A 57,671-nucleotide genomic window follows, 5' to 3' on the forward strand; every position below is an offset into this window, starting at 1 on the left:
TCTTATTCTATAACATTGTGTAATAGATTTCAAGTAAAAATAAAGTTAATAACCTTAAATCTTTATAAATATGAAAGTTTGTATTGTTAATATTTTTTATAGTTCTAAAAAACTGAAAAATGTTTATTTTTCTGGTATAATAAATAGTAAAGGGGGTAAAAAGTATGAATAATATTTGTTTATATGATGATGGCAAGCATAAATATTACCTTCTTGGTTGGGAAGAGACAGAGGATCCAAATATGGTTCCAACTAATCAATATTTAATTATCCATGAAAATAAAGGTTTTTTATTAGATCCAGGTGGAGCTCATGTTTTTCCAAGGGTGCTCGCAAATGTATCTGAAATTATTGCTCCTGAAAATATAGAAGGAATATTTTATTCGCACCAAGACCCTGATGTTTCTTCTGGAATAACGATGTGGCTTACAATAGCAAGCAGAGCAAAAATTTATATTTCAGAACTTTGGATAAGATTTTTACCACATTTTGGCGTTTTTGATAAAAACAGAATAGTTGGACTAAAGGATAGAGGAGAAAAGGGTGTTAGATTTTCTGGATATACACTTGATTTTGTTCCGGCACATTTTTTGCATGCCCCAGGTCACTTTAATGTCTATGATCCAATCTCTAAAATATTATTTAGCGGTGATATAGGTGTTTCTTTACTACCATTTAGTCAAAGGGTGCAAATATATGAAGGCGACTTTAAAAATCTAGTAAGTGCAATGGAAGGTTTTCATAAAAGATATATGACTTCAAATGCTGCTTGTAAGATTTGGGTTGATAGAGTATCAGAATATGAAATTTATATGATTGCTCCACAGCATGGTGCCGTTTTAAAGGGAAATGTTGTCAAAGAATTTTTGAAATGGTTTAAGACATTGAAATGTGGTAGCGATATAATTGAACAATTTTACGGGAGATGATAGATATGAAAATAGATGAAAAAACTTTAAATACTTTATCATCGGCTTTTTATGTACAGAATTTGATGTTATCTTTTATGGCACAGTTGGATGAAGTATTAGTTTCAAGGATAAATGATATAAAAGATGATATAGAAAAGATTACCAGTAGATTTGAAGAATTAAATGATAATATTTTTAAGCTTCTTGAGAGTTTTTCAAAAGAAAGTAAAAGTATAGTTGAAAACGTAGAATATGCTACAGAAGTTAATCAGAAAATTAATGATGATTTAAAAAGTCTTGGAACAGATGTTGATAATGTTTCATTAAAATTTAAAGATACAATAGGTAAAACATCAGAAACTTTTGAAAAATTTTCAAAAGTAGAAGAGCTTGTAAAAGCTATACAGAGGATTGCAAAACAAACAAATTTATTGGCATTAAATGCATCTATTGAAGCTGCAAGAGCAGGAGAATATGGAAAAGGATTTTCTGTTGTAGCATCTGAAATTCAAAAGTTGGCTGAAGAATCACAAGAAACATCCGCTAATATTTCAAAGATAATTTCTGAGATTTCAAATTCTGTAAATGAATCTATTAATTCGTTAAAACAAATAGAGGGATTATTTAGTGCAGTGCAAAATTCATTAAGCGAAGCATTAAATTATATGAAAAAGAATATTCAGGTGTTAGTAAGCTCCAAAAAATTGTATGAAGATACGAGTGAAAGTTTGGAAAATGAATATAAATTGTTGTCAAATGCAGTGGAAATTTTAGGTGAAACTTCTAAGGAATTTAATACGATTAGTGAAGTCATACGTTCAATCGTTAAAGCACAAAATTCTTTGAAAGATTTAAAGTTATAGAAAGGAAGGAAATGTATGAAGGAAAAGGCTTTTTTAATTATACATGGTTTTGAACAGAGAGATGAATTATTTAAATTAATAAAGTTATTGAAAGATAATTTTCCAGAAAAGGAGCTGATTTTTGCAACGACGACTCCAACTAATTTAGAATGGAAACTATCAGATTTGATAGTTGAAATTGAAAAGGAGCATGAATTTATGAAAAAGACGAAGCAGAAGTAGAGAAAGGTTTTGGAGGTGATTCTATTGGCTCGATTAAGAGTATATGAGCTTGCTAGACAACTAGAAATGGATACAAGAGAATTGATGAAGGAGCTGCATGAGCTAGGAATAGAGATAAAAAGTCACATGAGTTATATCGATGAAGAAACAGTTAATCTTCTTCTTGAGATGTATGGAACCCAAGAGGAAGAAGAGGAACTTATTGAAGAGTATGAAGAATATGAGGAAATTGATGAAGAAGTTAATGGGAAACACTTTAAAAACAAAGAAGGTTCTTTAGAAAAGTTACAAACAAACAAAAAGAAAAATTCAGTAAAAATAACTGAAGAAGATCTAAAATTGGACAAATTTGCTGAAAAAATTGGAATTCCACAAAACAGGATTATACAGGACTTTTTTATGAAAGGTGAAATCCTGAAACCAGGTCAGTCGCTCAATCTGCAACTTGCGAAAAAAATTGCCAAAATGTACGATGTAAGGATTTCATTTGAAACTGAGGAAAAAGAAGAAGTTATAGAAAATCCTTTAATTGAGATAGAAAAATACTTTGAAGAAAAATACAAAAATCCCGAAAATTTGAAAGAAAGACCACCAGTAGTTACAGTAATGGGTCACGTTGACCATGGTAAAACAACATTACTTGATTATATAAGAAATACAAGAGTAGCCGAAAGAGAAGAAGGCGGAATTACACAGAGCATTGGTGCTTATCAAGTTGAAGTTAACGGCAAGAAAATTACGTTTATTGATACACCAGGACACGAAATTTTTACAGAAATGAGAGCACGTGGTGCTCAGGCTACTGATATAGTTGTTTTAGTTGTTGCTGCTGATGATGGTGTAATGCCTCAGACTATTGAAGCATATAACCATGCAAAATCTGCAAATGTTCCAATTATAGTTGCAATTAATAAAATTGATAAGCCAAATGCAAATGTTGAAAAAACTAAGCAAGAACTTGTTAACAAATTAAACCTCATTCCCGAGGAATGGGGTGGAGATACAATAGTTGTTCCAATATCTGCAAAGAAAGGTCAAAATGTTGATACATTACTTGAAATGATCCTTTTAGTTGCTGAAATGCAAGAAATTAAGGGAATTCCTGATGGACCTGTTAGAGCTGTAACTATTGAATCAAAACTTGACAAAGGTTTTGGACCAGTTGCAAACGTGATAGTTAAAGATGGTATTTTAAAGATTGGTGATTATATAATCTCAGGAAAAGTAATGGGAAAGGTAAAAGCTCTTGTTAACGATCAGGGAAAGAGAGTAAAAGAAGCAGGACCATCTACTCCAGTTATGATAGTTGGTTTTGAAGAACTACCAGATTCTCATGGAATAGTATATAGTGTTGATTCACTTGATAAAGCAAGGGAAATTTCTGAAAAGATAAGGGAAATTGAACAGAAAGAACTTAGAAGAAAAAGACATATGAAATTGGAAGAAATTTTGAAGATGATGGAACAATCTGAGAGAAAAGAATTGAGATTGGTTTTAAAGGCAGATACTCAAGGTTCACTAATGGCATTATCTGGTGCTATAAATAAATTGCGGAGTGAAGAAATTAGTATAAATATAATTCACTCTGGTGTTGGTTCAATTACTGTAAGTGATGTTATGTTAGCTACTGCATCAGATGCAATTATTTTTGGTTTTAGGGTTAAGGCAGACAGTCAAGCAAGAAAAATGGCTGAAGCTGAAGGTATTCAAATTAAAACATACACGATTGTATATAAACTAATAGAGGAATTACAAGCAGCACTAGAAGGTATGTTAGAGCCAGAAGAAATTGAAGAAATAACTGGTCGTGGAGAAATTAAAAAGGTATTTAAGATAAAAAAAGTTGGCTCCATAGCGGGTGTTCAAATGATTGAAGGTTATGTGGAGAAAGATGGGCTTGTTAAAGTTTACAGAAGTGGTAAACTAGTTTATGAAGGAAAGATAGAATCTTTAAAGCATTATCAACAGGATGTTAAAAGAGTTGATGCACCTCAAGAATGTGGAATAAAACTTGAAAATTTTGATGATATAAAAGAGGGAGATGAACTTGAATTTTCAGTATTAAAGAAAGTGGCAAGAAAACTAACTTTTGAGGAAGACAAAGGAGAGAAATAAAGATGTTTGTAGATACGACATTACGAGATGGTCACCAATCACTTATTGCGACAAGAATGAGTATTAATGATATGCTCCCAGCCTTGAATGACATGGATGATTTAGGATTTGAGGCGATGGAAGTCTGGGGCGGAGCTACTTTTGATGTGTGTGTAAGATTCTTAAATGAAGATCCATGGGAAAGAATAAAAACTATCAAATCACATTTGAAAAAAACTAAGACTCAAATGCTGTTAAGAGGTCAAAATCTTGTAGGTTACAGACATTATGCTGATGATGTAGTTGAATTGTTTGTCAAAAAAGCAATTGAGAACGGAGTAGACAAAATTAGGGTTTTCGATGCACTGAATGATATTAGAAATTTGGAAAAAAGTATTGAAATTGCTTTAGCCAATGGTGCTCATGTTCAAGGTGCGATTTCTTATACAATTAGTCCTGTTCACACACTTGAGTATTATCTTAATTATGCTCAACAGTTAGTTGAAAAAGGCGTTAATTCACTTTGTATTAAAGATATGGCGGGACTTTTAACTCCAAGATCTTCGTTCAAACTAGTTAGTGAGTTAAAAAAGAGATTTAATGTACCAGTTGAAGTACATACTCATTGTACAGCAGGGCTCGGTGATTTGAATTATCTAGCTGCAGTTGAAGCGGGGGCAGATTATTTAGATACGGCACTATCTCCATTTGCTCTTGGGACATCTCAACCACCGTTTGAAGCAATGTATTATGCTGTAAGGGAATATAGAAATTTACCTGATATAGATTGGAAGAAAATATCAGTTTTAGTTGAGCATTTTAAAGCAGTTAGAGAAAAGCATAAAGATTATGATGTTATGATGAAAAGCATAGATTATAGAATTTTAGTTTCGCAAGTTCCTGGTGGTATGTATTCAAATCTTGTCAAACAGCTATCAGAACAAAAAATGCTAAATAAACTTGAAGCAGTTTTAAATGAAATTCCAAGAGTAAGAAAAGATTTAGGTTATCCACCACTTGTAACTCCTACAAGTCAAATTGTAGGTGTTCAAGCAGTTTTAAATGTTCTAACAGGTGAAAGGTACAAGAAAGTGACTAATGAAGTAAAAAACTATGTTAAAGGAATGTATGGAAAACCACCTGCACCAATTGACGAAGAACTCAAGAAGAAAATTCTTGGTGATGAGAAACCAATAGATTGTAGACCAGCCGATTTAATTGAACCTGAGGTTGAAAGAGCAAGGAAAGAAATTGGGGTTTTAGCAGAAACTGATGAGGAGTTATTAATTTATATTTTACTTGGAGAAGTAGGAAGAAAATATTTATATAATAAGTATCAAGAAAAAATTAAAGTTGATCTTCAGCTTGTTGATGAACTTGGGGGAGGTTATCCTGTTTGATTGTAGGTTTGGGAAATGATATTGTAGAGATAAATAGGTTTGATCTAAAACTTGTTGATAGAATTTTAACAGATATAGAAAAAGAGAACAAAAAATTAAACGCCCAATATCTTGCTGGGCGTTTTTCTCTAAAGGAATCATTTTTTAAAGCAATTGGTACTGGAATATCTAACAATTCATTTAAAGATATTTCTTTTTTAAATAACAAAAACGGGAAGCCCTATTTTGTTATGCATAAAGATTTTAAAGGATTTAATTTTTGTCATATTGCACTTTCTCATGATAAGTTTGCAAATTCTATGGTAGTTCTTGAAAAAATTAAAGGAAAGATATTTTTAGGCCTTGGTAGTAATATAGGAAATAGAGAAGAAAATTTAAAGAAAGCCTTAGAATATATCGAAAACTTTGGAATAAACATTTTAAGAGTTTCAAGTATATATATAACAAAACCTTACGGCTATCTTGAGCAGGATGATTTTTTTAATATAGCAGTAGAGGTTGACACTGATTTATCTCCATTTGAATTATTAAATACAATTATGGAAATAGAAAGGATAATGAAGAGAAAACGAGAAATAAAGTGGGGACCGCGAAATATAGACATTGATATATTATTTTATGGAAACTTGGTTGTAGAAAATGAAAATCTTAAGATTCCTCATTATGATTTCAAAAATAGAGATTTTTTCATAGCTCCCATGTATGAAATTGCAAAAGATTTTGTGGATCCTATTTTTGATATGAGTATGAATGAATATTACTCTAAACTTGAAAAAAATTGGGAGGTAATAAATTGGCAGATGAAGAAATTATAAAGATTGAGGAAATGATTGATAAAGCTATAGAGGAAGAGAATTTTCAGTTACTAAATGAACTTCTCGAGAAGAGAGAAAATCTTTTAAAAAAAGGTATAAGTGAAGAACTTGCAAAATTGATATTAGAAAAAGATAAACAAAGAAAGAATAAGATTTTAGAAATGATGGAACAACTAGGAGTTCAAGCAAAGAATATAAAATTAGGTGAGAAGGCTTTAAAAGGCTATGGTGGTATTGAAGGCCTAAATAATACTGGTGGGAGGTTTAAAGGAAGAGGATGAAAAAGAAAATATTAGAAGCTTCAAAATTTATTGTTGAAAATGGTTTAGTAAAAGGAACATGGGGTAATATATCTATAAGATATGAAGATAAAATATATATAACCCCTTCTGGTATTCCTTATGATATCTTAACTGAAGATATGATAAGCGTTGTAGATTTAAGAGGGAATCATCTTGGAGGCTTAAAGCCTTCATCAGAGCTTCCAACTCATCTAGAAATTTATAGAACTCGCGAAGATGTTAATGCAATTGTTCATACTCACCCCATTTTTTCAACAACAGTTTCATTGGTTGCAGATTATATCCCTCCATTAATAGAGGACTCTGTTATGATATTAGGTTCAAAAATATTGGTAGCCGAATATGCACTTGCTGGTACCCAAGATTTAGCCATAAATGTTGTAAAAGCACTTGGAAATAATAATGCTGTTTTGCTTAAGAATCATGGACTTATTACCGTAGGTGTAGATATTAAAGAAGCTTTAACTGCAAGTTTAGTTTGTGAAAAAACAGCTGAAATATATTTATATGCTTTGAATATTGGCAAATTTTCAACGCTTAGTGAAGAGGACGCGATTATGCTTAGGAATAAGTATTTGAATAGTTATAGACAGATTGAGAAAGATGTAAGATAATAATGTTGGAAATAGTAAGCAATGAGGGGGTTAAATGATGTTTGAAAAAGAAAAATTGGAAAAGATAAAACAGGGAATGGAAAAGTATCAACAAAATGTTGAGAAAGCTGTACAAAGGTTTCCGGAAAGAAAGGAAAAATTTACTTCTACATCAGGATATGAAATTAAAAGGTTGTATACCCCATTAGATATTCCAGATCTTGATTATGAAAAAGATTTAGGTTTTCCAGGAATGTTTCCATATACGCGTGGTGTTCAGCCAACAATGTATCGTGCAAGATTTTGGACAATGAGGCAATATGCAGGTTTTGGAACCGCTGAAGAATCAAACAAGAGATATAAATATCTTTTAGAACAAGGGCAAATGGGACTTTCGGTTGCATTTGATCTTCCAACGCAAATTGGATACGATTCTGATGATCCAATGGCAGAAGGTGAAGTTGGAAAAGTTGGCGTTGCAATAGATTCTCTTGAAGACATGGAGGTTCTTTTTGATGGAATTCCATTGGATAAAGTTAGTACTTCAATGACAATTAATAGTACTGCAGCAATTTTACTTGCTATGTATATTGCAGTAGCTGAAAAACAAGGTGTGCCAATGGAAAAACTTTCAGGTACTATACAAAATGACATATTAAAAGAATATATTGCAAGAGGGACTTATATATTCCCACCACAACCTTCAATGAGAATTATTACTGATATTTTTGATTTCTGTTCTAAAAACATGCCTAAATGGAATCCAATAAGCATTAGTGGGTATCATATAAGAGAAGCAGGTGCAACTGCAGTTCAGGAAGTTGCATTTACTTTAGCTGATGCTATAGCTTATGTAGAAGCTGCAATAAAGGCAGGATTAGATCCAAATGTTTTTGGTCAAAGGTTATCTTTCTTCTTTGCTGCACACAATAACTTCTTAGAAGAAATTGCAAAGTTTAGAGCAGCAAGAAGACTTTGGGCAAAAATAATGAAGGAAAGATTTAACGTTACAAATCCTAAAGCAATGCTTTTGAGATTCCATACTCAAACAGGTGGTTCGACGTTAACAGCTCAACAACCAATGAATAATATTGTAAGGGTTACAATTCAGGCCTTAGCTGCAGTTTTAGGTGGTACTCAATCTCTACATACAAATAGTTATGATGAAGCTTTAGGACTTCCAACTGAGGAATCAGTTAGAATAGCACTTAGAACTCAACAAATAATTGCATACGAATCTGGTGTAGCAGACACAATTGATCCACTTGCAGGCTCTTATGCAATTGAAGCAATGACTAGTGAGATAGAGAAAAGGGCAATGGAATATATTGAGAAGATTGATCAGATGGGTGGAATGGTAAAAGCAATTGAAATGGGTTATATACAAAAAGAAATACATGAGAGTGCATATAAATCACAACTAGCAATTGAAAATGGAGAGGATATAATTGTAGGTGTAAATAAATTCCAAATTGAAGAAGATCTTTCTCAAAAAGAAGTGTTAAAGGTTGATCCAGAATTAGAAGAAAAGCAAAAACAAAAATTAAAGAAACTAAAAGAAAAAAGAGACAATGAAAAGGTTAAAAAGGTTTTAAATAATGTAAAAAAGGCCGCATCGAGTGATGAAAATTTAATGCCGTATATTTTAGAAGCAGTTAAAGCTTATGCTACTGTTGGTGAAATAAGTAATGCTTTAAGAGAAGTATTTGGTGAATATACTGAGACAATAATAATTTAATTATACGGAGGTGTTTTAAATGACACAAAAGGGAACATGGATGGTAAAAGAAGGTTTTGCTGAAATGTTTAAGGGTGGAGTAATAATGGATGTTACAACTGCAGAGCAAGCAAAAATAGCAGAAGAAGCTGGTGCAGTTGCAGTTATGGCACTTGAAAGGGTTCCGGCAGACATTAGAAAAGCTGGTGGCGTTGCAAGAATGGCTAGCATTAGTAAAATTAAAGAGATTATGGAAGCAGTTTCTATCCCTGTAATGGCTAAAGTTAGAATTGGTCATATTGCAGAAGCAAGAATATTAGAAGCTTTAGGAGTAGACTTTATTGATGAATCTGAAGTTTTAACTCCTGCAGATGATAAGTATCATATAAACAAATGGGATTTTAAAGTTCCATTTGTTTGTGGAGCAAGGAACTTGGGAGAAGCATTAAGAAGAATTGCTGAAGGTGCTGCAATGATAAGAACGAAGGGAGAAGCAGGTACAGGAAACGTTGTTGAAGCTGTGAAGCATATGAGAACTGTAATGGATGAGATAAGAATGGTTCAAAATATGCCTGATGAAGAATTGGTCACTTTTGCAAAAAATATTGGTGCTCCTGTAAATCTGGTAGCAAAAGTTAAAGAATTAGGAAGACTTCCTGTTGTTAATTTTGCCGCAGGTGGTGTTGCAACTCCAGCAGATGCAGCATTAATGATGATGCTTGGTGCCGATGGAGTTTTTGTTGGAAGTGGAATATTCAAATCGAAAGATCCAGCAAAAATGGCAAAAGCAATTGTTATGGCTGTTACTTACTGGAATGATCCAGAAATGTTGTTAAAAATTTCTGAAGATATTGGGCAACCAATGGAAGGTTTAGAGATAGAAGAACTTGATGTAAAGCTCCAAGAGAGGGGTTGGTAAAAGTTGAAAATAGGTGTTTCTGGGATCCAAGGAGATTTTAGGGAACATAAAGTTATGCTTGAAAAACTTGGGGTAGATGTTAAGGTAGTAAGAAAACCTGAAGAGTTAGATGAAGTTGATGGTTTAGTTATTCCTGGCGGAGAATCAACTACAATGATTAGAATAATGAAAATGGTTAACTTATATGAAAAGCTTAAACAAAAAATTAAAGAAGGATTTCCGGTATTTGGAACATGTGCTGGAATGATTTTACTTTCAAAAGAAGTTGTAAACTTTCCTCAAGACTCTCTAGGGGTAATTGATATTAAGGTGGAAAGAAACGCATATGGTAGACAAGTTGATAGTTTTGAAGAACAAATTGAGGTAAAAGGATTTGAAAAACCATTTAATGCAATTTTTATACGTGCGCCTAAGGTAGTAGATTACGGTGAGAATGTTGAAGTTTTAGCAACTTATATGGATAGTCCAGTGCTATTAAGACAGAATAATGTTCTTGTAGCATCATTTCATCCAGAATTGACTGAAGATACAAGAATTCACGAATATTTTTTGAATATGGTAAAAAAATAATGTGAAGATTAATAAGTAAATTTTTAAGGCTCCAATTTAATAAATTGGGGCCTTTTTTTCGTTTATTGATATGATATAATATTTTTTAGATAAGAAATTGTTAAATGGGGGTTAATAAATTGAGTATTCCACAGGAGTTAATTTCAAAAATAAAACTTCTTGCTCCAGGAACAAAATTAAGAAAGGCGCTTGATGACATAGTATTAGCAAATTTTGGAGCCTTAATTGTTTTTATTTCAGAAGAAAAATATGAAAAATATTCTGATATTTTTCAGGCTGGATTTAAATTAGAAATACCCTTTTTACCAGAAAAGTTATATGAACTTGCAAAAATGGATGGAGCGATAATAATCGATGATAATGTAACTAAGATATTAGGAGCAAATGTACATCTTGTACCAGACCCAAGTATACCAACTAGTGAAACAGGAACAAGGCATAGAACAGCCGAAAGAGTCGCCAAACAGCTGGGTGAGCTTACAATAGCAGTTTCAAAAAGAAGAAATGTTATTAGTCTTTACTACGGAAGTTATAAATATATTATTAACGATATTAATTTTTTAATTACACGGGTTAATCAAGCTTTAAATACATTAGAAAAGTATAGACAGAATTTTGATAAGATGATTTTAAATTTGGATGTTTTAGAGATTGAAAATAGAGTTAATCTAATTGATGTTGTAGAAATTATCAATAAAGGGATTGAAATTTTGAAGATAAAAGAAGAAGTTGAGCCGTATGTTATTGAACTTGGTGTTGAAGGAAGACTTGCATCAATGCAATTGTTAGAAATAATTGTCGAAATGGAAGATATATTAAAAAATTTGATCCTTGATTATTCTAAAGAAGATATTGATGAAGAAGACGAAGCAATGCAAATTCTAGAAGTTTTAAAGGGGTATAAAGAAAGAAAACCTATTTCAACTGCCAGACTTTTGGGATATGAAGATATAGCTAACATAAACCAATTAAATGATTATCATGTTCAATCTAGAGGTTATAGGTTGTTAAGAAATGTTGCAAAAATTCCAATGACAATTACTCACAATGTGGTAAAGGCGTTTGGGAATGTGTTCTCTTTGAGTAATGCAGATTTTTCTGCTTTAAAGGAAGTTGAAGGTATTGGTGAGAAAAGAGCAAGTGCAATTATTGATAGTATAAATTCAATGAGAAAAAGGATATCCCAAGGTTAGACTTGGGATATCCTTTATTTTTTCTCTTTTAATTTCTTTATTTCTTCTTCAACTTCTTTAGCACCCTCCAAATAGAATTGTTCTTCATCTGGAGATAATTCTTTCAGAAGTCTTAAAAATTCGCCAGCATGCACTTTTTCCTCATTTGCTATGTCATATAAAACTTCTTTTGCAAGTTGGTTATCTGTTGATTCAGCAAGTTGAGTGTATAACTGAATTGCTTCGTATTCTGCTGCAATCATGTATCGAATAGCTCTAACTAACTCTTCATGTGAAAGTTTTCTATCATTTTTTAAAGATGAAAATGGATTGGAAAATTCTGGCATAGAATTCACCTCCATTATTTGATTTAAAATAATTTTACCATAAAAGCTTATAATTTACGATTTTGATAATTTTTCAATTTCGTTTATAAATTCTTCCTCTGTTGAATAGATAATATATGCTTTCTCTTTTTCATTGTAAATGTTTGGTAGACTAAAATTAATTTTTTTGCTGGTATAAACTACTATATTATCTTCATATAATTCTATCTTATTAATAGATAATTTAGAAGCAATTATACGCATCCTTGCGTACTTTAGTAAGTTTATAACACTTTGTGGAACTTTTCCAAAGCGATCATTTAATTCATCAATTAAATCAAAAATCATTTGTTCATTTTCAAATGAAGATATTCTACGATATATTCTAAGTCTTTCTATTGGATTTGCAATATATTCTTCTGGTATTATAATTGAACCTTTTAGACCAATTATTTCTGTTTTAATTTCATTAGTGATTTTTCCATATTCTTTGTTTAATACTTCTTCTAGTATTTCAAAGTAATAGTGAAAACCAATATCGTTTATAAATCCATGCTGTTCAAGTCCAAGAATATTTCCAATTCCTCTGATTTCCATATCTTTAAGTGCTATTTGAAAACCACTACCTGGTCCCATAATTTCTTTAATTGCTTTTAATCGTTCTTTGGCTACTTTATTTACTTTTGAAGGATGAAAAAAATATGCAAAAGCTCTTTTATCTGAGCGGCCAACTCTACCTCTTAATTGATAAAGCTGAGCAAGCCCATATCTATGTGCATCATCTACAATTAGTGTATTTGCATTAGGAATGTCTACGCCATTTTCGATAATTGATGTTGCGACAAGAACATCTAATTTTCCATGGTAAAATTCTTCGATTACTTTTTCCATTCTCTTTTTTGGCATTTGACCGTTTGCTATATCTATAGATACTTCTGGAACTATTTCTTTTAACTTTTTAGCTACATTTTCTATATCATTAACTCTATTATGTACATATAAAACCTGACCACCTCTATTAATTTCTCTCATTATAGCTTGTCTGATTATTTTTTCATCGTAAGTATTTACATAAACTTGTATGTTTTTTCTTCCAAAAGGTGGTGTTTTAATAACAGACATGTCTTTTATACCACTTAACGCCATGTGTAAAGTTCTAGGAATAGGAGTTGCACTCATTGAAAGTATATTAACGTTTATCCTTAATTTTTTTAAGGCTTCTTTTTGTTGAACTCCAAATTTTTGTTCTTCATCTATTATTAAAAGCCCAAGATCAGAAAATTTTATTGATTTTAATAAGCCGTGTGTTCCAATAACTACATCAGTAATTCCTGTTTCAATTTTTTGTTTTACTTCATCCTTTTGTTTTTTTGTAAGAGAACTGTCATATAATTCAACGTTTATTCCAAATGGTTCAAACCTTTTTTTAAAGTTTTCATAGTGTTGACGGGCAAGTACTGTGGTTGGGACTAAAACAGCTACCTGTTTTCCGGAAATGGCAGCTTTAAAAGCAGCCCGCATTGCAACTTCTGTTTTGCCATATCCTGCATCTCCTGCGAGTAATCTATCCATATTTTTCTCAGAAGAAAGGTCTTCTGAGACTTCTTGTATAGCTTTTAATTGGTCTTGAGTTTCAATATGAGGGAATGTCTTAGCAAATTCTTTTTCAAGTTCACTATCGCCTGGCAAAGAAATTCCCTTAGTATTTTTTCTAAGTGCATTTATTCTGAGTATTTCTTTTACAATTTTTTCAATTTGTGATTTTGCCTTTTTAACTCTTTTTGACCAATTATTTTTCTTTAGATTATCCAGAGTTACATTTTCATTTGTTCCTATATATTTTTGTACTAAATCTAATCTGTCTGTAGGTACGAAAAGCTTAGAGTCGTTAAATTGTAAAATTAAGAATTCTCTTTCTAAATCTTTTTGAGTAATCTTGGTGGTACCTACAAATTTAGCAATTCCATATTCTTTGTGAACTACAATGTCTCCAATATTAAATTCATCTTCAGATAATACGGGAAGGCTATTAATTTCTTCTTCCTTTTTTTCATCGATTTTTGATTTTTGTATGTCTGAATTTAAATCAATTTCTTTTGCAATTTTTATTATTTCCTTAAAATCTATTCCTGAATATCTTATATAATTTTGTCTAAGATTAGGATCCATAATTAGTTGTCTTATTTCTCTTTCTTTTTTTGAAAAACTTTCTATTACTTTAGGTTTATTAAAGATTTGAAATTCGACATTATAATCTAAAAAAGTTCCATTGTATTTTTCGCCAATCATTGTTTCATGAATAACTGGTTCTATATATTCTCTTGCTGGAAGTATAAGAGCTTTTTCAATTTTTCTAATACTTTTTTGAGTAGAAGGATCAAAATGTCTAATATCTTCAATTAAATTATCAAATAATTCAATACGAGTTGGTACTTCGTTAGGACCATAAAAATCTATTATATCTCCACGTATTGAAAATTGACCGCCTTCCGTAACATTATATACTCTTTCATAACCAAGCTTTGAAAATAATTCTTCAGGTGATTCAAATATATCACCAACTTTTAATTCAATGACATATTTTTTAAAAATTGAGGGAGGCATAATAAATCTTGTTATCGAATACAAAGTAGCTACCCCTTTTAGATTATTATTTAGGGCAAGATATAAAGAGTATATCCTTTTTGATCTTACAAACCATGAATTTTCAAGATTTTCATATGGAAAAACATCATAGGAAGGAATGTAAAAATATCCTTCAATATTGCAATCTTTTTCAGATGGAACTATTAAAATTTTATTCATATTATCCCTCAATTATTATTGGCTTTCTAAAATCCATACCAGATTTTCTTTGAGAAGAGTTAGGATAAAATAAAGTATAGATATTACTTGCAAGTATATCTTTTTCAAATTGCCAGTTGTATAAGCTTATGTTAAAATCCCATTTTCTTTCACTGTTTTTTAAAACATCTTTTAGTATTTTGTTTTTGAGTGAAGGATTTGTGATAATTGGAATTGTTGATTTTTTCTTTGCATATGATAAAAATTCTTGACCTTTTTTTGAAAATCCGAGAACTCTTGCATATTGAGGTCCTAGTTTATTTGAAAATTCCATATAGTTTTTTTCAAAATTAAAGATCGCATGGAATATCAACCTTCTTATTCTTGAGAATGTAAATCTTTTTGCTTTTATATTTTCAATGAATTCTTTAAGATTGGTTGAAATATTTGCACTATCAATAAATCTTTTGTCTAAACCTTCACTAAAACCATATATATTTTCTAAATTTTCTCTTGCCTTTAATCTAAATTCAGAGAGTATAAATTGTTCTAAATTTTCCAAAAAGACTGGACCTCTCCCTTTTTCAAATTCATCTTTTAAAATTAAATAAGTACTTTCAGGAACATATTCTTTAATGTTTTTTTCAAACTTTATAGCATTTCTAATTGCAGTAGCTGAAGAAAATTTCCCAGATAAATTTTGCTCATTGTATTTTGCACCAACACGTTTAATAACATGATACTTAATGTTGCTGTTATATTTAAAAATTGCTTTGATGTATTCGATTCCTAGAATATCATTTGAGTTTTCTAGCTTTTTAATAGTATCTAAATCAGTCTTCAAAAATTTTTGAAGTGCAAATTTTCTTGCGTTTGGATATGACAAACCTTTTTTTAGTTCTCTTTTTATTAGGTAATCAAACTCTTTTGAATTTTCATATAAGATTTTGGAGATCTTTTCAAGAAATGAAATATCAGCACTTTCGCTTCCAAATACAATATCTGTAACAAGACCAAGTTTATGCATTAAGCCAACTGAACCAAATGCAAAGCCACCTGCATCTTGTAATGCATAGACAGTTGGAATTTCAAATACTACATCAATACCATTTAAAAGAGCCATTTTAGCTCTTGCAAATTTGTTAACAATAGCCGGCTCTCCTCTTTGGCAAAAATTTCCACTCATAACCGCAATTGTAAAATCAGGTTTTACTAGCTTTTTAGCAGATTTTAAATGATAGAGATGGCCATTATGGAAAGGATTATATTCAACTACAACTCCTAAAACTTTCATTCTTCACCTCTAAATCTGCTGAAAACAAGTATTCCACAAATAACTAATATGGCAAGATTTATTAGGAAAAGCATCATACCAATGTACATAGTCTCAATTTTATTGCCGTTAATTCCAAAAAATTCTAAACCCAACCAGGTTGGGCCTAGAGATGCTAATTTGTATAATTGAAAGAGAAATGATATAAATGATAGTAAAAAGGAAATTATTATCCATACATTAGCATATTCCCATGAATCTTTAGAAATTGAATAGAAGCCTATAAAAAAGCCATTGAGCGTGAAAGATATCGCTATTATTAGCAATGCTGATGAAATATTCATATTGATAGAAAAAATATTTTCTATTACAGGCGAAAAAAAGAAAATAGCTATGTAAAAACTTAAAAAGATTAATCCAATTGTTGCAAGTAATGTGCCTAAAATATAAATTAAGTATTTTTCCATGTTTTACACCTCTTTAAATATTTTACCACAAAAATAGGGCCTTTTAAGGCCCTTCATTTATTTTTTTGGTGGGTGCGGCAGGGATTGAACCTGCGGCCTCTTCCGTGTGAAGGAAGCGCTCTCCCACTGAGCTACGCACCCATGCAAAAAAATAATACCATAAAAATTTTTTAAAATCAAGAATTTGGTGTATATTTTTTATGGGGGTGAATTAAAAAATGATTAAGAAATTTATTAACTTTACGCTATTTTTTGTTTTGGGTGTTGTGATTTTTATAGTTATTTCTCCCTATGTTTTTAAATATCAGAAATTTTTGCCCAAAACTTTGAACAAGGAAATTGAGCTTATTAATTCCAAACTTAAATTACATTATATTGATGATGAGAGGGTAATTAATTTTAAAGATATCAAAATCAGTAGGTGGATGAATAAATACGAGTTTTATAAGATCCTAGTTAAAGAAATTTCAAAATATCCTGGGGTATATGTGCTATTGCCTGAATCTAATAAATCTACTTATGTTCTACCATTTGAAATTAGATTTGTTGATGGAAAATTTGTGGTTATTAATTCTTCATGTAGTATTGAGGAAGGAGCAGTGGTTAGTAAAATTAATAACAGGAATTTGATCGAATACTTATCAGATTTTTATTTAGAAAAAAATATTTTTAATGAGAATAAACAATTTTTTTCAAGATATATTTTTCCATTTTTAGGAGAATTTTTAAGGAAAAAGAGAATTGAGGTTGAATACGAATATTTAGGAAAGAGCGAAAAAACAATTGTTGAAACGATTCCGTATGAAGAGTTTATTAGAAAAGAACCAGTTTTGATAGAAAAAAAATCAAATGATTTTGCTGATATAAAAATTTTCTCGTTTAATTTTTTGGGAGATAAATTTTCAGAAATTTTTGAAGAATTTGAAAATATTGCAAAAAATGATGATATCAAACATATAACTTTAGATTTTAGCTATGCATATGATATTCCAATTGACTTAAGTAGTTTATATATGATAATGTCATTTTTAATAGATAAAAAAACAACTTTGTTTGATGAAGCAATGTTTAAATTTGGAAGCTATAAGTATACTTATAAAAATTTTGGAGAATTAGTTCCAAATAATGTAACGTTCAAAAATAAAGAAATTGAAATAGTTGAAAATTGTTCTGATTCAATTGGAAGGTTAATTTGTAATATAATTAAAAATGAAAAATTAGAATTTTACAATAATTATAAGGAGATTATTACTCCGTGGACAAGGTTAAGAATATACATTCCAAGTGCTAAATTTTTTATTAAATAGCTATAATATTTAATATATATTTTTATGAAATGTAAAAGAGTTGATTTTTTTGTAAAATATGTGGTATAATAATTACGAACCATTACATTACTCCAGAAGAGGGGGGATTTTTGTGAAAAAACTTTTAGCATTTTTGATGGTAGTATTTGCGGTAGTATTATTTGCTGCCGACCCAAACACTTTGGTAGACGCAACTATTGGTGAGCCAGATACTCTTGACCCACATCTTGCATACGATACAGCTAGTGGTGAGGTTATTTATCAAGTATATGAGAACCTTATACAATATAAAGGTTCCAGCTTGAACGAATTTGAACCAAGGCTTGCAACAGAAGTTCCAACAGTTGAAAATGGACTCATAAGAGATGGTGGAAAAACATACGTATTTCCAATCAGAAAAGGAGTTAAATTTCATAATGGAAATGATTTAACTCCAGAAGATGTTGAATACAGTTTTGAAAGAGCACTTCTTTACAATCCATCTGGGGGACCAGTATGGATGCTTTGGTATTCAATTTTTGGAACATGGGATGTTACAATGTTTGTTGAAGACTTAACAGGAAAATCATGGGATGAATTGTTTGATGAAGAAGGAAATCCAGTACCTGGAGCAGAAGAAGTATTTAAACAAGTGTATGATGCAGTTGACAAAGCAATTGAAGTAGACGGAGACAATGTTGTATTTCATCTTGCAAGACCATATGCACCATTCTTGAACGTAATTGCACAAGGTGGAAGTTGGGGAGCAATACTTGATAAAGAATGGTGTATTGAAATAGGACTTTGGGATGGGCAACCAACCACATGGTGGAAATGGCATGATCAAGGAAAGGAAGAATCACCATTATTCACACAAATGAACGGTACAGGTCCATACAAATTTGTAGAATGGGATAGAGCACAACAAAAAGTAATACTTGAAGCAAATGAAAATTATTGGAGAGAACCTGCAAAGATTAAGAGAGTAATTATATGGGGTATTGATGAATATTCAACCAGAAAAGCAATGCTTGAAAAAGGTGATGCAGATATTGCATATATTCCAACACAATATCTTGACCAAGTAAGAGGAAATCCAGATATTGAAATAATAGAAGGATTACCAACATTGTCAGTTACAGTTCTTGGATTTAACTGGACAATTAAAGAAGGAAGCAAGTACGTTGGTAGTGGAAAGCTTGATGGAAATGGAATTCCATTGGATTTCTTCAGTGATGTTCACGCAAGAAAAGCTATTGCACACGTAATTAACTACGACGCACTTATTAATGAGGTATTAAAAGGATTTGGTAAGAGAGTACCAACAGCATTGCCAGAAGGTCTTCTTGGATTTGATCCTTCACTTCCATTGTATGATTTCAATCTCTTTAAAGCAAGACAAGAATTAATGCAAGCATGGAACGGAGAAGCATGGAAAAAAGGATTCAAATTCTCAGTTGCATATAACTTAGGAAACGAAGCAAGACAAAGAACAGCAGAAATGGTAAAGATGTATCTTGAAATGTTATCACCAAAGATTAAGGTTGATGTTGTTGGTTTGCAATGGCCAACATTCTTAGATGCAACAAAACGTGGTGAGCTTCCAATATTCATTCTTGGATGGCTTGCAGACTTCCCAGACCCAGATAACTTCATATTTACATATTATGATTCAAAAGGTGACTACAGTTCAAGACAAGGAGCAAAATTCAGAGAATTTGTAAGTACACCTATGGAAGAACTTGGTGGAAAGAGCTTGGATGAATTAATTGAACAAGCAGCAGCTGAAACAGATGCAGCAAAAAGGGCGGAGTTATATGCACAAGTTCAAAAATTTGTTGTAAAGTATGCAATTAGTGTACCACTTTATCAACCAATTGGAGTTAGGGTTCACAGGAAATGGCTCAAAGGTTGGTATCCAAATGCAATGAGACCAGGTGATGATTATTACGCATACTGGTTTGAAGGAAAAGAATAATTAAAAAGTAATTAATTTCTTGCGGCCCATTATGGGCCGCATTTTTTTTATGATATACTTAGGTATAGGAGGTAGATAAAATGCCATACGATGGGTTTGTTATGAGGCAATTTTTAGAATATTCAAAACCATATTTGCTTAATGCACATATTAGAAATTTTTATATCTTTAATAAGATAATCTATTTTAGTTTTCAAAGTTTTGATTTAAAAATTTCACTTAATCCAAGTTATTCTTATATAACTTTTGAAAAAAGAAATTTACCTTTAAACACCAAAAGTCATTATTTTGTTGAGTATTTAAGAAGTAAAGTTAGAGGTGGTGTGATAAAAAATATTGAGCAAATTGGATTGGAAAGGACTTATAAGTTTGAAGTTTATAAAGTTGATGATGTTGGAAATAAACATAATTATGAAATTTATATTGATATAATGGGAAAACATTCAAATATAATTTTTGTAGAAAATGGGATAATTTTGGATGCCTATAAACGAATAAAAAATAGATTTAGAAACATTTTTCCAGGAGAACAATTTAAAATTTTCAGTTCAAATAAAATTAATCCGCTTGATGTAAATCAAATTAAAAAGCTTAAAACTATTAATGAAAGTAAAAAGGCTTTAGAATTTATTTACAAGAATATTCAGGGATTTTCTAAAGTAGCTGCTAGAGAATTGTTGTATAGAGCAGGTATAGATGAAGATGAAGTTATCAAATGGGATGATAAATTAGAAAAAATTTTGAAGGAAATTATTCAGGAATTTAGCGAGAAAAATATGTATGTTTATTTTGAGAATAATAAACCATTTGAAATTTCTGCATTTTCTTTAAATCATTTAGCTGAAAAATTTAGAAAATTTTCAAAACCTGACGAAGCAATTAATTTGTTTTTTAGTTGGAATGAAAAAAAGAGCTTAATATATGAAAAGAAAAAGGCTTTGGAAGATGTATTGGTAAAATATATAAGCAAGTTGGAAAATACATTAGATAAGATTAATATTGAAATTGAAAAAAACAAAAATTACGATTTGTATAAAAAATATGGAGAACTTTTAAAGGCTTATTTTTATCAAATTGATGAAAAGATGAACAAAATAGTTTTATATGATTGGGAAAATGATGAAAATATCGAGGTTCCTCTAGATTCTAATAAAGGACCACTTGAAAATGCAAATTATTACTTTAAAAAATACAATAAAATGAAAAATAAGTTGAAAGGTCTTCTGGAAAGAAAGAAAGTATTAGAAGACGAACTAGACTACCTATATCAAATTTGGTACACAATTGAAGATGCTGAAAGTGAGGAAGAAATAGAAGAGATAAAGTTTGAAATGCAAAATATGGGGTTAATAAAAGATAAGAAAGGTAGAAGTAAAAAAGTTATCAAATCAGAACCAAGAAAGGTAGAGCATAGTGGGTTTGTAATATATATTGGGAAAAATAACAAACAAAATGATGAACTTGTTCGTAAGGCAAATGATGAAGATTTATGGTTTCATGTTCACGAAATGCCTGGATCACATGTTGTGTTGAAGAACAATGGAAAGGATATAGACGAAGAAGTTATAAAATTTGCTGCAGAGCTTGCAGCTGGGTATAGCAAAGGTAAAAATTCAGGAAAGGTTCCAGTTGACTATACAAAAGTAAAATATGTTAGAAAAACTAAAGGATTAAAACCTGGTCTTGTATTGTACAGTAATTATAAAACAATTTATGTAAGACCGAGGAGGATTGATAATGTTTAAGGTCTATTCGGATTTTTTACCGTCAGGAGATCAACCTGAGGCAATTAAAAAATTAGTTGAAGGTTTACAAAAAGGATATAGAATACAAACTTTATTAGGTGTCACAGGAAGTGGAAAGACATTTACAATGGCCAAAGTTATTGAGAAAGTTGGCAAGCCAACTCTTATAATTTCGCCTAATAAAACTTTAGCTGCTCAATTATATTCTGAGTTTAAATCTTTTTTTCCAGAGAATAAAGTTGAATTTTTTGTAAGTTACTATGATTATTATCAACCAGAGGCATATATTCCAACAAGAGATTTGTATATTGAAAAAAATGCAGACATTAATGAGGTAATTGAAAAAATGAGAATTAGTGCAATAAAGTCAATAATGACTAGGAAAGATGTTATTGTTGTGGCAAGTGTTTCAGCAATATACAATTGTGGAGATCCTAAAGATTTTAGTGATTTAAATTTTGTTTTATCTGTAGGACAAGAGATTGATTTAGAAGGATTTTTAACACATTTAGCTAGAATTGGTTATGAAAGGAAAGAAGAAGTTGCATTTGGAGGGACTTTTAGAGTTAAAGGCGATGTTATAGAAATATATCCTAGATATCAAGATGAAGGAATAAGAATTGAACTTTTTGGTGATGAAATAGACTCGATCTATACTTTTGATCCATTGAACAGGAAAATTTTAGAAAAGCTTGACAGGGTAGTTATCTATCCTACAAAAGAATTTATTACGACAGAAGAAAAAATAAAAAGAGCAGTCAAGTCAATTTTAAAAGAATTAGAAGAACAGTTAGAATATTTTAAAAAGCAAGGAAAGCACCTAGAGGCTGAAAGATTGAAACAAAGAACAATGAATGATATTGAACTTCTTACAGCACTTGGATATTGTTCAGGTATAGAAAACTATTCAAGACATTTTGATGGTAGAAATCCTGGAGATCCACCATACAGTCTTTTAGATTATTTTGGAGATGATTATCTAGTATTTATAGATGAGTCACATATAACTATTCCCCAGCTTAGAGCAATGTATAGAGGAGATTTTTCAAGAAAGAAAAACTTGGTAGATTATGGTTTTAGACTTCCATGCGCTTATGATAATAGGCCACTGAAATTTGAGGAATTTTGGAATAAGGTAAAAAATGTTATTTTTGTTTCAGCAACACCAGGCGATTTTGAAATTAATAATTCTCAGCAAGTTGTAGAGCAAATAATAAGGCCGACAGGACTTGTTGATCCTGAGGTTGAAGTAAGACCTACTCAAAATCAAATAGATGATCTTGTTAATGAAATTGCCAAAATAAGAAAACGAAACGAACGTGCATTAGTTACAGTTCTTACTAAAAAAACTGCTGAAAAATTAGCAGAATATTTAATAGAGATGGGTATTAAGGCTTTGTACATTCATTCTGAACTTGATACGATAGAACGTGTTGAAGTATTAAAAAAACTTAGAAGAGGAGATGTAGAAGTAGTTGTTGGTGTAAATTTGTTAAGAGAAGGATTGGATTTACCAGAAGTTTCATTAGTAGCAATATTAGATAGTGATACTGAGGGATTTTTGAGAAGCGAAACTACATTAATACAGATTATTGGCAGGGTTGCCAGAAATATAAATGGTAAAGTAATTATGTATGCTGATAAAATAACACCGGCTATGAAAAAAGCAATTGATGAAACAAATAGAAGAAGGAAAATTCAGATTGAGTATAACAAGAAGCATGGTATTACTCCAAAAACTATAATTAAACCACTTGATGAAGAGATATTTAAGCAGTTTATGACAGATGAAGATGAGGAAAAAGAAGAAATTAAAACAATATTTGAATTAAAAGAATCTCTATCAATTGAAGAGTATATTGCATTGCTTGAAGAAGAAATGTATAAGGCAGCATCAGAGTTAAGGTATGAGGATGCGGCAAGATTAAGAGATGAATTATTTAATATCAGAGAAAAATTAAAGAATAAATCTTTTTAAACGATAATATAAGTGAAAAATAATAAAAAATTGTATAATAAGGTGAGAGTATGGAAAAGATTTCAGATGTTATTTTTGAAGCCAGTGATACATTGAAGGAAAAGGCGTTATTCCCATTATTTTCGATTTCTGTTATTGATATAATTGGAACAATTGAAAAAAAAGAATTTTTTTATAAAATGGCTAGAACTTTGTTTAATATTATTCCATCAGTAAATGCTGTAGAGATTTTTGATAGTGATAAATTAATAGCATCGTTTGGGACAATTAGCGGCAAAAATAAAGATTACAAACTTGATAATATAATTTTTAGATTGTATTATAATAAAATCAGTCAGTTTGAAGAAAGTCTTTTAAAATACATTTTGACGATTGCAGAAATTCACTACAGAAATGTTAAAAAATTTGAAGAAGTAAAGGAAAATTCGTTATATGATGAATTAACAGGTGCTTTAACAAGGAAAGCTGGAATAGAAATTTTACAAAAAAAATTTTATGAAATTAAAAGAACCAACAAAAAAGCAAGTATTGTGTTTATAGATATTGATGGTTTAAAAGAGACGAATGATAAACTTGGACATTTTGCAGGTGATAAATTGCTAAGAGAGTTTGTTTTAGTTATTAAAGAGTTGATAAGAAAAGGTGATTTTATAATTAGATGGGGTGGTGACGAGTTTGTCTTGTTTTTAAATACTATGGATGCAAAGTGTGTAATAAATAGGTTGGAAAGTTTGATCAAGACGAAGTTTTCATGGGGAATTTCTATAATTCCAGAAGGTTTTAATGACATTTTAGAAGCGATTGAATATGCAGATAAACTTATGTATAAACAAAAATTTTTAAAAAAGATGAAAAATAATTAAAAAAAGTGCCTCTTTTAAAAAGAGGCACTTTTCATAATAAAAGTATAGATTTTTTCAAGTTTTTCATAAAGTTCTTTGATTGTTCCGTCATTATTTATAATAATTCCCTCATCAAGTATGTCCATTTGGTTTTTTAATATGTTTTCTATATCTTTTTGAGAAAGTCCTCTTTCAGAAACCCTTTTTAAAATTGTATCTAAACTACATTTTACTGTAATTGTAAAATCACATTTTATTTTTAATCTTCTTTTTATAGCTGCTTCAATTGCATAATAATTTTCTTTGGCAGTCATTTGTTCAAGTATTTCTAACATTTTTGGATGTAAAATTTTTTCTAATTTTTTGAGCATTTTTTGATCTTGAAATACAATATCTCTAATTTTGTTTCTCTCTAATGTATTAAAAACTTCTAAGATTTTGTCTTTTTCGTATTCAAAGGCAATTTTTCCTAACTCGTCCATATTTATATATTCAAAACCTTTTTCTTTAAAAAATTTTGATACAGTGGATTTTCCTGTTCCAATTTTGCCAGTTACACATAATATTAATTTCAAATTAGCTTCACTCCTAAATCTTTAATTGCATTATTTTCTAACTCTTCTTTGGTAATAATTCTAAGAGTTTTTTCGGGTAACATGTTTTTAGGAGTTTTTTTAATTTTTTCTTCAAGATTTTCATCATTTTCAATTACGATAGTAACAAAGTCATCTGATTCATAAATATTTATTGGAGAAAAAATATTTGATAAAATTTCAATATAATTCATTACAATTCAATCCTTTTTTCCTCAATGTTTATTTTATGGTCATCATAACCTGGTCTTCCCATAAGAGCATATGTTATTTTTTTACCAAGTTCAACGCCAGGTTGATCATAAGGATTTATATTAAACAATTCACCAGCAATTGCAGTTGCAAGTTCATAATGCATAAAAAATTCACCAACATGTACCTCATCAATAACAGGGAATGTTATTTTTAATGATGGCTTACCATGTTCTAAAATTGCACTTTCAGTTCCAAGTTGTTCGTTATTTAACAATTCAGAGAGGTATTTTCCCTGTAAGTAAGAAAGAGCTTCTTCCTCATGAACATTTGGTATTTTAATATCTCTATTAAATTTTTCAGTTTTTAAGAAAGTAATAATTTTATCATCTGGACCTTCGTTATACAATTGGACCTGTGAATGCTGATCAACAGCTCCGAGTGCTTTAACAGGTGTTTGTCCTACATTAACTATATTTCCATCTTTATCAAGCTTTTTCCCAAGGCTTTCTGCCCATAGCTGCCTATACCAATCAGCAAGGTGATAGAGCCTATTTGAATAAGCCATCATAACGGAGATATTTCTTCCTTTATTGTAATATAAATAGTGTGTGATTGCTATTAAAGCTGCAGGATTTTCAAATAGTGGTTTTAAGAACCTTGAATAGGCAATTTTTGCTCCATCATATAAGGCTTCTATGTTTATACCTGCTGCATATGCTGATAAAAGACCAACTGGTGTTAAAACACTGAAACGGCCGCCAACATTTTGTGGTATTTCTAAAGTTTTTATGTTTTCTTCATTAGCAATTTTTCTTAAAACTCCTTTTTCTGGATCGGTAGTAAAGATAAGATGTTTTTTTGGATCGAGACCATATGTTTCAATAATTCCACGAGCAATTAGATAATTTGACATTGCTTCAGCAGTACTTCCAGATTTTGAAATAACATTAAACAATGTCTTTCTTATATCTATTGTATCTAAAATGGAAGCAACAAAATCCGGATCAACATTATCTATCACGAAAATTCTTAACTTTCTGTTTCTTTCTTCTTTAGAAAGAAAGTTCCAGTTAAGAGGTTTCAATGTATTTTGAAGAGCAATATTCCCTAAAGCTGAACCTCCAATACCAAGAACTACTAAATTATCAAACTGAAAAATAGTATCTTTTAAATCTAAAACAGAATCTATCCATTTTCTTGAAAAAATAGTTTCAACAAAACCAGGGCGGTTAGTATCTATTTCCTTTATGATTTGATTTATTTTATTTTCGTATGATTTTACTTCATCAAGTGTAATATTATTGGGAACTTTATTGCTAAATAAATTTGTAAAATCAAATTTTAGCATTTTACACACCCCTTTATCTTTAACAATTTTATTTAAAGGATTATTAATGATATAATATTTTCATCTTTTAATATATCTCTAGGGTTAAGATAACTAAGTTCAATTAAAAATGACATTGCAACTACTTCTCCACCAGCTTTTTCAACAAGTTTTTTTAATGCTTTTGCTGTACCACCTGTTGCAAGAACATCATCGAAAATTATAACTTTTTGTCCTTTATTTATGCTATCAACATGCATTTGAAGTTCTGCTTCTCCATATTCAAGGGTATATTTTTCAGATATTACTTCATATGGTAATTTTCCAGGTTTTCTTACAGGAATAAATCCTTTATTTAATTTGTAAGATAATGCACCACCAAAAATAAATCCACGAGCTTCTGGGGCAACTATTAAGTCAAAATCAATTTCGGATAATTTTTCAGCGAGCATATCAATAGCATGTTTAAAAGCCTCTTTATCCTTGAGCAATGGTGTAATATCTCTAAATATAATTCCTTTTTCTGGAAAATCAGGAATATCTCTGATAAAAGTTCTTAAATCCACAACAGGCACCTCCAAATTTTTTATTTTACACCCAATCCAACTGGTATACCACGTTGAATAGTACCATCTTGATTTACAACTTCGTCCTGTATTACCATAGCACTTGATCCACCACCATCTAGCATCATAGCATAAAAATATCCTTTTTCAAGTAAAAATTCTGTTGCTATATCATAATTCATTCCAGGTGAATCATTATATCCTTCAATTACAATAAAATCAACTTTACCTTCCTTTGTAATTGCAATAATAGTTCTACTGGTCTTTGATAGTGCAAGACCATTACCATATCTCAATTTTTCTTCGTCACTGTCTATTAATTTTTTCCCATTTTCGATTAGCAAAGGGCCGGCACCTATTGCATGCTTAATAGGGAATGGAAAATCAGAATTAATTGTTAAATTCACCTTTGAACCCACTTCTATATTTTTAAGATATTTATCGTACTTTTTTGTTATTAAAAGAACCATCGAGTCTTTTGGGACTTTTTCAACGTATTCTTTTGAAATTATTTGATTGTTGGATATTACAAAATAATTTTTATCGTCATCTTTAGGAATTTTTAATGCATATTCATCTGTATATAGCAAAACTTCACCCTTTGCATTTGTATTTACACCCTTTACGAGAAATAGAAGATCATCAAGATAAATATTTACCTCTAAGTTAATTCTTTTTATAAATACTTCGTTTGAATATGTTACTATAAATACAGGCCTCAATCCGTATTTGTCCGATAAAAGTTTACCATCTTTTATAACTAAGTCAATTGGTATATTAGTAGATGGATCAAAATAGTTTGCATTTATACCTGCAATGCAATTATTGTTTTTAAGCATTTCTCTCAAGTCTTGTCTGGTGCCTATGCCATTGCTTGAAATGATTGGAAGTATTTCTACTTTTTTTGGATCTATGTGTAGATAATTTATTAAATATTTTTTTTCATTAAAAACTTCAATTTTTCTTTCCCATTCAAGTCCATCCTTTAACGTTTTTCTATCTTCTTCAGTAAAATTAAGAACAATTTTGACAATATTTTTTTGAAAAGAAATAATTGGTACAGGTTTAAGCCTATTGTTTAAAATGAAAAATAAGAATGAATTTTCATTTTTTTGAAAACTAACATTACCTATTATCACAGGATTACCATTAATCGGTTTTAATTCTATTGTCAAATCTCTGTTGTCAACCAATAGATTAATAAACTCTTTTGTTATTTCTTTAGAAAAGAAAAATGTTAGATTATTATCTTTAAATTCGACACTTTTTAGTAATGGTAAAGTATCATAATATATAAAGAGATTGTCCTTTTTAATAACCGAAAGATTTAGATATTCTTTTAAGAAGTCAATATTTAAATAAAGTTCGTTATTTTCTATCTTAAAAGCATTTTTATACTCACCATCAAAATTTATGGTAAATGTACCATCTTTTCCAATAAAAAGATCATCATTAAATACCATAAAGATTTTTTCATTTTTAACATATTTAAATCCAATATCTTTTAAAATTTTTTCATCAATCCATTTGTCGGGGAAAAAATAAGCTTTGTTTTGAAACAACAAGGAATTAGCGAAAAATAGCCCGCTAAAAATAAAAATTTGAAGAATAAGAATTAACTTTTTCAAAGAGACACCTCACTTTACTATGTCTAAAATAATTTCCAAAGGATTTGTTTTTGTAGAAGATATATTGTAAGCTTGTTTGAGTAAGTTCATAGCTTCATCAATATTACTTTTTTCACTTACATAAAGCCTTACCAGTGTATCTCCATTTTTTACTTTGTCGCCAATTTTTTTCAAGAATTCTAATCCAACAGAATGATCAATATTATCTTCTTTTTTGACTCTACCCGCACCTAAGTAATTACAGGCAATTCCAACTTTTTCAGTATCAATGCTTGAAATATATCCATCCTCGGATGCTTTGAATTCAACTATTTTATTGGAGATCGGTAATATCTTTTCAGGAGATTCTACAACCATTTCATTTCCTTCTTGTGCTTTAACAAACTCTCTAAATTTTTCAAGTGCTTTGCCCGTTTCTAGAGCTTCTTTAGAAAGCTCAAAACATTTTTCATATGATCCAAGGCCAGCTAAATGGCACATCCAGGCAGAAAGTGTTAAGCAAAGAGTTCTAAATTTTTCATCACCTTGCCCTTTTAAAGTATTAATTGCTTCTAATACTTCAAGAGAATTCCCTGCAAAGGTTCCGAGTGGTTCATCCATATTTGTTAAAACTGCAACAGCAGTTTTGTTATGAGATTTTGCTATTTCGACCATTGCGCTTGCAAGTTCTTTTGCCGAACTAATGTCCTTCATAAAAGCTCCACTACCTACTTTTACGTCTAAAACAAAGGCATCAGCACCCCCCGCAAGTTTTTTGCTCATAATACTTGATGCGATCAACGATATTTCATCGACAGTTGCAGTAGCGTCACGCAGAGCATATATTTTCTTATCTGCAGGTGCTAAATTTGCAGTTTGTCCTACAACCGCAATTTTATATTTATTTACATTTTCAAAGAATTTTTCAAGACTTAATGAAGTTTTAAAACCTGGAATTGATTCTAGTTTGTCAATGGTTCCACCTGTGTGACCTAACGCTCTCCCTGACATTTTTGCAACAGGAATTCCTAACGATGCTACAATCGGTGCAACAACCAATGTTGTTTTATCACCAACACCACCAGTTGAATGTTTGTCAACTTTAACTCCCTTTATTGGAGAAAGATCAAGCATATCACCGGATTTTGCCATTATCTCAGTAAAAATAGCTCTTTCGTCTTTGTCAAGATGTCTAAAGTATATTGCCATTAAAAAAGCTGACATTTGATAATCCGGAATTTCCCCATTTACATAACCCATTATCATATATTCAATTTCTTCTTTTGTTAATTTACCACCATTACGTTTTTTTAAAATTACATCATACGGTCTCATTGTTATCTTCCTCCCTGTTGATTGGTAGTGTGACTACAAATTTTGTTCCAACACCTTCTTTACTTGTAAATTCAATGACTCCATTGTGTTTTTCAACTATTGTTTTAACGATTGAAAGTCCTAAACCTGTTCCACCCATTTTTCTACTCCTTGCTTTGTCAACTCTATAAAATCTTTCAAATAATTTCTTTTGAGCTTTTTCGGGAATACCAACACCTGTATCTTTCACTACCAATTTAATAGAGTTATTTTCTTTCCAAGCTTCAACAGTAACTTTCTTTTTGCCTTTTTCTTTTAATGAAGTATATTTGATTGCATTATCAACTAAATTTAATGTCATTTGAGTTAACCTGTCCTTGTCACCAACTAAATATAACTCGTCAGGATAAACAAATTCAACTTCTACTTGATAATCTTTTGCAAGCGGCTCAATTATATTTCTAACATGTTCTAAAACTTCGGTAAAATTTATTTTTTCGAAAACAAATTGTGTGTTTCCTGATTCAAGTTTTTCTAGATCTAAAAGATCGTTTATAAGCCTGGTCATTCTTGCAGCCTCAGATTCTATAATTGATAGGAACTTTCTGATTAATTCTTTATCTTCGAGATCATCTTCAAGTAAAGCTTCAGCATAACCATGTATAGAAGTAAGAGGTGTTCTAAGCTCATGTGATACATTGGATATGAATTCTTTTCTAACATTTTCAAGTACGCGTTCTTGTGTTACATCATGCAATACTATAATAAACCTTTCATTATTTTGTTCTAAGGTAACAGGTACAATTTTCACTTCATAATATTTTTTTTCACCATTAACAAATATGTTTATTTCTCCAGAAGTTAAGCTTTTATTATTAATGGTTTCATCAAACATTTGATTGACATAATAATCTTCAAAAACTTCATAAACTTTCCTTTCTTCAATCCCGGGTCTAGTAATTTTACGTGCTTCATTATTGGCGAAAGTAATAGTTCCATCCTTTTTAGTAATTATAATAGGATCAACTATGTTATTGAGTATGGTTAAATGGTTTTTTAAAGATAATTCAAGGTCATAATTTTCTTCCTCAAGTTTTGTAATTTTTTTTCTTATTTTTTCTGCAATATAAAGAGGAGGAGAATCTTTTTCCTCCTCTATTAACTGTGCTAATTTATTTAAAGCTTCTCTGTAAATTTTCATTTTTGATAATTTTTTTCTAAAATAGGCAATTATTATTAATAAGATTATTGTTATAAGTATTGTTGAAACTTCAAGAAACATGTCATTATTCTTCCTTTCCAGGATCTCTAAACTTGTACCCTTTCCCTCTAACAGTTACAATATATTTTGGATTAGAAGGATCTTCTTCTATTTTTGTTCTAAGTCTTCTTATATGTACATCAACTGTTCTTGTATCGCCAAAGTAGTCATAACCCCATAATTTATCGAGTAGTACATTTCTTGAGAAAACTTTACCCTCATTTTCAGCTAAAAATCTTAAAAGATCGAATTCAAGAGGAGTAAGGTTTACTTTTTTACCTTTAATTTTAACTTCATATTTGTCCACATCTATTTCGAGATCTTTGGCAACAATTTTTTTAGGTTTTTCTTCTTTAACTTGAGTAGAAAGTTGCATTCTTCTAAAGACTGCTTTTATACGGGCGAGTAATTCTCTTATACTAAATGGTTTAGTTATATAATCATCTGCGCCAAGTTCCAAACCTAATACTTTGTCGAATTCTTCACCTTTAGCACTTAGAAAAATTACAGGTGTAGATTTATATTTTTCTTGACTTCTAATATTTCTGACAAATTCAAATCCATCCATTCCAGGTAACATAATATCAACTAAAAACATATCAATTTCTTTGTCTTTTATTTCTTCTAAAGCTTTTTCGGCATCTTCAACAGGAACAACCTCATATCCTTCTTTTTCAAGTGTAAAGCTAATAAGTTCTAATATCTCAGGCTGATCATCAATAACCATGATCCTTCTCTTTCCCATAAAATTAACCTCCTCTCGATTTTAAATGTTAACTGATATCTTCTTGAAACATTATATCATATTTTTTAACAAATTGGAAATACTTTTGCATGTTTTTGGAACAAAAAAATGTTATAATTCTGTTAACAAAAGGTGATAATAAAATGTTTAAAGAACTTTTACATTATAAATTTAAGTTAGAATTTTCACAAAAATTGAGGGGGTGATGATATGTTTATATATTTATTATTACCTATTGTCGGTGTATTTCTTGCTTTGTTAAACTTTTGGAGTGTAACAAAAAAGCCAGAAGGTACTAAGGAAATGATAGAAATAGCAAAAGCTATTAGAGAAGGTGCTGATGCATTTATTTCTCATGAATACAAAGTTGTTTTTAAAATATCTCTTCCAATTGCAATAATCCTTGGATTATTGACTGAATGGTATGTTTCAGTTTCATTCTTAATAGGTGCTCTAATGAGTTCCATAGCAGGTTATATTGGTATGAAAATAGCAACGCGTGCAAATGTAAGAGTTTCAAACACTGCTCGTGTAACAAAAGACATAGATAAGACATTAAAAGTAGCTTTTCATGGTGGTTCAGTTATGGGGCTTTCTGTAAGTTCATTTGCTCTCCTTGGATTGGGATTAGTTTTTTTAATTTTTGGATATCAGTTAAAAAAAGAATATTTGGTAATTGTGGAAAATTATCTTGGTATAAATTTTATTCCGTTTGCAATGACAGTTTCTGGGTATTCTTTGGGCTGCTCAATAATTGCAATGTTTGATAGGGTAGGTGGAGGTGTGTATACAAAGGCAGCAGATATGGCGGCAGATTTGGTTGGAAAAACTGAATTAAAACTTCCTGAAGATGATCCAAGAAACCCTGCAACAATTGCAGATAACGTTGGAGATAACGTTGGAGATGTTGCAGGACTTGGTGCAGATTTACTTGAAAGTTATGTAGGATCTATACTTTCAGCGATAGTTTTAGCTTCATATATCTTTGCACTTTCTGGTGGGATATATTATGAAACTGCAAAAAAGTTAATTTTTTATCCTTTTTTGTATACAATAATAGGTTTAATAGGAAGTATTATAGGTATTTATTATATAATATTTAAAAAAGGCTCTGGAAAGCCACACAAAGATTTGAATACTGCACTTATGTTATCAGCTTTTTTAAGTCTGGCTGGGAATTTTTTAATGACAAATATATTTTTTGAAAATGTAGATGGTCTTGAAAAATTTGGGTTTAGATTTGGAAAATTTTCACCTTATGTTTCTTCAATTTTGGGGATCTTTTCAGGTATTATTATTGGTCTTCTTGCAGAATATTATACATCTGATGAGTTTAGACCAACTAGAGAGTTAAGTTATAAATCAAAAGAAGGAACAGCAATAGTAATTAGTAGTGGCATGGCATTAGGAATGAAAAGTGTCTTTATTCCTTCTATATTTTTGTTTATTTCAATCTTATTAGCCGATTATTTTTCAGGTTTATATGGAGTAGCAATGGCTTCAATTGGTATGCTGTCATTTGTTGCAACATCTGTTTCTGTTGATTCATACGGCCCTATTGCAGATAATGCAGGTGGAATAAGTGAAATGGCAAAACTTGAACCAGAAGTTAGGGAAATAACTGATAAACTTGATATGGTTGGTAATACTACTGCTGCAATTGGAAAAGGTTTTGCAATTGGTTCTGCAGCACTTGCAGCATTATCTTTATTTGCATCTTATGTTTTTTCACAGACTTCACCAGGGATGTCAGTGAAAAATATATTTGATTTTCTTAATTTGAATATAATAAATGCAAAAACACTATCTGGAGCAATAATAGGTGCTGCACTTCCATACATGTTTAGTGGGATTTTAATAGAATCGGTAGTAAAGACGGCTGCTTTAATGGTTGATGAAATTAGAAATCAAGTTAAAGAAAAGCCAGGGATTTTAAAAGGGACTCAAAAACCTGATTATGAAAAATGTATAAGAATTAGTGCATCAGGTGCTATAAAACAAATGTCTAAGCCAGTTTTTATTGCAGTATTTACACCAATAGTTTCAGGGTTTTTCTTAGGTACAGAATTTGTTGGAGGAGTGTTGGTAGGAACTACTTTAAGTGGTATAATGTTAGCGTTATTTACTGCAAATGCTGGTGGCGCTTGGGATAATGCTAAAAAACATCTCGAACAAGGTAAAATTCCTGGAGCTATAAAAGGTAGTAATGAACATAGTGCATTAGTTATAGGTGATACAGTAGGAGATCCTTTAAAAGACACAGTAGGACCAAGTTTGGATATACTTATAAAAATTATGTCTGTAATTTCTTTAATTTTGGCTCCATTATTTTTGAAATTCCATATTTTTTAACAGGGGGTAAGTTATGAAATTTGCTTTTGGAAGGTATGTTCCTACAGACTCAGTTATTCATTCTCTAGATCCAAGATCAAAAATTGTATCTTCATTTCTTTTTATAGCAACAGTTTTGTCAGTTAGTAGTTTATATGATTATATATGGTTATTTCTTTTGTTTATGGTAATAGTAAAGTTGTCAAAGATTTCAATAAAGATCTATCTTAGATCAGTTAAGAATATGTTGTTTTTAATAGCTTTTGCAACTGTTATACAGTATTTTGTAAGTGGTATTGAAACTGCGGCTTTTATTGCATTGAGATTAATTTTTGTAGTTTTGTTTGCATCGTTTCTTACATACACAACTTCTCCGCTACTTATTGCCAGAGGTTTGGCTGATTTATTGAAATACTTTGGTGTGAAAAAAAGATATAGAGAAGACTTTAGTATGATCATGACTATTTCTTTTAGATTTATACCAATTCTATTTGATGAAGTTGATAGGATTATTAAAGCTCAAATTGCAAGAGGGGCAAAGTTCGATCAACCTGGGATAAGGTATAAAGTTCAGGGTATCGTGGCTATAATTATACCATTGCTAATCTCTGCAATCAGAAAGGCAGAAGAAATTTCAATAGCACTTCAAGCTAGAAAATATGGAGTTTTTGAAAGAAGTAGTTATTATGTTTTAAAATGGAAGAAAATTGATACATATTTTTTTACATTTTCAATATTAGTTTTTTTATTTCTTTTTATTTTAAAAATTATTTTTTAATAAAGGTTGTTAAAATGCAATAATAATAGTATAATTATAAATGTAAAAGTTAAATGAGTCTAATTTTATCTACAAAAAGGGGGTTTTTATATGAGATTGAAAGATAAAGTTTGTATTATAACCGGAGCAGCAAGTGGGATAGGAAAGGCAGCTGCATTGTTATTTTCAAAAGAAGGTGCTACAATAATTGCGTGTGATATGTCCGAAGAAAATTTAAAAGTATTAAAAGAAGATAATCCTGGTCCTGGAGTTATTGATACTTATGTTTTGGATGTTACAGATAGAAAGAGAATAAATGAGGTTGTTGAAGAAGTTGCTAGTAAATATGGTAAAATTGACGTTTTAGTAAATAATGCAGGAATAACGAGGGATGCTCTTTTGTTAAAAATGAAGGAAGAAGATTGGGATGCAGTAATTAATGTTAATCTAAAAGGTGTATTTAATATGACGCAAGCAGTTGCACCTTTTATGATTAAAGCAGGTAAAGGAAGTATTATTAATACATCTTCAATTGTTGGGGTTTTTGGAAATATAGGTCAGACAAATTATTCCGCAACAAAAGCAGGTGTAATTGGTATGACTAAAACTTGGGCAAAAGAGCTTGCAAGAAAAGGTGCCCAAATTAGAGTAAATGCCGTTGCTCCAGGATTTATAAAAACTCCTATGACTGAAAAAGTTCCTGAAAAAATAATTAACGCTTTGAATGAAAAAATTCCATTAAAGAGAATGGGTGAACCTGAAGAAGTTGCAAATCTCTATTTATTCTTAGCTTCAGATGAATCTTCATATATTACAGGGCAAGTAATTGGTATAGATGGTGGATTGGTAATTTAAAGAGTGTATATATTGAAAAGGTGCCTGTAAAATGCCAGGCACCTTTTTTTATTTTTTATGTTAAAATTAATTAAAAGATTAAAGGAGGTAATATATATGATATTTACACTTACAATGAATCCGTGCCTTGATAGGTATATTTATGTAGATGATTTAAAGCTTGATGACACAATCAGAGCAAAAAAAGTAGTGGATTATCCTGCAGGAAAAGGAATAGATGTATCAAGGGTTATTAAAGAGCTTGGTGGGATTTCAGTAGCTATTTCTCTTTTAGGTGGTGATACTGGAAGAAAAATTGAAGAAATGCTTGATATGGAAGGCGTTATATATACGACGATAAGGGTTAGTGTAGAAACAAGAACAAATATTATTTTAGAAACAAATAGTGGACAGTTTAGAATAAGCGTTCCAACTAAAAAAGTTTCGAGAAAAAAGCTAGAAACAGTTTTAGAAGTTTTAAATGCTATAGTTAGAAAAGAAGATATTATTGTAATTTCTGGAAGCCTTCCAACTGGTGTTTCACCTGATTTTTACACAGGAATAATTTTTGCTTTAAAACAATGGGGAGTATATGTTTATTTTGATGCAGATGGTGAAAAGTTAAAATCAGGGTTATTGGGTGGTCCTGATGTAATAAAACCTAATCAACATGAGTTCGAAAGGCTTGTAGGTAAGAAAATAGAAAAGTTTGAAGATTTTATAGAACAAGGTAAGAAATTAATTTTGGAGTATAATCTTAAAGAAATATTACTAACTTTAGGATCCAAAGGAGCTTTATTATTGGCAAATGATGAAGGATATTTTGCTAAACCTATTGATGTTCCAGTAAATAGTGCAGTAGGGGCCGGAGATTCATTTTTAGCAGCTTATGTTTTAATGAGAGATAAAGGTAGATATGAAGCTTTTAAGTGGGCAAATGCAGCAGGAAATGCGGCAGTTATGACTCCTGGAACCGAGTTATGTAAAAAGGCCGATGTTTTAAATTTACTTGATAGAGTGCAAATTGAGAGGATTTATTAATTTCTCTTTTAAAAAGTAATTTGAAAGCCATTCCAATGTATCATAAAGAGTTATTTTTATATCTCTTGGATTATAATTTATTTCTTTTGTAGCTTTTTTATGTGAAAATGTATAGTTTCTTGTTAACGTATGTATTGAGTAAGGAGTAAATAGTGGTTTTTTATTTACAAGATATCCAAAAGTTGTTGAAAATAATGATAAAAAATATGCAAAGTTTGTATTTATAACTTTTGGTTTTATGTTTTTCCCGGTGATTTCATTTAAAAGATGTATAAGTTCAGTCATTTTAAAAGTTTTGTTTGAAAGTATATAAAAATTAGCTCTTTTATCAAGGTAAATAAGTTTAATAATTCCATCTGCAACGTCTCTTACATCTACAAAATCAAAACTTCCATCAATAATGTATTTGAGTTTGTTTGTTAAATATTTTAAAAACATTATTCCCATTTCAGATGGTTTAAAATCAAATGGACCAATAATACCAGTTGGGCATACGGTGGTAATGTCTAAACCTGATTTTATTGCGTTAAGAACTTCAAGTGCTGCAAATGCTTTTGATTTGCCATATACTCCAGAAGTTTTTGAAGGATCGATATTAGTGTTTTCATCTATAACAGTTCCAGGCTTTGGCTCTTCAAATGCGTGAACTGAGCTAATATAAATTAGTTTTTTATTTAACTTTTTACAAACTTTTAGTATGTTTTTAGTCCCGTCTATATTTACTGAGTAAACAGCTTTTTTCTTCCAGGGAAGTATTGATATAAGTGCAGCAAGATGAATAATTATGTCAGCATCTTTTGATAGTTTTTCAACTAGTGTATAATCTCTTACATCACCTTTTACTATTTTTACATTTAATCCTCTCAAACTTTCACATTTGTCACTTGGATGAACAAGTGTTACAACTTGTTCATCCATTTTTAAAAGCTTTCGGATAAGAACATTTCCTAAATGTCCTGAACCACCAGTAATAAATATCATTCTTTCTCACCTCCTAAATTTTTAATAAAGTATTCAAAGCCTTTGTTAATAATTTGAAGTTCATTATCAGGAATTTTAGAAATGGTATAGTCGACAATTTTATTAAAATCTTCCAAAAATTTATTAAAAATGTTTTCGCCTTTTTTTGTTAAAATTAAGAATATTTTTCTTCTGTCTTTTCTAGACCTTATTCTTTTGACAAGATTTTCTTGTTCTAATTTGTCAATAATGACTGTTATAGTACTTTTTGAAAGATTTAGTTTTTGAGAACATTCTTTCATTGTAACGTTGTTATTTAAGGCAATAAAAACAAATACATAAAATTCATTTGTAGTCATTTTTGAAAATACTTTGTTTGAATGAAAAAAATTGACAAAATTTACTACTAGTGAGAAGATTGTTTTCAAGATATCTTCTTTATTCAAAATAGCACCTCCTAATATGGTTTAATATATAAACTATTTATATTATAAACAATTTATATTATGAACCAAAATTAGAATAAACTGTTTGTGTCTTTTTGAAAGCAATTTACAGTTAATTATCTTTTTTATTCTTTCTTTTTGATATAATTAAGTTAAGAAAGAAGGGGGGATTAAAATGTACAATGGAAAATTAGTTAGGTTAAGGGCGTATGAAAAAAATGACTTGGAAATAGCAAGGAAATTTGTAAATGATCCAGAGGTTAAAAAATATTTGATCCCTGGAATTCCGTTTCCATTAAGGGTTGATGATGAAGAAAAATGGTATAACAGTTTAAACCCATTTGGAAGAGGAGAATATTCTTTTGCTATTGAAAGGATTGAAGATGGGAAATACATTGGAGGTTGTGGTATAAACAAAGTTGATTGGAAAAACTCAGTTGCTGAAGTTGGTATTTTTTTGGGAAAACCATATTGGAATAAAGGATATGGAACAGATGCTATGAGAGTATTAGTCAATTTTATTTTTAACGAAATGAATATTAATAAAGTAAAGTTAGAGGTATTTTCATTCAATGAAAGAGCAATAAGAAGTTATGAAAAAGTAGGATTTAAAATAGAAGGGGCTTTAAGAGAGGAGATATTTAGAAATGGTAAATATTATAATGTAATTGTTATGGGTTTGCTAAGAAAGGAGTGGAACAGTTGATAAATTCTTTAAAAGAATTTTTCAGTACTGGAAAAACATATGATTTAGAGTTTAGGATTAATCAATTAAAAATTTTAAAACATGCATTGGAAGAGTTTGAAGAAGATTTATATAGTGCTCTTTTTCTTGATTTAAATAAATCAAAAGAGGAATCTTTTTTGACAGAAATATTTATTGTTTATAGAGAAATAAAATATTTTATTAAGAATTTAAAAAAACTTTCAAAACCTAAAAGAGTAAAAGTTGGTATTGAGAATAAATCTGGAAAAGGTTTTTTAATTCCTGAACCATACGGTGTAACTTTAATTATTTCGCCTTGGAATTATCCTGTAAATTTAACCCTAACTCCTTTAGTTGGAGCTATTGCAGCTGGAAATTGTGCTGTTTTAAAACCTTCTGAATATTCAGAAAATGTTACTAAAGTTTTAGAAAAAATGATAACAAAGTATTTTTCAGAAGATTATATAAAAGTAGTTACAGGAGATGCAGAAATTTCTAAAAAACTTTTAGATCAAGATTTTGATTATATATTTTTTACGGGGAGTCCAGGTGTTGGAAAATATGTAATGAAAAAAGCATCTGAAAGGCTAATTCCAGTAACACTTGAGCTTGGGGGAAAAAATCCAACTATTGTAGATTCAACTTGTGATTTAGAACTTTCAGCTAAAAGAATTGCTTGGGGAAAATTATTAAATGCAGGGCAAACATGTATTTCTCCTGATTACTTAATAGTTGAAGAAAGTATTAAGGAGCAACTAGTTGAAAGGTTAATTAAATATTTCGAAGATTTTCAAAGTAAGATGGCTTGTATAATTAATGACAGGCATGTAAAAAGACTAAAAAATTTTTTAAATAATACAAAAGGAAGAGTAATTTTTGGAGGGAAAGTATATGAAAGAAAGTTTGAACCTACTATTGTAGATGATGTGAAAATAAACGATTCATTAATGAGTGAAGAAATATTTGGTCCTATTTTGCCTATAATTACATTTAAAGATGAAAAAGATATATTTGAAATAATTAGTAAAAATCCATATCCTTTGTCTCTTTATGTATTTTCGAATAACAAAGCTTTTGTTAAAAATGTTATTAATAAAATTCAAGCTGGTGGGATAAGTGTAAATGACACAATTTCTCATTTTGTCCCAGAAAGTTTTCCTTTTGGTGGAATAAAAACAAGCGGAATAGGAAGGTATCATGGTAGATATAGTTTTGAAACATTTTCACACTTTAAACCGGTATTTTTTAGAGGAAAGTTTGAAATTAACGTAAAATATCCCCCATATAAAGGTTTTGAAAAAATTCAAAAAATGTTAAGAAAGTGGTACTTATGATTTTGATTTTTAACTTTTTATAGCAATTTACATTGCTACAGTTTTAGTTGCAAATACAGAAAATAATTGAATGCTTATGTATGAGCAATTTAAACTTTTGGTATTTATTTGCACTTTAACTTTAGGAAAGTTCAGCAGTATTTATAGGCTTTCATTTACTTTTTATACCATCCTTAATAAATCTCTCCTTTATCTCTTAACATTTCTTAATATTTCTAAAAAAAAGTAAAATGTATATTTTAGATAATACTCCTGGAGACCAAAAACCAGGAGGTGTTTCTTATGAGAAAGATTTTTGTCATTTTTGCGTTATTGTTGGTGTTTTTCGCATTTTCAAGAACTTTGGTAATCAAGGGTTCAAACACTATTTTCCCAGTTGCTCAACTTTGGATAGAAGAGTTAAAAAAGATGTATCCAGATATGGAGATAACACTTGAAGGAGCAGGTTCATCGACTGGGATTGCAGCCCTCTTTAACGAGACAGCAGATATTGCAAATTCAAGTAGATGGTTAAAAGAAAGTGAAATTGAAAAAATGCATAGTATGAAAAAATATTTTGTACCTATTATTGTTGGTTATGACGGTATAGCAGTAATTGTAAATAAAAATCTTGGAATAGAAAATATATCAATAGATACTTTGAAAGATATATACACTGGAAAAATAAGATACTGGAGTCAAGTTGATCCAAATTTACCTAAAAAGCAAATAGTAATTTATTCAAGAAATACGGCATCTGGAACTTTTGAAACATTCGAAAATAAAGTTTTGAATAAGGAAAAAATGGCTCCATGGGTTAGGATGGTTGAAAGTACTCAATTTGAAATTGAATCTGTAAAAAATAATCCATATGCAATTGCTTATACTGGAATTGGATATGTTACAGAAGATGTTAAAGTTTTAAAAGTTGATGGTGTATTACCAACTAAAAGAAATATTTTAGAAGGAACCTATCCAATTTCAAGGCCATTGTACATGTTTGTTGATGCATCAAACGGATACCTAGTTGATGATCTCATAAAGAAATATGTTAATTTTGCAGTTTCTAAAAAAGGACAAGATTTAGTAGAAAAAGCAGGATATGTTTCTGCATATGGATTTTAGGGGGTAAATAAATGAGGACTTTTAAGTATTATTTTCAGATGTTTTTAATATACTTTTTTGCGCTGTTGTCCATCACAGCGCTTTTTCTCTTGATAGTATTTATATTTAAAGAAGCATTGCCAGCAATTGTTGAACTAAAGTTAAAACCGTTGATGAGCGTTTATTGGTATCCAACATATGATCCTCCTGAATTTGGTATGTTAGCACTAATTGCTGATACTTTACTTGTAACATTAGTTTCATCAATTATTACTATTCCAATTGGTTATTTTATAGCATTTTATCTTCATACTTATTCAAATGGTTTTGAAAAGAGATTCATTAAATTTATTATTAGTATTTTGTCTGGAATTCCATCTGTTATAATTGGAATGTTTTTGGTATTTTATATTTCGCCAATATTTTTGAATTTTGGTGTATGGTCTACTGAGAATTTTCTTCTAGCAGTTATTGGCCTTTCTTTGCTTTCACTTCCTTATTCTGTTTCGCTTATGACAGATTCTTTAGATAGTGTTCCAAAAGAATTAATTGAAAGTTCACTTTCTTTAGGAGTTTCTAAATTTATTACTACATTAAAAATTACAACTTTGGCATCACGTTCTGGATTAATTAACTCAACAATTTTAACAATTAATAGGATAATAGGAGAAACAATGGTGGTTTTATTGGTTGGAGGAGGAGCAGCAATGATTCCAACTTCATTTTTTGATCCTATAAAACCTTTAACGGCAGCTATAGCTAGTGAAATTGGTGAGGCTGGAGTCGGAAGTATGCATTATCATTCATTATTCCTAGCTGGTTTAATTTTATTAGTAATTTCTTTATGTTTAACTTATTTATCAAAGTTAAGGAGCTGGAAAACATATGGATAAATTTGCAAAAATTATCTTAAAGATTTTGTCATATATAGTAGTAGTTTTTATTGTGTTTATAATTATAGAAGTTTTAGCAAATGGAATAAAATATTTTTCTTTAGATTTTTTTACAAAGTATCCAGAAAATGGCATGAGGCAAGGTGGAATATTTCCAGCAATAGTTGGCAGTATTTATATTATTATTACAAGTGTTATTTTTTCAGTTCCGTTAGGAATTTTTACTGGCATATTTTTAGCAGAGTATAAAGATAAGAAGATATCAAAAATAGTAGAATTAGCAGTTACTGGGTTAAGTGGAATGCCATCTATAGTTTATGGTTTATTTGGATATGCTATGTTTTCAATTGCTTTGGGATTTGGAACTTCAATATTGTCAGCATCTCTTACACTTTCTATAATGACTTTACCAATAATTTCAAATTCAACAAAAGAAGCTATGGCAAGTTTACCAAAAGAACTTAAAGAATCTGCATATGCATTAGGTGCAAAAAGAAACGAAACTATTTTTAAAGTGTTATTAAAAGCATCAAAATCAAGAATTACTACGGGTGTTTTATTAGGACTTGGGCGAACTTTAGGAGAAACTGCACCAGTGTTGGTAACAGGATCTGTTTTTTATGCTACTAGTATGCCAAAAAATATTTTTTCTCCAGTAATGACATTGCCAACTCATATATACTATCTAATTTCTGCATATGGAAAAGAATCAATGTGGATGACAAGTGGAACAGCAGCATTTCTTCTAATTTTGATTTTGGTTATTTACTTGATTGCTTATAAAATAGGAGGTATTAGTAATGGAAATAATTGAATTTAAAAATTTTGGAGCATATTATGGAGAAAAAAAGGTTGTTAATAATGTGACTTTTCCAGTTTATATAAATAAAATTACTGCGATAATAGGACCTTCAGGTTGTGGAAAATCAACTCTTTTAAGGAGTATAAATAGGATAAATGATGAAATTCCAGGATTTAAAGTTGAAGGATCACTTTTAATTGATGGAAAAGACGTTTATAAAGATGTAGATGATTTAACAGTTTTGAGAAAGAAAGTTGGTATGGTCTTTCAAAGGCCTGTTCCGTTTCCAATGAGCATTTATGAAAACATAGCTTTTGGATTAAAAATCCATGGGGTAAAAGATAAAAGTAAAATAAATAAAATTGTTGAAAAGACTTTAAAAGAAGCAGCACTATGGGATGAGGTAAAGCATGAACTTGATAAAAATGCTTATTCGCTTTCAGGAGGGCAACAGCAAAGGTTGTGTATTGCAAGATCTCTAGCTATTGAACCTGGAGTATTACTTTTAGATGAGCCAACATCTGCACTTGATCCAATAGCAACACAAAGAATAGAATCGCTTTTGGAAAGATTATCAGAAAAGTATACAATTGTTATAGTGACACATAATATAGCACAAGCAATTAGAATATCAGATTACATTGCATTTATGTTTAAAGGAGAACTTATTGAATTTGGAGAAACCTCTGAAGTTGTAAGAAATCCAAAAAATAAATTAACAGAAGAATACTTAAATGGTAAAATAGGTTAGAGGAGGAATAAAATATGGATACTATACATTTTGAAAAAGAATATTCAATGTTAAGAGCTTATATTTCAAAAATGCTTTCACTAGTATCTCAATCTTTTGAAAATGCAATTGAGGCGTTAGAATTTTTTGATGTTTCTCTTGCAAAAGATGTTATTAATAGGGACGATGAGATAGACTTATTAAATAGACAGATAGAAGAGAAAGTTTACGATATTATAGCTCGTTATAATCCTATTGGGAAGGATTTAAGGTATATAATTACAATGATTAAATTTTCGAATAATTTAGAAAGAATTGCTGATTTGTCTTGCAATAGTGCAGAAAAAGTCATTTATTTTGAAAAGAACAATATTGATTACAAGATGATAAGGGAAGTAAAAGAAATGTTTGGAATAGTATTAAAAATGCTGCATGATACATTTTTAGCTTTTTCAAAAAAAGATATTGAATTATCAAAAAAAATATGGTTTGATGATAAAAATTTAGATGATTTAGAAAAGTTGATAAGAAACAAATCACAGGATCTTGATAATAAAGAATCTATTATATACAATATTCTAATAGCGCGTGATTTAGAAAGAATAGGCGATCATTTAACAAATTTATGTGAAGAGATAATTTATATAGAAACTGGAAAGGAAATAAAGGAGATAATAAATTATGAAAAGGATTCTAATAGTTGAGGATGATTTGTCAATAAGAAATATTCTGAAAAAATATTTAAAGTCTCATGGATATGAAGTTGACGAAGCAGGAAGTATAGTCGATTTTCGTAAAAAGTTATATAATGATAAATTTGATCTGGTTTTGCTTGATATAATGCTTCCTGATGGTTTTTCGATAAATGAATTGCCGGATATAAAGGTTAATTTTCCAGATCTTGGAGTAATTATTATTTCAGCAAGAGATAGTGATAATGATAAAATATATGGTCTTGAAATTGGAGCCGATGATTATGTTGCAAAGCCATTTAATCCACGGGAAGTTGTTGCAAGGATAAAATCGTATTTTAGAAGGGTTTCAAAAAATAATGAATATATAAAATATGGACCTTTAGAAATATTTTGTGAAAATTATGTTGTTAAATTAAACAATAATGAAGTTGAGATGACAGCTAAAGAATTTGAAGTTTTATGTTTACTTGCAAAAAATCCAGATTATGTTTTTTCAAGGGAAAAAATTTTAGATACAGTTTGGGAAGATGAATTTATTTCAGATAGAGTTGTTGATGTTCATATAAGTAATATAAGGAATAAGCTAGGAAAATCTTGGATAAAAACAATAAGAGGAGCAGGATACAAATTTAATCCGAGGGGATATGATGTTTAATTTTGAAATTTTTCAGAATTTTGATGAACCAATTATAATGCTTGATGGTTTAAAAATAGCCAAGGCAAATAATAAAGCATTGGAATATGGTTTTAAAGAAAATTTTGAAATTTTGGATGTTTTTACATCAAAAAATATTGATGTAATTATTGAGTATTTAATAGAGAGAAAAAATTTTGAACTTGAAGAAAAGCTTTATTTTTTTGAGTTTTCAGATTGGAGATATGTAAAAATTAAATTTTTTGATAACTTACTTTACTTGTCGGATTTAACTGAGTATATAAAAATTAAAGAGGCAAAAGTTAATTTTACTACAGCAATATCTCACGAATTATTTAATCCACTTTCTATAATTAAGGCCAACGCAATTTACCTTAAGGATATTTTTAATGAAAATAATAAAGATATTTTGGAAGCTCTTGAAGATATTGAAAAATCTTCAAAAAGAATGGAAAGAATTATAAAGCAGTTGAAAGTACTGGCTATGTTAGAGCTTGGAATGTATAAACCTAAGATTGATATAGTAGATTTTGAAAAGATATTAAACGAGGTTATTGATGAACTTTCACAGAAATTGGAAAGTAAAAATTTAACGCTCGATTTAAAAATTTTAAATAAAGAGTATAAAAGTGATGGTTTTATGCTTTATACAATAATTAAAAACTTGCTTTCTAATTCTATAAAATATTCATACAATAATTCCACAATTATAATAGAAGCATATAAAGATAAGATAATAATTAGTGATAGTGGAATTGGTATAAAAAAAGAAGATTTAGAAAAAGTTACACAAAGATTTTATAGAAGCAAAGAAGCCACCAAAATGGCAACAGGGTCAGGATTGGGGCTTTCGATTGTAAAACATATTTGTAATATATTAAATTATAAGTTGATTATAGAATCCAATTATTTAATTGGTACGAAAGTTATCATTCAATTTTAGTCATTATATATTTTTGTAAGGCATTAATTGATGCGCCTAATTCGATGTTGTTTTCAAGTCCACGGAAAATTATAGGTATTGGTATTTTGTTTGAATTGATAATCTTTTTTTGTAACATCTGTGAAAACCATGGTGTTACACCTTCACCTGTTAAAATAACCTTTTTTGGCTCTAAAATTCTAAAGATTGTTGAAATAAATATTGTTAGATAATTAAAAGTGCCTTCATATATATCCTCAGCTCTTTTTTTAAAGGTTTTATAAAGCGTTCTTACTTCTTTTAGATCATTTTCAAAATTTTCTTCATTTTCTATAAAATCTACAATTTTAAGGTCATTGTATTTAAACTTTTTTAAAACAGCGTAATCAGAAGCAAGAGTTTCAAGACAACCTGTACTTCCACAATAACACTTTTCATGTCCTCCAGCAAAAAAATGTCCTATTTCTATTATTTTTCTATTTTTATTATTTTTGAATTCACCATTTCCATAGTAACATGCACCAATTCCTGTACCATAATTAATAACTAAAATGTCTTCTCCTTTGTATTTAATATATTCTTCGGTTGCAATTGCTTCAACATCATTTAATATTGAATGCGCGGAATTTTTAAAATGAGTTTTAACAATTTTTTCAGGGGAAAAGTTTTCAAGTTTTAGAATTTTTGAATTTACTTTTTGTTCTACAACTTCTCCAGAAAAAGCCATTCCAACAGCTTTGATATTTTCTTTTTCAGAAATTTTTTCAAAAGCATCATTTAAAAATTTTGAGAGATTTTCATTTCCAATATTTTTTTTACTAAGTTTAAAAGTATAGCGTTCAAGAATTTCAAAGTGTCCATTTAATTTTGTAATGTTTACATAGTCTCTTCCAACTTTAACTCCCAGTGAAATCCAATAATCTTTATTTAATGATAGGAACTGCTTAGGTCTACCTTGTCCCAATGATGGTTCTTTATATATTTCAATAAGGTTTTTAATTTTTTTTATAGTATAAGACAACGTAGATGGAGTAATATTAAATTTTTTTTCAAGTTCTGTTCTACTGATTTTATTGCTGATTAATAATTCATTAAGTATTTTTTGTGATGTTGATATTTCCATTTAATTCACCTCTTTAGTTTGCTTTATGTTATACATTTTAATTTTATCATATATCTTAATTTATTTAAAGTTAAATTTAACTTTAAAACTAATTAACGAGAAATAGAGTGAAAAGTAAATCAAAAAGATTAATCTTCTGGAATATAATCCTTAACTTTGTTATAGAATTCTTTTATAAAATTTTTCAAAATATTATTTTCTTGTTTTAGTTTCTCATTTTCTTCAAGAATTGAACTAATGGAGATTTGTGATTCATCGATTTGACCTTGTTTTAGTAAATCGTATGTTTCTCTAACAATTTGACCCGCTTTACTTTCTCCTTTTAAATGTTTTCTAATTGTTTGTTCTGTTCTACCAAGTTCTTCAGCTATTTCAGGAATTCTCATGCCAGCTTTTTCTCTTGCTATTGCACTTGAGGCAACTGCTAAACTATCAACCCATGTGAGTCTTTCAGATGGATCTTTTATTAGATCTAAAACATCTTTTCTAAATAATGTTGCATAAAGTAATATACTTTCAAGTTTGTGAATTTCTTGTTTTCCCATAGGACTTAGCGGTATCATAATGTCTCACCTCCTTAGCTTGTTATTTTTATACCGCTTTGTGTTATTTCAAAGTAATGTCTTTTTAGAGAATGCGGAGTTCCGCGCATTTTCCATATTAGTAATGATCTTTTAAGTTCACCTTTGATTTCATCTAGATCAAGTCTTATAATTCCATCTACTCCATGTTCCACACCTGGACCACCAAAGCCTCTTTCATCAATACTAACTTGGCTAACTAATAAAGAAGTGCAACCTGTACCTGCTAGTACTCTTTTGAGTTGAAGAATTATGCTTCTAGCATAGGTTGGCTTGTTTAAATATAATGTTGTTACAGAATCTATAACAACTCTTTTAGCGTTTATATCTTTTATTGCTTGTCTTAATACATCTATGAAATCGTGTAAATCGTTTAGGTCTCTAACAATGTACTTTTCAAATTCTTTTGATTTTCCAAAGCCAGCAGTAAATGCATCTATAAGTGCAAATAATCCTTTTTCTTCGAATGGTTTTATGTTCCATCCAAATTGGGACATATTTTGTCTAACTTGGATTGGATGCTCTTCAAGTGCTACATAAATTCCAGGTTCGTTATTTTGAAGCCCGTGCCATAGAAATTGCTGTGAAAATATTGATTTACCAGTTCCAGGCCCACCGCTTAGTAGTACAACATTTTTTTTCTGGAATACCGCCATTGAGTATTTCATCTAACCCTATTATTCCGGTACTTACTTTTTTCATTTAATTCCCCCTTTTATTTCATTATATATTTCATGAAGTGTTTGTTGAAATTCTTTTATGCCTTTTTCAACTTCATCCATTATTTTTTCTAATGTTCTAGTTGTTTCTTCATTTATAAATTTGTTGTATTTTGAATTTAAAAAGTTGTATACAATTTTTCCAAGTTTTGTGGGAATTATTCTTTTATATTTATCTTCAAATATATATTTTCTTTCAAATAAAACTGAGATTATTTTAGCGTATGTTGAAGGCCTTCCTATATTTTTTGACTTCATTTCTTCTATTATAGTTGCTTGTGTAAAAAGTGGCACCGTATGCTTATTGTAAACTTTTCTATCAGTTACTTTATTTTCATCCATTATTTGTATGACTTTTATTGGCATAAAAATGTTCCAACCATCTTCTAAAATTTCGGTTATTATTTCTTCACTTTTTTTCGAATTTTCAGTGATTATGTTTAGTCTTGCTTTTTTTACCTTAATTTCTTTCGATTGACTTGCAAGGAATCTATTAAATATTTCTTTGTAGATTAGTAAATGTTTTTTATCAAGATTTATTATTTTTTCCTTTATCATATCTTTAAGTTCTTCGGGGGAAATAGGCTTTACTGGCCTAATTCCCTCATGAGCACCTTCATTTCCATAACTTTTTGGTTTATATAAATGAGGTTTATTAATTAATTTAAAGTATTTTTCTGCAACTGCTTGCCCTGTCTTTGAAATTCTAGTTGAATCGGTTCTGTGATAAGTTATAAATCCATTTTCAAAAAGATTTTGCAGAATGGACATAATTTCATTTACTGATAATTTGTATTTTTTTGAAATTTCAGATAAAATAGTTGAAGTATTAAAAGGTGCTGGTGGAGCTATTGTATCTTCATATATGTTTTCAATTTTGAGTGTAGCATTTTCATGTATTCCTTCAAATTCTACTTTTAATCCATTTTCAAATGTAAAAGATGTGAATTTTTTAATACTATTTTTGTACTCTTTTTCTCGTTGAATAATCCAACCTAACACGGTACTTTGAACTCTTCCGGCAGAAAGTGTTCTTTTAAAATTGGTTTGTAGTTTTTGACTTAGTTCAAACCCAATCCATCTGTCCTCAATTCGCCTTATAATTTGAGATTTTACTAAATTTTCTTTTATTTCCCTTTTTTCATCGATTCCTTTTAAAAATGCGTTACGAGTTATCTCATGAAGTTCTATTCTTTTAATATTACTATTTACGGGATAAATATATTGTAGAATGTCATATGCAATTTTTTCACCTTCAACATCGGGATCCGATGCTATTAAAATTTCATCAACTTCAAGGGATAGTTCTCTTAGAGCCTTTAAAACACTTAATTTATCATCAATATTTTTTGAATTGCATTTTGGACATTTATCGTAGTTATCTACAAATTGATATCCACAATCTTTGCATTTTTTAATTGTGTTATAAATTGGAATAAAGGTATTATTTGAAAATTCTACACCATGATAACCTTCTCTTGTAATTAAGTCATATGTGTGACCTTTTGTTGCGGTTATTGTTATTAAGCCTTCTTTAGTTATTGACTCAAAAGAAATTAACCCGTTTAAACTTCTTATAGAAGATATACCAAAGAATTTTGCTAGTGTTTCAGCTTTTGTTGGAGATTCAACTATTATGAGTTTTGAAGAAAATTCTAATTCTTTATTTTGTATATTTTTCCTTGATTCATTTAATTCATTAGCTAATTTCTTTATGTCTATATCATTGTAATTGTAGAATTCTTCATCAGTAATCCAAAAAAGTCTAGAAGAAAGTTTTTCGAATATTTCATCATTTTCTTCAAAAACAAAACTAGCACCTTTTAATAAATTTCCTTTAAATAATCTTGAAGTTCTTCCGGTTGCTTGTACATAGGTGTAAATATCCGGTAAAATTAAATCTTCTTTTTCGATTCTAAACTTTGGGATTCCCCAGAAGATTACAGCTTTTATTTTTTCAGGCAAGTCTATTCCTCTAACAAGTTTTCCATAATAGGAAGAAATTCCAATTAAAATATTTAATTTTCCATTTTTGAATTTTTCAAAAGATTCTTCAAAGTTTTCCCAGCTTGTTCCAGCTTCAATATTATTTTTTTTAAGCGCTTCTTTTAGCTTTTTTGCTTCATTTTCATTTTCGGCGTAGATTATTATTCCATCGTTTAAAATTTTTAATAATTCGATTAGTTGATTAATTTCTTTGTTTTTATATCTAATGTGAATTATATTTCTGGAAAAAAAACTTGGTTTTCCTAAATTAAAGTTAAAGATGTATCTGAATAATAAAGGTCTTATTCCCTTAGGCCTTGCAGTTGCAGAAGATACGACTAATATTCCCTTCTTAAGATCTTTAATTTCCGGCTTTTGCCCACTTTTTAACTTTTTTAATGTTTCATTTATTATATTTTCTGGTACGCCAGTTAGCATAATAATTGTTTCAATGTTTTTTGACGATTTTAACACTGAATCAACATCATCAATAAATACAAAATCAAAGAATTTGTTTTTTAATTCTTCTTTACGTTTTGAAATAAATTGAGTAGAGACTATAAGTATTTTATAGTCATCTTTTTTGAATCGTTTTTCAAAATCTTCTTTTTCAGACTTTTTCATATTTGAATTGTAGTACAATACTTTTATTGTTTTATCTAGTTTTTTAATTTTTTCAACAACTTGTTTTACAATTGTAATTGTTGGAAATATTAATATGGATTATTTTTCTTTTTTGGCAAGCCAAATAGCCATTAAAATTCCAAAGGTAGTTTTCCCAAGGCCAGTTGGTGCTATCATTGTAAAGCTTTTTGAGAGTAAAACTCTCTTTGTCCATAGTTTTTGGTATCCATTTAGTTTTAATCCTGTTTTTTCCACAAAAAAATTAAAAAAGTCTTTGAATTCATTTTCAAATCTAATATATTTTTCTAATTTGTATAGTTTATTAGTCGTTATTAAACTATTAATATAATCATTAGTTTCATTTGGAAGACATTTAATGCAGGGAAGTCCTTTTAAATTTCTATCATCTGTGTTAATCTTTTCACAGTTAATGCATGAGTGATCAAATTTAAGATTTACAGGCATATTTTTCCCCCTTGTCAGCTAAAGTACTTTTCGAAATATATTTTAATTAGTTCTGGTTTAAAATTATTCACATTTATAAATTTAATACCAACTTTTTCAGAGGCTTTATCATTTTCAGTATCTCCTATCATTAAACATTTATCAGCAGCAACACTAATTTTTTTTAAAATCTCAGCAAAAAATTTTGGATTTGGTTTTGCATAATGTGAATTTTCCATTGTAGCAATGTAGAAAAAGTTTTCGGGGGATAAATTTGCAAAATCTATTCTTTTTTTTACAGCAATTTCAGGAAATAATGGATTTGATGCAAATATGAATTTATAGTTGGAGTTTTTAATAAAATTTGTTAGTTTTTTGTTGACTTTTATAATCTTTCTTAATTCATCGAATTCATTTTTGTAAAAGTCAAGAAAAATATTATACCAATAATCTTTACTTTTTCCAGTTTTTTTAGAAATTGATTCCAAAAATCTTTCAAAAAGATTTTTGGAAGGATCTTCAATTTTTGTAATTTCGTAAATGCTGTCCATTACTAGATTAAAAATTTTTTCAATAGGTAATTTTACTTTTCTTGAAAGGATAGAAAAGTATGTTTTCATAAATTTTTCTTCACTGTTTTTAACTAATGTTCCATCATAATCTACAAAGATATACATTTTATCCCTCATTCATTTTAAGTTAATCTAAATAGATTGTATCATAAAGTTTTCGTGGTAAAATAATATAAACAGAAGAAAATGGAGGTGATTTTATTAACGATTTAATGTTAAGTAGATTATTTGATATAGTTATAGAATTTAGCGTTAATAACTACAAAGTTTATTATTCAAAATTTGATTTAGATACAACTCAGGATATTATAGAAATTTTCTTGAGTCAGTATCGAATAAAAATGTTAGATAATGAAGATAATTTTTTATTTGATACTGAGCATGGTATTTTTGAAGTAACTGTAGTAAAAGATGGATTAAACTTTATTATAACTTTCAAAAATGCAAGTGAATTGTTAAAGAATAATTTGAAGGCAAAATTTTTTGAGTTGATAGAATTAATTTATACGAAGTTTTATGAAGAATGGGAAAGAGAAGGATTATTTTCAAGTAATAGTTTAGATAATTTTTTAGAAATAATTGTAAAAAATTTAGCTGAAGTTGATGCTGCATTATTATCAAAAAAGATAAATAACTATTTTAAAATTAAATCGTCTTATGGATTTGATAATGATGAATTTATGAAAAAATTGTTATTCTTTGAAGATGAGATTTATACTGAAAGATTTAAAAAACCTATGGTAGTAAAATTGGATGAGATTTTAGATGAATATTATTTGGAAGTGGATAATAAAAGAATGGAAAAAGTTAATGAATTGGTAAAACATGGTAATTTATTAAGTAAGGCTAACTTCATCACTATCAATCCCAATATTTAAAGATAAAGAATGCGTTGGATTTCTATCACTTTATAGTTTTGAAAGTGAAATTGCTTTTGAAAATAATGAGTATATTAGTTTTGCAAATGTTCTTTCTAAAATTTTATCAAGTTTTGTAAAATAAAAACATGGCTTTGAGTTTTAACTCAAAGCCATGTTAATTTAATTTTATTCTTCTTCATCATAATCTAAGAAGTCTTCTAAATCTTCGTCGATTACTATTCCGCTATCATCAATTTCTTCTTCTATGCTTTCAATAGTTCTTTCCTGAATGTCATCTTGAGAGTTTCCAAACGGGTTTTTAGGATCAAGTTTTCCATTAAAAATTTCAATTTTTGATTTTCCGTCAATTAGATAAGCCTTTGCTGTAACACTTCCACTTATAGTACTTAAAATTTTTTTAACTAATTCCTCGTCAAGATCTTGATTTTCAGCACAAGTCAAAATAAGATTTCCGTTTTGATATTCTATTTTGGTTTCATTTTTTTCTGCTAAGTTAATTATTTCTTCATTTTGGAGAATTGATTTAGCTTTTGGTTCATTTACTAGCATTTCTATTGTATAATGAAACGGCATGCTGCACCTCCAAAATTATTCTTTACTTGCAAAATGTTTGTTTATTTTCGCAATTAATCTTGATTTTCTTCTTGATGCTTGGTTTTTGTGTATTGCACCTATTTTAGCAGCTTTATCAATTGCACTTTGAGCTACTTTATACAACTGTTCAACTTCTTCACGTGATTTTCCTTCTTGAAGTGCTAATAAAACCTTTTTTATGGAATTTTTCATTCTTGTTTTATATGCTTTATTGATTAATCTATTTCTTTCTGAAACTTTAACTCTTTTTTTTGCAGATTTTATGTTTGGCATAAATCTCATACCTCCCGTTTATTATAAAATTTTCTTAAGTTCATTAACCATATCTAATTTTTCCCAAGTAAATTCCTCTAATTCTCTTCCAAAGTGACCATAAGCTGCAGTTTTCTTGTATATTGGTCTTAAAAGATCTAATTTTTTGATTATTGCACCTGGTCTAAAGTCAAAAATCTCAAGAATTGCTTTTAAAATTTTATCTTCATCAGTTTTAGCAGTTCCAAAGGTATTGATCATTACTGATACTGGTTGTGCTTTTCCAATTGCATAAGCAACTTGAATCATGAATTTGTCTGCAAGACCTGCTGCAACAACATTTTTAGCAACGTATCTTGCAAAATAGTGTGCGGATCTATCTACCTTTGTTGGATCTTTTCCACTAAAGGCACCTCCACCGTGAGGTACTGCACCACCGTATGTGTCAACGATAATTTTTCTTCCAGTTAGTCCTGTATCTGCTGATGGACCACCTAGGACAAATCTTCCAGTGGGGTTTACTAAAATTTTCATTTTGTCATCTCTAAGTTCTTCTGGAATTATAGGATCAATTACGTGCTTAATTAATGCTTCTTTTATTTCTGAAATTGTAACATCAGGCTCATGTTGTGTGGAAATTAAAACAGTATCGACTCTTACTGGTTTGTCGTTTTCGTCGTATTCAATTGTTACTTGAGTCTTTCCATCTGGTCTTAAAAATGGAAGTGTACCATTTTTTCTTACTTCAGATAGTTTCATAGCAAGCTTATGAGAAAGCATTATTGGAAGTGGCATATATTCTTTTGTTTCATTTGTAGCGTAACCAAACATCATTCCTTGATCTCCTGCTCCAACTTGTTCGAGTTCATCTTCTGCTATTAATTCCCCTTCTTTAGCTTCAAGAGCTTTATCAACACCTAGTGCAATATCTGGAGATTGACTGTGAATCGATGACAATACTGCACATGTTTCACCATCAAAACCATATTTTGCCCTGGTATAACCAATATCTAAAATAGTTTTTCTTACTATGTCTTGAATATCAACATATGCCCTTGTTGTTACCTCACCAGAAACTATTGCAATACCTGTTGTAACTAGTGTTTCTACAGCAACCCTAGACTTTGGGTCTTGTTCTAACATCGCGTCCAAGATAGCATCGCTAATTTGATCTGCTACCTTGTCTGGATGACCTTCAGTAACGCTTTCACTTGTGAATAGTCTTTTCATTCCTCAACCTCCTTTTCATACTCTTCTTTTGAAATAAACTTTCCTCCAGATATATCAAAACTTACTGGCTTATATGAACCAGTAAATTGTGCTCTAACTTCAATTTTGTTTGGACATTTAGAACCAACGTATAATTTTTCTATTTTGTATCTGATATTTGGGTTGTCGTATTCATTAAAAAAATCATAACCCTTTCTTAAGTGGCTTCTAAAAACTTCTCCGCATTTATCACATTTTATATATATAACCAAAGAATCTTTTTCGTTATAGAATGGATTTTTCTCTATATTCTTTTTTTTCTTAAAAAAACCAAACATATCTATCTCTCCCGTTTAAGGTTAAATGTAAATTCTTTAACTCTTTTCCATGGGTCATAAGCTTCAATTCTTACTTGGAAAAAGTCTGTATTTGTATTTAGAGTTGGAAAATTATTAACTTTAATTGGTCCACCAAGTATCTCCGGATAAAGTTTATAATATGTTTTGTATATATACCCTGCTGCAATTGAATCTTTTGAATAAACAATGTATGGTTTATAAAATTCTTCTTTTGATACTTCATCAAGTAATATATCATACACTAGTTTGTTTGCAATGTAAAGCTTTATTTCTTTAAGACCAAGCAAATTATTGTTAACAAATAAATAAGAATTTATTTCAATTTTAGGATATTCTCCTTTAAAGGAATAAGTTTCACCTTCAGTGTAGTTATAACTTTTCCCATTTATAATTAGTTCTTTTAAAATTATTTCACCATTTGGAGCTTGAACATTTAAAAAATCAATAGGATCAAACATTAACGTTTCATCACTATTTCTTATTTCAAGATGACAATGAGGCTTTACAGCTTCACCTGTTTTTCCTGAATATGCAATAATATCACCTTGTGAAAATTTAATTTCATTATCTGGAAAATTAATAACAATTTTTTGGTTTTGAAATTCTTCTTGTAAACTTTTTATAATATTTTCGATTGTATAATTAAAATTACTGAGATGTGCATATAAAGATCTATAACCGTTAGGATGTTGTAAAACAATAACGTTTCCGTAGATAGGATCATTTAATTCAACTCTAACAACATAGCCTTCATAAATTGCTTTGATTGGTATACCTTCTTTCGAAAATGTGCTGAAATCAATTCCCCCATGAAAATGTGGTAAATTACCCGTGCTTCTGAATTCAGCAAAGGAAGAAGTAATATAACTATCATCTACCGGTGGAATAAAATTTGAAAATGATAAAGTGATTAATATTAAAAGAATAAACGCGACTGTTTTTTTCATTTAAATTTTGACCTCCTTCTGTAGTAAATTTTCTACTTGATGTAAGAGTGTTGATATGTTTTCTTTGTTTTTTGCAGATATAAAAACTGCATTTGAAAATCTTCTTTGCAAATTTTTAATATAATCTTTATGGCATAAATCGATTTTGTTGAATACTAGTAAAGTCTTTATTTTAGCTATGTTTATTGATTCAAGCGTTTCATCAATTATTTCTAATTTTTCTTCGAAGTTTTTATCAGCTACATCAACTAAAATTATTATCAAGTCTGAAAAATTTATTTCTTCTAAAGTTGAATGAAAAGCTTCTATTATTAAAGGGTGTAGATTTCTTATGAAACCAACTGTGTCAGAAAAAATTGCATATCTACCACTTGGAAGTAATACTCTTCGTGAAACGGGCGAAAGAGTTGTAAACATTTCATTTTTTGACAACAAAGTTTCCTTGGCTAAATTTGATAATAATGTAGTTTTTCCGGCATTAGTATAACCAACTATAGAAACTTTGTAAATATTGCTTTGATTTCTCTTTTTTCGTTGAACTTGCCTAATAGATTCAAGTTTTTTTAACTTGCTTTCTAACTTTTTAATTCTATTTTTAATATATCTTTTTGAATATTCTAAGCTTTTTTCTCCTGGCCCTCTTGTTCCTATACCTCCACCTAATCTTGAAAGTTCCTTCCCCTGTCCGACAAGGTATGGCAACAAATACTTTAATCTTGCAATTTCAACTTGTAATCTTCCCTCATTTGTTTTTGCATGTTTTGCAAAGATTTCCAATATAATCTCGGTTCTATCATAAACTTTTTTTTCAAGATATTTTTCTATATTCCTTCTTTGAATATGTGATATATTATCATCAATAACCAAATAATCAATATTTTCACGTATGAAAAATTCCTTAACTTTTTCTAATAATCCTTTTCCTATGTAAAAAGAAGGATTAGGTCTATTTCTTTTCTGAAAAATTTTATCTACAACTTTTATGCCTATAGTTTCGCACAACTCTTCCAACTCTAGAAAAGATTCGGTATATGAAGGTTTATATAAACCTATTATTAATGCTTTACTTTTCTTCATTTTCAGATTCTTCGTTTTGTTGCTTAGTTAGTTTGACAAAACTTTCTGGCATAATTGTACTAACTGCATGTTTATAAATTAAATTTTGTTGGCTACCATTTTCCAAAAGCATTGTAAAATTATCAAAGGATCTTATAATTCCTTTAGTTTGAAAACCATTAACCAAGTAAACTTTAACTGGTATTTTGTTAGTTCTTAGAATGTTTAAAAATCTGTCTTGTAAATTAAATTTTTCTGCCATACCTTTAA

Annotated in this window: 57 protein-coding genes, 1 tRNA gene and 2 pseudogenes (1 of these 60 only partly in view); 31 read left to right on the forward strand and 29 right to left on the reverse strand. The window is 29.5% G+C overall.

Annotation, left to right across the window (positions count from 1 at the left end; genetic code table 11):
- Nucleotides 1-164: 164 nt before the first annotated feature.
- The 12 genes and pseudogenes from OB7_RS02050 (at nt 165) to disA (ending at nt 11,599) form a co-directional block, all read left to right on the forward strand.
- Nucleotides 165-929 (forward strand): oxygen-binding di-iron domain-containing protein, encoded by a 765-nt coding sequence (locus tag OB7_RS02050; RefSeq protein ID WP_114702391.1) that lies wholly within the window; start codon nt 165-167, stop codon nt 927-929.
- Nucleotides 930-1,294: 365 nt separating this feature from the next.
- Nucleotides 1,295-1,774 (forward strand): annotated as a pseudogene (locus OB7_RS10200) (methyl-accepting chemotaxis protein); the annotation flags it as partial.
- Nucleotides 1,775-1,789: 15 nt separating this feature from the next.
- A complete protein-coding gene (locus OB7_RS02060) occupies nt 1,790-1,996 on the forward strand; it encodes a DUF3783 domain-containing protein (protein ID WP_114702393.1) in 207 nt (68 codons plus the stop codon).
- 24 nt (nt 1,997-2,020) lie between these two features.
- Entirely contained in the window at nt 2,021-4,111 is a 2,091-nt protein-coding gene (gene infB, locus OB7_RS02065; RefSeq protein ID WP_114702394.1) for a translation initiation factor IF-2, read from the forward strand.
- Between the two features lie 2 nt (nt 4,112-4,113).
- A complete protein-coding gene (locus OB7_RS02070; protein ID WP_114702395.1) occupies nt 4,114-5,490 on the forward strand; it encodes a pyruvate carboxylase subunit B in 1,377 nt (458 codons plus the stop codon).
- Nucleotides 5,487-6,305 (forward strand): 2-amino-4-hydroxy-6-hydroxymethyldihydropteridine diphosphokinase, encoded by an 819-nt coding sequence (gene folK / locus OB7_RS02075; protein WP_004103618.1) that lies wholly within the window; start codon nt 5,487-5,489, stop codon nt 6,303-6,305. Before OB7_RS02070 ends, folK begins: the two co-directional genes overlap by 4 nt.
- On the forward strand, nt 6,284-6,586 hold the full coding sequence (locus OB7_RS02080; protein WP_004103616.1) for a flagellar protein FliT: 303 nt from the start codon (nt 6,284-6,286) through the stop codon (nt 6,584-6,586). Before folK ends, OB7_RS02080 begins: the two co-directional genes overlap by 22 nt.
- A complete protein-coding gene (locus OB7_RS02085) occupies nt 6,583-7,221 on the forward strand; it encodes a class II aldolase/adducin family protein (RefSeq protein WP_114702396.1) in 639 nt (212 codons plus the stop codon). The genes OB7_RS02080 and OB7_RS02085 overlap by 4 nt, the downstream gene beginning before the upstream one ends.
- A 37-nt stretch (nt 7,222-7,258) precedes the next feature.
- On the forward strand, nt 7,259-8,938 hold the full coding sequence (locus OB7_RS02090) for an acyl-CoA mutase large subunit family protein (RefSeq protein WP_114702397.1): 1,680 nt from the start codon (nt 7,259-7,261) through the stop codon (nt 8,936-8,938).
- 19 nt (nt 8,939-8,957) lie between these two features.
- Nucleotides 8,958-9,836, forward strand: a complete 879-nt coding sequence (gene pdxS / locus OB7_RS02095; protein WP_004103611.1) for a pyridoxal 5'-phosphate synthase lyase subunit PdxS — start codon at nt 8,958-8,960, stop codon at nt 9,834-9,836.
- 3 nt (nt 9,837-9,839) lie between these two features.
- Nucleotides 9,840-10,406, forward strand: coding sequence for a pyridoxal 5'-phosphate synthase glutaminase subunit PdxT (gene pdxT / locus OB7_RS02100; protein WP_114702398.1), 567 nt, complete (start codon nt 9,840-9,842; stop codon nt 10,404-10,406).
- 104 nt (nt 10,407-10,510) lie between these two features.
- The gene (gene disA, locus OB7_RS02105; protein WP_211305590.1) at nt 10,511-11,599 is read left to right on the forward strand and encodes a DNA integrity scanning diadenylate cyclase DisA; all 1,089 of its coding nucleotides are present in this window, start codon (nt 10,511-10,513) and stop codon (nt 11,597-11,599) included.
- 14 nt (nt 11,600-11,613) lie between these two features.
- Here the strand turns inward: disA and OB7_RS02110 are convergent, their stop codons facing one another.
- The 5 genes from OB7_RS02110 to OB7_RS02130 all read right to left on the reverse strand — a co-directional run bounded on the left by OB7_RS02110 (nt 11,614) and on the right by OB7_RS02130 (nt 16,569).
- Nucleotides 11,614-11,925, reverse strand: a complete 312-nt coding sequence (locus OB7_RS02110; RefSeq protein ID WP_114702400.1) for a ferritin family protein — start codon at nt 11,923-11,925, stop codon at nt 11,614-11,616.
- A 54-nt stretch (nt 11,926-11,979) separates the two neighbouring features.
- Nucleotides 11,980-14,709 (reverse strand): transcription-repair coupling factor, encoded by a 2,730-nt coding sequence (gene mfd / locus OB7_RS02115; protein WP_114702401.1) that lies wholly within the window; start codon nt 14,707-14,709, stop codon nt 11,980-11,982.
- A 1-nt stretch (nt 14,710) separates the two neighbouring features.
- Complete coding sequence (locus OB7_RS02120; protein ID WP_114702402.1) at nt 14,711-15,982, reverse strand: nucleotidyltransferase; 1,272 nt, start codon at nt 15,980-15,982, stop codon at nt 14,711-14,713.
- The gene (locus OB7_RS02125) at nt 15,979-16,428 is read right to left on the reverse strand and encodes a hypothetical protein (RefSeq protein WP_004103592.1); all 450 of its coding nucleotides are present in this window, start codon (nt 16,426-16,428) and stop codon (nt 15,979-15,981) included. The genes OB7_RS02120 and OB7_RS02125 overlap by 4 nt, the downstream gene beginning before the upstream one ends.
- 66 nt (nt 16,429-16,494) lie before the next feature.
- Nucleotides 16,495-16,569, reverse strand: a tRNA-Val gene (locus tag OB7_RS02130).
- Nucleotides 16,570-16,646: 77 nt separating this feature from the next.
- On the opposite strand from OB7_RS02130, the gene OB7_RS02135 reads away from it, so the two are divergent.
- The 5 genes from OB7_RS02135 to OB7_RS02155 all read left to right on the forward strand — a co-directional run bounded on the left by OB7_RS02135 (nt 16,647) and on the right by OB7_RS02155 (nt 24,278).
- The gene (locus OB7_RS02135) at nt 16,647-17,735 is read left to right on the forward strand and encodes a hypothetical protein (protein WP_012579374.1); all 1,089 of its coding nucleotides are present in this window, start codon (nt 16,647-16,649) and stop codon (nt 17,733-17,735) included.
- A 112-nt stretch (nt 17,736-17,847) separates the two neighbouring features.
- Entirely contained in the window at nt 17,848-19,692 is a 1,845-nt protein-coding gene (locus OB7_RS02140) for an ABC transporter substrate-binding protein (RefSeq protein WP_004103587.1), read from the forward strand.
- Between the two features lie 80 nt (nt 19,693-19,772).
- Complete coding sequence (locus OB7_RS02145; protein ID WP_114702403.1) at nt 19,773-21,437, forward strand: Rqc2 family fibronectin-binding protein; 1,665 nt, start codon at nt 19,773-19,775, stop codon at nt 21,435-21,437.
- Nucleotides 21,430-23,415, forward strand: a complete 1,986-nt coding sequence (gene uvrB, locus OB7_RS02150) for an excinuclease ABC subunit UvrB (protein ID WP_114702404.1) — start codon at nt 21,430-21,432, stop codon at nt 23,413-23,415. The genes OB7_RS02145 and uvrB overlap by 8 nt, the downstream gene beginning before the upstream one ends.
- A gap of 50 nt (nt 23,416-23,465) precedes the next feature.
- Nucleotides 23,466-24,278 carry a GGDEF domain-containing protein gene (locus tag OB7_RS02155; RefSeq protein WP_004103581.1) on the forward strand — a complete coding sequence of 271 codons (813 nt, stop codon included), beginning with the start codon at nt 23,466-23,468 and terminating at the stop codon, nt 24,276-24,278.
- Nucleotides 24,279-24,292: 14 nt separating this feature from the next.
- Here OB7_RS02155 and coaE read toward each other — a convergent pair whose 3' ends face one another.
- From coaE to OB7_RS02195, 8 genes are read right to left on the reverse strand one after another with little or no spacing between them, the layout of a single operon-like run.
- The gene (gene coaE, locus OB7_RS02160) at nt 24,293-24,832 is read right to left on the reverse strand and encodes a dephospho-CoA kinase (protein WP_004103579.1); all 540 of its coding nucleotides are present in this window, start codon (nt 24,830-24,832) and stop codon (nt 24,293-24,295) included.
- A complete protein-coding gene (locus OB7_RS02165; protein WP_004103577.1) occupies nt 24,829-25,044 on the reverse strand; it encodes a hypothetical protein in 216 nt (71 codons plus the stop codon). Before OB7_RS02165 ends, coaE begins: the two co-directional genes overlap by 4 nt.
- Nucleotides 25,044-26,393, reverse strand: a complete 1,350-nt coding sequence (locus tag OB7_RS02170) for a glucose-6-phosphate isomerase (protein ID WP_004103575.1) — start codon at nt 26,391-26,393, stop codon at nt 25,044-25,046. The genes OB7_RS02165 and OB7_RS02170 overlap by 1 nt, the downstream gene beginning before the upstream one ends.
- Before the next feature lie 32 nt (nt 26,394-26,425).
- Nucleotides 26,426-26,938 (reverse strand): adenine phosphoribosyltransferase, encoded by a 513-nt coding sequence (locus OB7_RS02175; protein ID WP_004103571.1) that lies wholly within the window; start codon nt 26,936-26,938, stop codon nt 26,426-26,428.
- A 20-nt stretch (nt 26,939-26,958) separates the two neighbouring features.
- The gene (locus OB7_RS02180) at nt 26,959-28,566 is read right to left on the reverse strand and encodes a phosphodiester glycosidase family protein (RefSeq protein WP_012579370.1); all 1,608 of its coding nucleotides are present in this window, start codon (nt 28,564-28,566) and stop codon (nt 26,959-26,961) included.
- A gap of 9 nt (nt 28,567-28,575) precedes the next feature.
- Nucleotides 28,576-29,880, reverse strand: coding sequence for a thymidine phosphorylase (locus tag OB7_RS02185; protein WP_114702405.1), 1,305 nt, complete (start codon nt 29,878-29,880; stop codon nt 28,576-28,578).
- Nucleotides 29,867-31,141 (reverse strand): sensor histidine kinase, encoded by a 1,275-nt coding sequence (locus OB7_RS02190; protein WP_114702406.1) that lies wholly within the window; start codon nt 31,139-31,141, stop codon nt 29,867-29,869. The genes OB7_RS02185 and OB7_RS02190 overlap by 14 nt, the downstream gene beginning before the upstream one ends.
- Nucleotides 31,142-31,145: 4 nt before the next feature.
- Nucleotides 31,146-31,865, reverse strand: coding sequence for a response regulator transcription factor (locus tag OB7_RS02195; RefSeq protein WP_004103564.1), 720 nt, complete (start codon nt 31,863-31,865; stop codon nt 31,146-31,148).
- Nucleotides 31,866-32,075: 210 nt separating this feature from the next.
- Here OB7_RS02195 and OB7_RS02200 point away from each other — a divergent pair, with 210 nt between their 5' ends.
- The 4 genes from OB7_RS02200 (at nt 32,076) to OB7_RS02215 (ending at nt 36,828) form a co-directional block, all read left to right on the forward strand.
- Nucleotides 32,076-34,217: a sodium-translocating pyrophosphatase gene (locus tag OB7_RS02200; protein ID WP_114702407.1), complete on the forward strand. Its 2,142-nt coding sequence runs from the start codon at nt 32,076-32,078 to the stop codon at nt 34,215-34,217.
- A 13-nt stretch (nt 34,218-34,230) separates the two neighbouring features.
- On the forward strand, nt 34,231-34,974 hold the full coding sequence (locus OB7_RS02205) for an energy-coupling factor transporter transmembrane component T family protein (RefSeq protein WP_114702408.1): 744 nt from the start codon (nt 34,231-34,233) through the stop codon (nt 34,972-34,974).
- 90 nt (nt 34,975-35,064) lie between these two features.
- Nucleotides 35,065-35,808 (forward strand): 3-oxoacyl-[acyl-carrier-protein] reductase, encoded by a 744-nt coding sequence (gene fabG, locus OB7_RS02210; RefSeq protein WP_114702409.1) that lies wholly within the window; start codon nt 35,065-35,067, stop codon nt 35,806-35,808.
- A 96-nt stretch (nt 35,809-35,904) separates the two neighbouring features.
- Nucleotides 35,905-36,828 carry a 1-phosphofructokinase family hexose kinase gene (locus tag OB7_RS02215; protein ID WP_114702410.1) on the forward strand — a complete coding sequence of 308 codons (924 nt, stop codon included), beginning with the start codon at nt 35,905-35,907 and terminating at the stop codon, nt 36,826-36,828.
- Here OB7_RS02215 and OB7_RS02220 read toward each other — a convergent pair.
- Both OB7_RS02220 and OB7_RS02225 read right to left on the reverse strand, forming a co-directional pair.
- Nucleotides 36,793-37,809, reverse strand: coding sequence for an NAD-dependent epimerase/dehydratase family protein (locus OB7_RS02220; protein WP_114702411.1), 1,017 nt, complete (start codon nt 37,807-37,809; stop codon nt 36,793-36,795). The genes OB7_RS02215 and OB7_RS02220 overlap by 36 nt on opposite strands.
- On the reverse strand, nt 37,806-38,234 hold the full coding sequence (locus OB7_RS02225) for a MarR family winged helix-turn-helix transcriptional regulator (protein WP_004103539.1): 429 nt from the start codon (nt 38,232-38,234) through the stop codon (nt 37,806-37,808). The genes OB7_RS02220 and OB7_RS02225 overlap by 4 nt, the downstream gene beginning before the upstream one ends.
- 175 nt (nt 38,235-38,409) lie before the next feature.
- On the opposite strand from OB7_RS02225, the gene OB7_RS02230 reads away from it, so the two are divergent.
- From OB7_RS02230 to OB7_RS02270, 9 genes are all read left to right on the forward strand, one after another.
- On the forward strand, nt 38,410-38,940 hold the full coding sequence (locus OB7_RS02230) for a GNAT family N-acetyltransferase (RefSeq protein WP_004103537.1): 531 nt from the start codon (nt 38,410-38,412) through the stop codon (nt 38,938-38,940).
- Nucleotides 38,928-40,274 (forward strand): aldehyde dehydrogenase family protein, encoded by a 1,347-nt coding sequence (locus tag OB7_RS02235; protein ID WP_081578925.1) that lies wholly within the window; start codon nt 38,928-38,930, stop codon nt 40,272-40,274. The genes OB7_RS02230 and OB7_RS02235 overlap by 13 nt, the downstream gene beginning before the upstream one ends.
- Before the next feature lie 282 nt (nt 40,275-40,556).
- Nucleotides 40,557-41,378 carry a phosphate ABC transporter substrate-binding protein PstS family protein gene (locus OB7_RS02240; protein ID WP_114702412.1) on the forward strand — a complete coding sequence of 274 codons (822 nt, stop codon included), beginning with the start codon at nt 40,557-40,559 and terminating at the stop codon, nt 41,376-41,378.
- Nucleotides 41,379-41,389: 11 nt separating this feature from the next.
- Nucleotides 41,390-42,250, forward strand: coding sequence for a PstC family ABC transporter permease (locus tag OB7_RS02245; protein WP_004103529.1), 861 nt, complete (start codon nt 41,390-41,392; stop codon nt 42,248-42,250).
- Nucleotides 42,243-43,064, forward strand: a complete 822-nt coding sequence (gene pstA / locus OB7_RS02250) for a phosphate ABC transporter permease PstA (RefSeq protein ID WP_004103528.1) — start codon at nt 42,243-42,245, stop codon at nt 43,062-43,064. Before OB7_RS02245 ends, pstA begins: the two co-directional genes overlap by 8 nt.
- Nucleotides 43,051-43,803, forward strand: coding sequence for a phosphate ABC transporter ATP-binding protein PstB (pstB, locus tag OB7_RS02255; protein ID WP_114702413.1), 753 nt, complete (start codon nt 43,051-43,053; stop codon nt 43,801-43,803). Before pstA ends, pstB begins: the two co-directional genes overlap by 14 nt.
- Nucleotides 43,804-43,817: 14 nt before the next feature.
- The gene (gene phoU / locus OB7_RS02260) at nt 43,818-44,486 is read left to right on the forward strand and encodes a phosphate signaling complex protein PhoU (protein WP_114702414.1); all 669 of its coding nucleotides are present in this window, start codon (nt 43,818-43,820) and stop codon (nt 44,484-44,486) included.
- Complete coding sequence (locus tag OB7_RS02265; RefSeq protein WP_004103521.1) at nt 44,464-45,132, forward strand: response regulator transcription factor; 669 nt, start codon at nt 44,464-44,466, stop codon at nt 45,130-45,132. The genes phoU and OB7_RS02265 overlap by 23 nt, the downstream gene beginning before the upstream one ends.
- Nucleotides 45,125-46,075: a sensor histidine kinase gene (locus OB7_RS02270; protein ID WP_114702415.1), complete on the forward strand. Its 951-nt coding sequence runs from the start codon at nt 45,125-45,127 to the stop codon at nt 46,073-46,075. Before OB7_RS02265 ends, OB7_RS02270 begins: the two co-directional genes overlap by 8 nt.
- Here the strand turns inward: OB7_RS02270 and OB7_RS02275 are convergent.
- The 6 genes and pseudogenes from OB7_RS02275 to OB7_RS02295 all read right to left on the reverse strand — a co-directional run bounded on the left by OB7_RS02275 (nt 46,062) and on the right by OB7_RS02295 (nt 52,208).
- Complete coding sequence (locus OB7_RS02275; protein ID WP_114702416.1) at nt 46,062-47,177, reverse strand: ROK family protein; 1,116 nt, start codon at nt 47,175-47,177, stop codon at nt 46,062-46,064. The genes OB7_RS02270 and OB7_RS02275 overlap by 14 nt on opposite strands.
- Before the next feature lie 128 nt (nt 47,178-47,305).
- Nucleotides 47,306-47,740, reverse strand: coding sequence for a transcriptional regulator (locus OB7_RS02280; protein WP_114702417.1), 435 nt, complete (start codon nt 47,738-47,740; stop codon nt 47,306-47,308).
- A gap of 14 nt (nt 47,741-47,754) precedes the next feature.
- A pseudogene (locus OB7_RS02285) lies at nt 47,755-48,460 on the reverse strand (KaiC domain-containing protein).
- Nucleotides 48,457-51,087 carry a reverse gyrase gene (rgy, locus tag OB7_RS02290; protein ID WP_249030990.1) on the reverse strand — a complete coding sequence of 877 codons (2,631 nt, stop codon included), beginning with the start codon at nt 51,085-51,087 and terminating at the stop codon, nt 48,457-48,459. The pseudogene OB7_RS02285 and the gene rgy overlap by 4 nt, the downstream one beginning before the upstream one ends.
- A gap of 99 nt (nt 51,088-51,186) precedes the next feature.
- Nucleotides 51,187-51,552, reverse strand: a complete 366-nt coding sequence (locus OB7_RS10205) for a hypothetical protein (RefSeq protein ID WP_249030991.1) — start codon at nt 51,550-51,552, stop codon at nt 51,187-51,189.
- A 14-nt stretch (nt 51,553-51,566) separates the two neighbouring features.
- A complete protein-coding gene (locus OB7_RS02295; protein ID WP_114702418.1) occupies nt 51,567-52,208 on the reverse strand; it encodes an HAD family hydrolase in 642 nt (213 codons plus the stop codon).
- Between the two features lie 107 nt (nt 52,209-52,315).
- Here OB7_RS02295 and OB7_RS02300 point away from each other — a divergent pair, with 107 nt between their 5' ends.
- Nucleotides 52,316-52,981, forward strand: coding sequence for a hypothetical protein (locus OB7_RS02300; protein WP_114702419.1), 666 nt, complete (start codon nt 52,316-52,318; stop codon nt 52,979-52,981).
- Nucleotides 52,982-53,149: 168 nt separating this feature from the next.
- Here OB7_RS02300 and OB7_RS02305 read toward each other — a convergent pair whose 3' ends face one another.
- The 8 genes in view from OB7_RS02305 to OB7_RS02340 are tightly spaced (at most 21 nt apart) and all read right to left on the reverse strand, a layout consistent with a single transcriptional unit that may run on beyond the window.
- Nucleotides 53,150-53,557 carry a hypothetical protein gene (locus tag OB7_RS02305; protein WP_012579353.1) on the reverse strand — a complete coding sequence of 136 codons (408 nt, stop codon included), beginning with the start codon at nt 53,555-53,557 and terminating at the stop codon, nt 53,150-53,152.
- A 15-nt stretch (nt 53,558-53,572) separates the two neighbouring features.
- Entirely contained in the window at nt 53,573-53,851 is a 279-nt protein-coding gene (gene rpsT / locus OB7_RS02310) for a 30S ribosomal protein S20 (RefSeq protein WP_004103501.1), read from the reverse strand.
- A 21-nt stretch (nt 53,852-53,872) separates the two neighbouring features.
- The gene (gene metK, locus OB7_RS02315; RefSeq protein WP_012579352.1) at nt 53,873-55,060 is read right to left on the reverse strand and encodes a methionine adenosyltransferase; all 1,188 of its coding nucleotides are present in this window, start codon (nt 55,058-55,060) and stop codon (nt 53,873-53,875) included.
- Nucleotides 55,057-55,377, reverse strand: a complete 321-nt coding sequence (locus OB7_RS02320; RefSeq protein ID WP_012579351.1) for a hypothetical protein — start codon at nt 55,375-55,377, stop codon at nt 55,057-55,059. The genes metK and OB7_RS02320 overlap by 4 nt, the downstream gene beginning before the upstream one ends.
- Before the next feature lie 2 nt (nt 55,378-55,379).
- Nucleotides 55,380-56,345, reverse strand: a complete 966-nt coding sequence (locus OB7_RS02325; protein WP_004103494.1) for a M23 family metallopeptidase — start codon at nt 56,343-56,345, stop codon at nt 55,380-55,382.
- On the reverse strand, nt 56,346-57,422 hold the full coding sequence (hflX, locus tag OB7_RS02330) for a GTPase HflX (RefSeq protein WP_004103491.1): 1,077 nt from the start codon (nt 57,420-57,422) through the stop codon (nt 56,346-56,348). It lies immediately after the preceding gene.
- On the reverse strand, nt 57,409-57,663 hold the full coding sequence (gene hfq / locus OB7_RS02335; RefSeq protein ID WP_004103489.1) for an RNA chaperone Hfq: 255 nt from the start codon (nt 57,661-57,663) through the stop codon (nt 57,409-57,411). The genes hflX and hfq overlap by 14 nt, the downstream gene beginning before the upstream one ends.
- Nucleotides 57,664-57,667: 4 nt before the next feature.
- Nucleotides 57,668-57,671 carry the 3' end of a GerMN domain-containing protein gene (locus OB7_RS02340; RefSeq protein ID WP_012579349.1) on the reverse strand. It continues 455 nt past the right edge of the window, so the window shows 4 of its 459 coding nt (coding positions 456-459); its start codon lies beyond the right edge, outside the window; the stop codon is at nt 57,668-57,670.

Origin of the sequence: Thermosipho africanus Ob7 (genome assembly GCF_003351105.1) — a bacterium.
Classification (GTDB): Bacteria; Thermotogota; Thermotogae; order Thermotogales; family Fervidobacteriaceae; genus Thermosipho; species Thermosipho africanus.

Coding starts and splice junctions, on each gene's coding strand:
- OB7_RS02060 (WP_114702393.1), top strand. CDS start 1,790: ATGAAGGAAAAGGCTTTTTTAATTATACATGGTTTTGAACAGAGAGAT.
- OB7_RS02300 (WP_114702419.1), top strand. CDS start 52,316: ATGTTAAGTAGATTATTTGATATAGTTATAGAATTTAGCGTTAATAAC.
- OB7_RS02230 (WP_004103537.1), top strand. CDS start 38,410: ATGTACAATGGAAAATTAGTTAGGTTAAGGGCGTATGAAAAAAATGAC.
- hfq (WP_004103489.1), bottom strand. CDS start 57,663: ATGGCAGAAAAATTTAATTTACAAGACAGATTTTTAAACATTCTAAGA.
- OB7_RS02200 (WP_114702407.1), top strand. CDS start 32,076: ATGTTTATATATTTATTATTACCTATTGTCGGTGTATTTCTTGCTTTG.
- disA (WP_211305590.1), top strand. CDS start 10,511: ATGGGGGTTAATAAATTGAGTATTCCACAGGAGTTAATTTCAAAAATA.
- hflX (WP_004103491.1), bottom strand. CDS start 57,422: ATGAAGAAAAGTAAAGCATTAATAATAGGTTTATATAAACCTTCATAT.
- pstA (WP_004103528.1), top strand. CDS start 42,243: ATGGATAAATTTGCAAAAATTATCTTAAAGATTTTGTCATATATAGTA.
- OB7_RS02270 (WP_114702415.1), top strand. CDS start 45,125: ATGTTTAATTTTGAAATTTTTCAGAATTTTGATGAACCAATTATAATG.
- OB7_RS10205 (WP_249030991.1), bottom strand. CDS start 51,552: ATGCCTGTAAATCTTAAATTTGATCACTCATGCATTAACTGTGAAAAG.
- OB7_RS02240 (WP_114702412.1), top strand. CDS start 40,557: ATGAGAAAGATTTTTGTCATTTTTGCGTTATTGTTGGTGTTTTTCGCA.
- OB7_RS02265 (WP_004103521.1), top strand. CDS start 44,464: ATGAAAAGGATTCTAATAGTTGAGGATGATTTGTCAATAAGAAATATT.
- pstB (WP_114702413.1), top strand. CDS start 43,051: ATGGAAATAATTGAATTTAAAAATTTTGGAGCATATTATGGAGAAAAA.
- fabG (WP_114702409.1), top strand. CDS start 35,065: ATGAGATTGAAAGATAAAGTTTGTATTATAACCGGAGCAGCAAGTGGG.
- OB7_RS02165 (WP_004103577.1), bottom strand. CDS start 25,044: ATGAATTATATTGAAATTTTATCAAATATTTTTTCTCCAATAAATATT.
- OB7_RS02155 (WP_004103581.1), top strand. CDS start 23,466: ATGGAAAAGATTTCAGATGTTATTTTTGAAGCCAGTGATACATTGAAG.
- OB7_RS02190 (WP_114702406.1), bottom strand. CDS start 31,141: ATGTTTCTTGAAGTTTCAACAATACTTATAACAATAATCTTATTAATA.
- OB7_RS02070 (WP_114702395.1), top strand. CDS start 4,114: ATGTTTGTAGATACGACATTACGAGATGGTCACCAATCACTTATTGCG.
- OB7_RS02215 (WP_114702410.1), top strand. CDS start 35,905: ATGATATTTACACTTACAATGAATCCGTGCCTTGATAGGTATATTTAT.
- OB7_RS02195 (WP_004103564.1), bottom strand. CDS start 31,865: ATGGGAAAGAGAAGGATCATGGTTATTGATGATCAGCCTGAGATATTA.
- OB7_RS02170 (WP_004103575.1), bottom strand. CDS start 26,393: ATGCTAAAATTTGATTTTACAAATTTATTTAGCAATAAAGTTCCCAAT.
- OB7_RS02305 (WP_012579353.1), bottom strand. CDS start 53,557: ATGCCGTTTCATTATACAATAGAAATGCTAGTAAATGAACCAAAAGCT.
- pdxS (WP_004103611.1), top strand. CDS start 8,958: ATGACACAAAAGGGAACATGGATGGTAAAAGAAGGTTTTGCTGAAATG.
- OB7_RS02085 (WP_114702396.1), top strand. CDS start 6,583: ATGAAAAAGAAAATATTAGAAGCTTCAAAATTTATTGTTGAAAATGGT.
- OB7_RS02145 (WP_114702403.1), top strand. CDS start 19,773: ATGCCATACGATGGGTTTGTTATGAGGCAATTTTTAGAATATTCAAAA.
- OB7_RS02280 (WP_114702417.1), bottom strand. CDS start 47,740: ATGATACCGCTAAGTCCTATGGGAAAACAAGAAATTCACAAACTTGAA.
- OB7_RS02275 (WP_114702416.1), bottom strand. CDS start 47,177: ATGGAAATATCAACATCACAAAAAATACTTAATGAATTATTAATCAGC.
- phoU (WP_114702414.1), top strand. CDS start 43,818: ATGGATACTATACATTTTGAAAAAGAATATTCAATGTTAAGAGCTTAT.
- OB7_RS02245 (WP_004103529.1), top strand. CDS start 41,390: ATGAGGACTTTTAAGTATTATTTTCAGATGTTTTTAATATACTTTTTT.
- OB7_RS02125 (WP_004103592.1), bottom strand. CDS start 16,428: ATGGAAAAATACTTAATTTATATTTTAGGCACATTACTTGCAACAATT.
- OB7_RS02110 (WP_114702400.1), bottom strand. CDS start 11,925: ATGCCAGAATTTTCCAATCCATTTTCATCTTTAAAAAATGATAGAAAA.
- OB7_RS02325 (WP_004103494.1), bottom strand. CDS start 56,345: ATGAAAAAAACAGTCGCGTTTATTCTTTTAATATTAATCACTTTATCA.
- uvrB (WP_114702404.1), top strand. CDS start 21,430: ATGTTTAAGGTCTATTCGGATTTTTTACCGTCAGGAGATCAACCTGAG.
- OB7_RS02185 (WP_114702405.1), bottom strand. CDS start 29,880: ATGAGACCGTATGATGTAATTTTAAAAAAACGTAATGGTGGTAAATTA.
- OB7_RS02120 (WP_114702402.1), bottom strand. CDS start 15,982: ATGAAAGTTTTAGGAGTTGTAGTTGAATATAATCCTTTCCATAATGGC.
- mfd (WP_114702401.1), bottom strand. CDS start 14,709: ATGAATAAAATTTTAATAGTTCCATCTGAAAAAGATTGCAATATTGAA.
- OB7_RS02295 (WP_114702418.1), bottom strand. CDS start 52,208: ATGTATATCTTTGTAGATTATGATGGAACATTAGTTAAAAACAGTGAA.
- OB7_RS02205 (WP_114702408.1), top strand. CDS start 34,231: ATGAAATTTGCTTTTGGAAGGTATGTTCCTACAGACTCAGTTATTCAT.
- OB7_RS02135 (WP_012579374.1), top strand. CDS start 16,647: ATGATTAAGAAATTTATTAACTTTACGCTATTTTTTGTTTTGGGTGTT.
- rgy (WP_249030990.1), bottom strand. CDS start 51,087: ATGAAAAAGTCTGAAAAAGAAGATTTTGAAAAACGATTCAAAAAAGAT.
- OB7_RS02050 (WP_114702391.1), top strand. CDS start 165: ATGAATAATATTTGTTTATATGATGATGGCAAGCATAAATATTACCTT.
- OB7_RS02220 (WP_114702411.1), bottom strand. CDS start 37,809: ATGATATTTATTACTGGTGGTTCAGGACATTTAGGAAATGTTCTTATC.
- rpsT (WP_004103501.1), bottom strand. CDS start 53,851: ATGCCAAACATAAAATCTGCAAAAAAAAGAGTTAAAGTTTCAGAAAGA.
- OB7_RS02090 (WP_114702397.1), top strand. CDS start 7,259: ATGTTTGAAAAAGAAAAATTGGAAAAGATAAAACAGGGAATGGAAAAG.
- OB7_RS02320 (WP_012579351.1), bottom strand. CDS start 55,377: ATGTTTGGTTTTTTTAAGAAAAAAAAGAATATAGAGAAAAATCCATTC.
- metK (WP_012579352.1), bottom strand. CDS start 55,060: ATGAAAAGACTATTCACAAGTGAAAGCGTTACTGAAGGTCATCCAGAC.